This window comes from Streptomyces sp. NPDC002911 (assembly GCF_053591835.1).
In genome coordinates this window covers 1-57,370 of sequence record NZ_JBSFUO010000020.1, presented here as the reverse complement: position 1 = coordinate 57,370, position 57,370 = coordinate 1, and the positions used below count along the sequence as shown (strand labels likewise).

48 protein-coding genes, 1 tRNA gene, 3 pseudogenes and 1 riboswitch (1 of these 53 cut by a window edge) are annotated in these 57,370 nt (G+C 69.6%); of the genes and pseudogenes, 30 read left to right on the top strand and 22 right to left on the bottom strand.

Annotated elements, in window-relative coordinates:
- From hpnH to ACWD04_RS25255, 5 genes are all read left to right on the top strand, one after another.
- Positions 1-984 carry the 3' portion of an adenosyl-hopene transferase HpnH gene (gene hpnH / locus ACWD04_RS25275; RefSeq protein ID WP_451135565.1) on the top strand. The gene continues 36 nt to the left of window position 1, outside the view, so the window shows 984 of its 1,020 coding nt (coding positions 37-1,020); its start codon lies off the left edge, out of view; its stop codon occupies positions 982-984.
- Between the two features lie 103 nt (positions 985-1,087).
- On the top strand, positions 1,088-2,998 hold the full coding sequence (gene dxs / locus ACWD04_RS25270) for a 1-deoxy-D-xylulose-5-phosphate synthase (RefSeq protein WP_451135563.1): 1,911 nt from the start codon (positions 1,088-1,090) through the stop codon (positions 2,996-2,998).
- Positions 2,995-4,389, top strand: coding sequence for an aspartate aminotransferase family protein (locus ACWD04_RS25265; protein WP_451135561.1), 1,395 nt, complete (start codon positions 2,995-2,997; stop codon positions 4,387-4,389). The genes dxs and ACWD04_RS25265 overlap by 4 nt, the downstream gene beginning before the upstream one ends.
- A gap of 83 nt (positions 4,390-4,472) precedes the next feature.
- Entirely contained in the window at positions 4,473-5,093 is a 621-nt protein-coding gene (locus ACWD04_RS25260) for a helix-turn-helix domain-containing protein (RefSeq protein WP_451135559.1), read from the top strand.
- Positions 5,094-5,197: 104 nt separating this feature from the next.
- A complete protein-coding gene (locus ACWD04_RS25255; protein ID WP_451135557.1) occupies positions 5,198-5,371 on the top strand; it encodes a DUF6126 family protein in 174 nt (57 codons plus the stop codon).
- A gap of 9 nt (positions 5,372-5,380) precedes the next feature.
- Here the strand turns inward: ACWD04_RS25255 and ACWD04_RS25250 are convergent, their stop codons facing one another.
- Positions 5,381-6,205: a tyrosine-protein phosphatase gene (locus tag ACWD04_RS25250; RefSeq protein WP_451135555.1), complete on the bottom strand. Its 825-nt coding sequence runs from the start codon at positions 6,203-6,205 to the stop codon at positions 5,381-5,383.
- 415 nt (positions 6,206-6,620) lie between these two features.
- A riboswitch (cyclic di-AMP (ydaO/yuaA leader) is annotated at positions 6,621-6,779 on the top strand.
- Positions 6,780-6,782: 3 nt separating this feature from the next.
- Between ACWD04_RS25250 and ACWD04_RS25245 the strand changes: the two genes are divergently transcribed.
- Positions 6,783-7,703: a M23 family metallopeptidase gene (locus ACWD04_RS25245; RefSeq protein WP_451135553.1), complete on the top strand. Its 921-nt coding sequence runs from the start codon at positions 6,783-6,785 to the stop codon at positions 7,701-7,703.
- 162 nt (positions 7,704-7,865) lie between these two features.
- Positions 7,866-8,693: an SGNH/GDSL hydrolase family protein gene (locus tag ACWD04_RS25240; protein ID WP_451135551.1), complete on the top strand. Its 828-nt coding sequence runs from the start codon at positions 7,866-7,868 to the stop codon at positions 8,691-8,693.
- Between the two features lie 22 nt (positions 8,694-8,715).
- Here ACWD04_RS25240 and ACWD04_RS25235 read toward each other — a convergent pair whose 3' ends face one another.
- From ACWD04_RS25235 to ACWD04_RS25210, 6 genes are read right to left on the bottom strand one after another with little or no spacing between them, the layout of a single operon-like run.
- The gene (locus ACWD04_RS25235; protein ID WP_451135549.1) at positions 8,716-9,633 is read right to left on the bottom strand and encodes an STM4011 family radical SAM protein; all 918 of its coding nucleotides are present in this window, start codon (positions 9,631-9,633) and stop codon (positions 8,716-8,718) included.
- A 26-nt stretch (positions 9,634-9,659) separates the two neighbouring features.
- Positions 9,660-11,027, bottom strand: a complete 1,368-nt coding sequence (locus ACWD04_RS25230) for an STM4012 family radical SAM protein (protein ID WP_451135547.1) — start codon at positions 11,025-11,027, stop codon at positions 9,660-9,662.
- Positions 11,024-11,836: an STM4013/SEN3800 family hydrolase gene (locus ACWD04_RS25225; protein ID WP_451135651.1), complete on the bottom strand. Its 813-nt coding sequence runs from the start codon at positions 11,834-11,836 to the stop codon at positions 11,024-11,026. The genes ACWD04_RS25230 and ACWD04_RS25225 overlap by 4 nt, the downstream gene beginning before the upstream one ends.
- Positions 11,837-11,873: 37 nt before the next feature.
- Complete coding sequence (locus tag ACWD04_RS25220; protein WP_451135545.1) at positions 11,874-13,079, bottom strand: STM4014 family protein; 1,206 nt, start codon at positions 13,077-13,079, stop codon at positions 11,874-11,876.
- Entirely contained in the window at positions 13,060-13,284 is a 225-nt protein-coding gene (locus tag ACWD04_RS25215) for a hypothetical protein (RefSeq protein ID WP_451135543.1), read from the bottom strand. Before ACWD04_RS25215 ends, ACWD04_RS25220 begins: the two co-directional genes overlap by 20 nt.
- Before the next feature lie 7 nt (positions 13,285-13,291).
- The gene (locus ACWD04_RS25210) at positions 13,292-14,251 is read right to left on the bottom strand and encodes an STM4015 family protein (RefSeq protein ID WP_451135541.1); all 960 of its coding nucleotides are present in this window, start codon (positions 14,249-14,251) and stop codon (positions 13,292-13,294) included.
- A 187-nt stretch (positions 14,252-14,438) separates the two neighbouring features.
- On the opposite strand from ACWD04_RS25210, the gene ACWD04_RS25205 reads away from it, so the two are divergent.
- Both ACWD04_RS25205 and ACWD04_RS25200 read left to right on the top strand, forming a co-directional pair.
- Entirely contained in the window at positions 14,439-14,765 is a 327-nt protein-coding gene (locus tag ACWD04_RS25205; RefSeq protein ID WP_451135539.1) for a hypothetical protein, read from the top strand.
- An 83-nt stretch (positions 14,766-14,848) separates the two neighbouring features.
- Positions 14,849-15,850 (top strand): DUF6745 domain-containing protein, encoded by a 1,002-nt coding sequence (locus ACWD04_RS25200; protein WP_451135537.1) that lies wholly within the window; start codon positions 14,849-14,851, stop codon positions 15,848-15,850.
- 50 nt (positions 15,851-15,900) lie between these two features.
- Here ACWD04_RS25200 and ACWD04_RS25195 read toward each other — a convergent pair.
- A pseudogene (locus ACWD04_RS25195) lies at positions 15,901-16,418 on the bottom strand (TetR family transcriptional regulator C-terminal domain-containing protein).
- A gap of 178 nt (positions 16,419-16,596) precedes the next feature.
- On the opposite strand from ACWD04_RS25195, the gene ACWD04_RS25190 reads away from it, so the two are divergent.
- The 6 genes and pseudogenes from ACWD04_RS25190 to ACWD04_RS25165 all read left to right on the top strand — a co-directional run.
- Entirely contained in the window at positions 16,597-17,037 is a 441-nt protein-coding gene (locus ACWD04_RS25190; RefSeq protein ID WP_451135535.1) for a PPOX class F420-dependent oxidoreductase, read from the top strand.
- A 131-nt stretch (positions 17,038-17,168) separates the two neighbouring features.
- On the top strand, positions 17,169-18,365 hold the full coding sequence (locus ACWD04_RS25185) for an MBL fold metallo-hydrolase (RefSeq protein ID WP_451135533.1): 1,197 nt from the start codon (positions 17,169-17,171) through the stop codon (positions 18,363-18,365).
- Between the two features lie 241 nt (positions 18,366-18,606).
- A complete protein-coding gene (locus ACWD04_RS25180; RefSeq protein WP_451135531.1) occupies positions 18,607-18,801 on the top strand; it encodes a hypothetical protein in 195 nt (64 codons plus the stop codon).
- Positions 18,802-19,213: 412 nt separating this feature from the next.
- A complete protein-coding gene (locus ACWD04_RS25175; protein ID WP_451135529.1) occupies positions 19,214-19,540 on the top strand; it encodes a CU044_2847 family protein in 327 nt (108 codons plus the stop codon).
- Complete coding sequence (locus ACWD04_RS25170; RefSeq protein ID WP_451135527.1) at positions 19,537-23,850, top strand: nSTAND1 domain-containing NTPase; 4,314 nt, start codon at positions 19,537-19,539, stop codon at positions 23,848-23,850. Before ACWD04_RS25175 ends, ACWD04_RS25170 begins: the two co-directional genes overlap by 4 nt.
- A 236-nt stretch (positions 23,851-24,086) precedes the next feature.
- Positions 24,087-24,343, top strand: a pseudogene (locus tag ACWD04_RS25165) (aminoglycoside phosphotransferase family protein); the annotation flags it as partial.
- A gap of 47 nt (positions 24,344-24,390) precedes the next feature.
- Here the strand turns inward: ACWD04_RS25165 and ACWD04_RS25160 are convergent.
- The 3 genes from ACWD04_RS25160 to ACWD04_RS25150 all read right to left on the bottom strand — a co-directional run bounded on the left by ACWD04_RS25160 (position 24,391) and on the right by ACWD04_RS25150 (position 26,992).
- Positions 24,391-25,410 carry a YihY/virulence factor BrkB family protein gene (locus tag ACWD04_RS25160; protein ID WP_451135525.1) on the bottom strand — a complete coding sequence of 340 codons (1,020 nt, stop codon included), beginning with the start codon at positions 25,408-25,410 and terminating at the stop codon, positions 24,391-24,393.
- 368 nt (positions 25,411-25,778) lie between these two features.
- Positions 25,779-26,189 carry a hypothetical protein gene (locus ACWD04_RS25155; RefSeq protein ID WP_451135523.1) on the bottom strand — a complete coding sequence of 137 codons (411 nt, stop codon included), beginning with the start codon at positions 26,187-26,189 and terminating at the stop codon, positions 25,779-25,781.
- A 53-nt stretch (positions 26,190-26,242) separates the two neighbouring features.
- Positions 26,243-26,992, bottom strand: a complete 750-nt coding sequence (locus tag ACWD04_RS25150; RefSeq protein WP_451135521.1) for an SDR family oxidoreductase — start codon at positions 26,990-26,992, stop codon at positions 26,243-26,245.
- Positions 26,993-27,286: 294 nt separating this feature from the next.
- Here ACWD04_RS25150 and ACWD04_RS25145 point away from each other — a divergent pair, with 294 nt between their 5' ends.
- Positions 27,287-27,730, top strand: a complete 444-nt coding sequence (locus tag ACWD04_RS25145) for an SRPBCC family protein (RefSeq protein WP_451135519.1) — start codon at positions 27,287-27,289, stop codon at positions 27,728-27,730.
- An 88-nt stretch (positions 27,731-27,818) separates the two neighbouring features.
- Here the strand turns inward: ACWD04_RS25145 and ACWD04_RS25140 are convergent, their stop codons facing one another.
- Positions 27,819-28,166: a hypothetical protein gene (locus ACWD04_RS25140; RefSeq protein WP_451135517.1), complete on the bottom strand. Its 348-nt coding sequence runs from the start codon at positions 28,164-28,166 to the stop codon at positions 27,819-27,821.
- Between the two features lie 109 nt (positions 28,167-28,275).
- Here ACWD04_RS25140 and ACWD04_RS25135 point away from each other — a divergent pair, with 109 nt between their 5' ends.
- Positions 28,276-30,072: an ABC transporter ATP-binding protein gene (locus ACWD04_RS25135; RefSeq protein ID WP_451135515.1), complete on the top strand. Its 1,797-nt coding sequence runs from the start codon at positions 28,276-28,278 to the stop codon at positions 30,070-30,072.
- A gap of 277 nt (positions 30,073-30,349) precedes the next feature.
- Here ACWD04_RS25135 and ACWD04_RS25130 read toward each other — a convergent pair whose 3' ends face one another.
- Positions 30,350-31,426: a LacI family DNA-binding transcriptional regulator gene (locus ACWD04_RS25130; RefSeq protein WP_451135513.1), complete on the bottom strand. Its 1,077-nt coding sequence runs from the start codon at positions 31,424-31,426 to the stop codon at positions 30,350-30,352.
- Between the two features lie 793 nt (positions 31,427-32,219).
- On the opposite strand from ACWD04_RS25130, the gene ACWD04_RS25125 reads away from it, so the two are divergent.
- The 6 genes from ACWD04_RS25125 to ACWD04_RS25100 all read left to right on the top strand — a co-directional run bounded on the left by ACWD04_RS25125 (position 32,220) and on the right by ACWD04_RS25100 (position 40,452).
- Positions 32,220-34,229, top strand: a complete 2,010-nt coding sequence (locus ACWD04_RS25125) for a beta-galactosidase (RefSeq protein WP_451135511.1) — start codon at positions 32,220-32,222, stop codon at positions 34,227-34,229.
- An 83-nt stretch (positions 34,230-34,312) separates the two neighbouring features.
- The gene (locus ACWD04_RS25120) at positions 34,313-36,652 is read left to right on the top strand and encodes a rhamnogalacturonan lyase (protein ID WP_451135509.1); all 2,340 of its coding nucleotides are present in this window, start codon (positions 34,313-34,315) and stop codon (positions 36,650-36,652) included.
- Positions 36,653-37,028: 376 nt separating this feature from the next.
- Positions 37,029-39,038 carry an ATP-binding protein gene (locus tag ACWD04_RS25115; protein ID WP_451135507.1) on the top strand — a complete coding sequence of 670 codons (2,010 nt, stop codon included), beginning with the start codon at positions 37,029-37,031 and terminating at the stop codon, positions 39,036-39,038.
- Between the two features lie 7 nt (positions 39,039-39,045).
- Positions 39,046-39,480, top strand: a complete 435-nt coding sequence (locus ACWD04_RS25110) for a roadblock/LC7 domain-containing protein (protein ID WP_451135505.1) — start codon at positions 39,046-39,048, stop codon at positions 39,478-39,480.
- Positions 39,481-39,482: 2 nt separating this feature from the next.
- A complete protein-coding gene (locus ACWD04_RS25105) occupies positions 39,483-39,854 on the top strand; it encodes a DUF742 domain-containing protein (protein WP_451135649.1) in 372 nt (123 codons plus the stop codon).
- Positions 39,832-40,452, top strand: a complete 621-nt coding sequence (locus tag ACWD04_RS25100; protein WP_451135503.1) for a GTP-binding protein — start codon at positions 39,832-39,834, stop codon at positions 40,450-40,452. The genes ACWD04_RS25105 and ACWD04_RS25100 overlap by 23 nt, the downstream gene beginning before the upstream one ends.
- Positions 40,453-40,555: 103 nt before the next feature.
- Here ACWD04_RS25100 and ACWD04_RS25095 read toward each other — a convergent pair whose 3' ends face one another.
- From ACWD04_RS25095 to ACWD04_RS25085, 3 genes are all read right to left on the bottom strand, one after another.
- A complete protein-coding gene (locus ACWD04_RS25095) occupies positions 40,556-43,585 on the bottom strand; it encodes a ThuA domain-containing protein (RefSeq protein ID WP_451135501.1) in 3,030 nt (1,009 codons plus the stop codon).
- A 577-nt stretch (positions 43,586-44,162) separates the two neighbouring features.
- On the bottom strand, positions 44,163-45,062 hold the full coding sequence (locus tag ACWD04_RS25090) for a transketolase family protein (RefSeq protein WP_451135499.1): 900 nt from the start codon (positions 45,060-45,062) through the stop codon (positions 44,163-44,165).
- Between the two features lie 43 nt (positions 45,063-45,105).
- Positions 45,106-45,819 carry a transketolase gene (locus tag ACWD04_RS25085; RefSeq protein ID WP_451135497.1) on the bottom strand — a complete coding sequence of 238 codons (714 nt, stop codon included), beginning with the start codon at positions 45,817-45,819 and terminating at the stop codon, positions 45,106-45,108.
- A 129-nt stretch (positions 45,820-45,948) separates the two neighbouring features.
- On the opposite strand from ACWD04_RS25085, the gene ACWD04_RS25080 reads away from it, so the two are divergent.
- Positions 45,949-46,022: transfer RNA gene (locus ACWD04_RS25080), tRNA-Pro, on the top strand.
- Between the two features lie 88 nt (positions 46,023-46,110).
- Here the strand turns inward: ACWD04_RS25080 and ACWD04_RS25075 are convergent.
- Positions 46,111-46,533 (bottom strand): annotated as a pseudogene (locus ACWD04_RS25075) (site-specific integrase); the annotation flags it as partial.
- A 637-nt stretch (positions 46,534-47,170) separates the two neighbouring features.
- Here ACWD04_RS25075 and ACWD04_RS25070 point away from each other — a divergent pair.
- The 4 genes from ACWD04_RS25070 (at position 47,171) to ACWD04_RS25055 (ending at position 51,322) form a co-directional block, all read left to right on the top strand.
- Entirely contained in the window at positions 47,171-47,326 is a 156-nt protein-coding gene (locus ACWD04_RS25070) for a hypothetical protein (protein ID WP_451135495.1), read from the top strand.
- Between the two features lie 889 nt (positions 47,327-48,215).
- Positions 48,216-49,202 carry a GlxA family transcriptional regulator gene (locus ACWD04_RS25065; RefSeq protein WP_451135647.1) on the top strand — a complete coding sequence of 329 codons (987 nt, stop codon included), beginning with the start codon at positions 48,216-48,218 and terminating at the stop codon, positions 49,200-49,202.
- Complete coding sequence (locus tag ACWD04_RS25060) at positions 49,199-49,963, top strand: DJ-1/PfpI family protein (RefSeq protein ID WP_451135493.1); 765 nt, start codon at positions 49,199-49,201, stop codon at positions 49,961-49,963. The genes ACWD04_RS25065 and ACWD04_RS25060 overlap by 4 nt, the downstream gene beginning before the upstream one ends.
- A gap of 258 nt (positions 49,964-50,221) precedes the next feature.
- Positions 50,222-51,322 (top strand): carboxylate-amine ligase, encoded by a 1,101-nt coding sequence (locus tag ACWD04_RS25055; protein WP_451135491.1) that lies wholly within the window; start codon positions 50,222-50,224, stop codon positions 51,320-51,322.
- A 106-nt stretch (positions 51,323-51,428) separates the two neighbouring features.
- Here ACWD04_RS25055 and ACWD04_RS25050 read toward each other — a convergent pair whose 3' ends face one another.
- From ACWD04_RS25050 to ACWD04_RS25030, 5 genes are all read right to left on the bottom strand, one after another.
- Positions 51,429-52,106, bottom strand: a complete 678-nt coding sequence (locus ACWD04_RS25050; RefSeq protein WP_451135489.1) for a 4'-phosphopantetheinyl transferase family protein — start codon at positions 52,104-52,106, stop codon at positions 51,429-51,431.
- Complete coding sequence (locus ACWD04_RS25045; protein WP_451135488.1) at positions 52,103-52,981, bottom strand: metallophosphoesterase family protein; 879 nt, start codon at positions 52,979-52,981, stop codon at positions 52,103-52,105. The genes ACWD04_RS25050 and ACWD04_RS25045 overlap by 4 nt, the downstream gene beginning before the upstream one ends.
- A gap of 254 nt (positions 52,982-53,235) precedes the next feature.
- Positions 53,236-54,114 (bottom strand): DUF2510 domain-containing protein, encoded by an 879-nt coding sequence (locus ACWD04_RS25040; protein ID WP_451135487.1) that lies wholly within the window; start codon positions 54,112-54,114, stop codon positions 53,236-53,238.
- 162 nt (positions 54,115-54,276) lie between these two features.
- The gene (locus ACWD04_RS25035; RefSeq protein ID WP_451135485.1) at positions 54,277-54,948 is read right to left on the bottom strand and encodes a response regulator; all 672 of its coding nucleotides are present in this window, start codon (positions 54,946-54,948) and stop codon (positions 54,277-54,279) included.
- Positions 54,949-54,950: 2 nt separating this feature from the next.
- Entirely contained in the window at positions 54,951-55,904 is a 954-nt protein-coding gene (locus ACWD04_RS25030; RefSeq protein ID WP_451135483.1) for a sensor histidine kinase, read from the bottom strand.
- 213 nt (positions 55,905-56,117) lie between these two features.
- Between ACWD04_RS25030 and ACWD04_RS25025 the strand changes: the two genes are divergently transcribed.
- Positions 56,118-56,393, top strand: coding sequence for a hypothetical protein (locus ACWD04_RS25025; protein WP_451135481.1), 276 nt, complete (start codon positions 56,118-56,120; stop codon positions 56,391-56,393).
- A 114-nt stretch (positions 56,394-56,507) separates the two neighbouring features.
- Positions 56,508-57,239 carry a FadR/GntR family transcriptional regulator gene (locus ACWD04_RS25020; protein WP_451135479.1) on the top strand — a complete coding sequence of 244 codons (732 nt, stop codon included), beginning with the start codon at positions 56,508-56,510 and terminating at the stop codon, positions 57,237-57,239.
- Positions 57,240-57,370: the final 131 nt, after the last annotated feature.

Sequence of the window (57,370 nt, the reverse complement as noted above, 5' to 3'; positions counted from 1 at the left end):
ACGTATCTCTTCGAACAGAAGCTCCGCAAGCGGGACAAGTTTCCGCTGATCGTCGAGCTGGAGCCCTTGTTCGCCTGCAACCTGGCGTGCGAGGGCTGCGGGAAGATCCAGCACCCGGCCGGAGTGCTCAAGCAGCGCATGCCGGTCGCGCAGGCCGTCGGGGCGGTGCTGGAATCAGGCGCCCCGATGGTCTCCATCGCCGGTGGCGAGCCGCTGATGCACCCGCAGATCGACGAGATCGTGCGGCAGCTGGTGGCGCGGAGGAAGTACGTCTTCCTCTGCACCAACGCCATGCTGATGCGCAAGAAGCTCGACAAGTTCACTCCGTCGCCCTACTTCGCCTTCGCCGTGCACATCGACGGACTGCGGGAGCGGCACGACGAGTCGGTCGCCAAGGAAGGCGTCTTCGACGAAGCGGTGGAGGCCATGAGGGAGGCCAAACGACGCGGCTTCCGGGTGACGACCAACTCCACCTTCTTCAACACCGACACCCCGCAGACGGTCATCGAGGTGCTGAACTTCCTCAATGACGAGATGAAGGTCGACGAGATGATGATCTCGCCCGCCTACGCCTACGAGAAGGCCCCCGACCAGGAACACTTCCTGGGTGTCGAGCAGACCCGCGAGTTGTTCAAGAAGGCCTTCGCGGGCGGCAACAGGAGCCGCTGGAGGCTCAACCACTCTCCGCTCTTCCTCGACTTCCTCGAAGGTAAGGCCGACTTCCCCTGCACGGCCTGGGCGATCCCCAACTACTCGCTCTTCGGCTGGCAACGGCCCTGCTATCTGATGAACGACGGGTACGTCCCCACCTACCGGGAGCTCATCGAGGACACCGACTGGGACAAGTACGGCCGCGGCAAGGACCCGCGCTGCGCCAACTGCATGGCGCACTGCGGGTACGAGCCCACCGCGGTACTCGCCACCATGGGGTCGCTGAAGGAATCCCTGCGAGCGGCCCGGGAGACCATCGGCGGGAACCGCTGATGCCATGAGCACGCATCCGGACGACAGGAAGAGGCCGGGGCCCCACCGGGGGTTCCGGCCGTGACCGTGAGCCGAGAACAGGACCAGGGAGAAGGGCCCGGGCGTGACGCTGCTGGATTCCATCAAGGGGCCGCAGGATCTCAAGGCACTGAGCCCACCGGAACTCGGTGCGCTCGCCGAGGAGATCAGGACCTTCCTCGTCCGGTCGGTGGCGAGGACGGGCGGTCATCTCGGCCCCAACCTCGGGGTGGTCGAACTCTCCATCGCCCTGCACCGGGTCTTCGACTCACCCGTGGACCACATCCTGTGGGACACCGGGCACCAGCACTACGTGCACAAGCTGCTGACCGGGCGGCAGGACTTCTCCAGGCTGCGCGGCAAGGGCGGCCTCTCCGGCTACCCCTCCCGCGCGGAGTCCGGGCACGACGTCATCGAGAACTCCCATGCCTCCACCGTGCTCGGCTGGGCGGACGGCCTCGCCAAGGCCGACGAGGTGCTGGGGCGCCGGCGCCGTGTGGTGGCGGTCATCGGCGACGGGGCCCTCACGGGCGGCATGGCCTGGGAGGCCCTCAACAACATCGCCGCGGCCCGGGGCCGCCCCCTGATCATCGTGGTGAACGACAACAAGCGCTCGTACGCCCCCACCATCGGCGGCCTCGCCGATCACCTCGCCACACTCCGGACCACCGACGGCTACGAGCGCTTTCTGGCCTGGGGCAAGGGAGTACTCCAGCAGACGCCGGTCGTCGGACAGCCGTTGTACGGGTCGCTGCACGGCGCGAAGAAGGGCTTCAAGGACACCTTCGCACCGCAGGGCATGTTCGAGGACCTGGGCCTCAAGTACGTCGGTCCGGTCGACGGCCATGACACCGCGGCGGTCGAGTCCGCGCTGCACCGGGCCAAGCGCTTCCACGGCCCGGTACTGGTGCACTGCATCACCGAGAAGGGCCACGGCTATCCGCCGGCCCTGGCCGACGACGCCGACCGCTTCCACGCCGTCGGCAGCGTGGACCCGCTGACCTGTGAACCGCTCGTGGTGCCCGCCGCGGCGTCCTGGACCTCGGTGTTCGGCGACGAGATCGTGGAGATCGGCGCCGAGCGCCCGGACGTCGTCGCGATCACCGCGGCGATGCTGCATCCGGTCGGGCTGACCCGGTTCGCGGAGAAGTTCCCCGACCGTATCTGGGACGTCGGGATCGCCGAGCAGCATGCGGCGGTCTCCGCCGCAGGGCTGGCCACCGGGGGGCTGCACCCGGTCGTCGCCGTCTACGCGACCTTCCTCAACCGGGCCTTCGACCAGTTATTGATGGACGTCGCCCTGCACAGGTGCGGGGTGACGTTCGTCCTGGACCGGGCCGGTGTCACCGGGGTGGACGGTCCCTCGCACAACGGCGTGTGGGACATGTCCGTACTCCAGGTCGTCCCGGGGCTCCGGATCGCCGCTCCGCGCGACGCCGACCGGCTGCGTGAGGAACTGCGCGAGGCCGTCGACGTCGACGACGCGCCGACGGTGGTCCGGTTCCCGAAGGAGTCGGTGGGGGAGCCGGTCCCGGCCGTCGGGACGGTCGGCGGGATGGACGTCCTGCACCGGGCACCGGACCCCGACGTCCTGCTGGTGGCCGTAGGGGCGCTCGCCCCGCTCTGTCTGCAGACAGCGGACCTGCTCGCCGGAACCGGAATCCGCTGCACGGTCGTCGACCCGCGCTGGGTCAAACCGGTCGACCGTCAGCTGCCCGCGCTCGCCGCACGGCACGCGCTGGTGGCGGTCGTCGAGGACAACAGCCGGGCGGGCGGAGTCGGCTGGGCCGTCGGACAGGCGCTGCGGGACGCCGACGTCGACGTACCGCTGCGGACGTTCGGCATCCCCGAGGCGTTTCTCGCGCATGCCGCACGGGGTGAGGTATTCGCGGAGATCGGGCTCACGCCGGTGGAGATCGCCGGACGCATCAGCGCGGCGCTGGAGCGCCGCACGGCAGCGGGAGAGCGGACCTTGCCGAAGGAGAACGGGGCATGAAGGACGAACGGCCGGGCTTCGATCTGGCACGGCTCCTCACGGAACGAGGCGCTGAACGCTACGAGCTGCACACCAGGCACCTCAATCATCAGCTGCCGCGGATGCTCCACACCCTCGGTTTCGACAAGGTCTACGAGCGTGCGCAGGGCGCGTACTTCTGGGACGCGGAGGGCAACGACTACCTGGACATGCTCGCCGGCTTCGGTGTGATGGGGCTCGGCAGGCACCACCCCGTCGTACGCCAGGCGCTCCACGACGTGCTGGACGCCTCCCTCGCGGACCTCACCCGCTTCGACTGTCAGCCGCTGCCCGGGCTGCTGGCCGAGAAGCTGCTGGCGCACAGCCCGCACCTGGACCGCGTGTTCTTCGGCAACAGTGGCACGGAGGCGGTCGAGACCGCCCTGAAGTTCGCCCGGTACGCCACTGGCAAGCCGCGGATCCTCTACTGCGACCACGCCTTCCACGGGCTGACGACCGGCTCGCTCTCCGTCAACGGCGAGAAGGGCTTCCGGGACGGCTTCGCGCCCCTGCTGCCCGACACGGCCATCGCTCTCGGCGACCTCGACACGCTCCGGCGCGAACTGGAGCGCGGTGATGTGGCCGGGCTGATCGTGGAACCTGTCCAGGGCAAAGGCGTCCACGCCTCACCACCCGGTTTCCTGCGGGAGGCGCAGGAGCTGCTGCACCGGCACAAGGCCGTGCTCATCGCCGACGAGGTGCAGACCGGGCTCGGCAGGACCGGCGACTTCTACGCGTATCAGCACGAGGAGGGCGTCGAACCCGATCTGCTCTGTGTCGCCAAGGCGCTTTCCGGCGGGTACGTCCCGGTCGGCGCGACGCTCGGCAAGGACTGGATCTTCAAGCGCGTCTACTCGTCCATGGACCGGGTCCTGGTCCATTCCGCGAGCTTCGGAGCCAATGCCCAGGCCATGGTGGCCGGGCTCGCCGTTCTCGCCGTCATGGAGCAGGAGGAGACCGTCGCGAACGCCCGTCGCACCGGGGATCTGCTGCGCGAACGGCTCGCCGCCCTCGTGGGCCGCTACGAGCTGCTGCACGAGGTGCGCGGGCGCGGGCTGATGATCGGGATCGAGTTCGGCAGGCCCTCGTCCCTCAAGCTGCGCAGCCGCTGGACGATGCTGCAGGCGGCCCGCAAGGGTCTCTTCGCGCAGATGGTGGTGGTGCCGCTGCTCCAGAAGCACCGGATCCTCACTCAGGTCTCCGGTGATCATCTGGAGGTGATCAAGCTGATCCCGCCGCTGGTCATCGGAGAGCCGGAGGTCGACCGCTTCGTGACCGCCTTCACCGCCGTCATGGACGACGCGCACAGCGGCGGCGGGCTGATGTGGGACTTCGGCAGGACACTGGTGAAACAGGCCGTCGCCAACCGCTGATGGCCCGCCGCCGGAGACTCAGCCAGGCTTGCCTCTGAGGCAAATTATTTGCCTCAGAGGAAAAGTCCTGGCCCAATGGAGGTATGAATCCTCCTGACGGTGGGGTGCCCGACGAGATCCCGGGGATCGCGCCACGCCTGCGCGATCTGCGCCGTAGTCGTGGTCTCACCCTGGAGGCCGCGGCCGGCCGGGCCGGACTCTCCCCGGCCCACCTCTCCCGGCTCGAGACGGGCCGGAGGCAGCCCTCGCTGCCGATGCTGCTCGGCCTGGCCCGTGTCTACGGTACGACCGTCTCGGAACTTCTGGGCGAGATGCCGCCCGAACGTGACGCGATCATCCGCGGCGGCCCGCTCGACGGCGCGCCGGGCGGAGCCGGGGCGGGTGGCTGGCTCTACCGGCAGGCGGGCGGATCGGGCCGTGCCATGCAGGCGCTGCGCGTCCGCGTCCCGTACGGGACCGAGGGTGATCTCGTACGCGTCCACCCGGGGGAGGAGTGGCTGTACGTCCTCGACGGCCGGCTGCGGGTGGTGCTCGGCGAGACCGTGCACGACCTCGATCCGGGCGACAGCGCGCACTTCGACTCGCTGACCCCGCACCGGATCGCGGCGCTCGACACCGGTGGGGCGCGCCTGCTCTTCGTCCACACACTGCTGCAGAGCCCCGCCGCCGAGCTGTGCCTTGGCAGCGGGATCCACCGGCTCTGATCCGGCACGCCCTCACCGGGCGCCCCTGCGGGGCGTCCCCACCGGGCGCCCCACCGGGCACCCCTTCGTCACCCCGGCCCCAGTGGCCGGAAGAGAGGACTGTCATGTCCGATTCGGAGTACTACGACCCGCTCACCCCGCGCAGGCCGAAGAGTGCGGACACCCAGGAGCGGCGAATGCCCCGCGGTGTCGTGATCCGGCTCTTCGCCTATCTGGTGGCCGGACATGTCGTCGCGGCCTTCCTCTTTCTCCTGTTCACCGTGGCCGGCAAGGGCTGAGTCCCGGCGTCACGCGCCCTCGACGAGGCGTTCACGCAGCTTCGCCCGGGTCTCGTGGCTGATCTTCAGCCCTTCGAGGATGTAGCGGTCCGTGCTGCCCCATATCTCCTCGATGGCGGCGAAAGCCGCGTCGAGGTACTCGACATGGGCACCGAAAAGCGGATTGAGCAGCTCCATCACCTCGTCGGACATGCCTGCCGACGAGGTGTCGCTGCGCCGCACCCTGTAGCGGCGGTGCGCGTCGTTCGACTTGAGGTAGTCGGCCTCGATGGCCTCCCTCTCGACGCCGACCGCGAGAAGCGAGACCGCGACCGACAGGCCTGCCCGGTCCTTGCCCGCAGCACAGTGCATCAGCGCCGGCACACTGTCCTCGGCCAGCGCGTGCAGGACGCGGCTGTGTTCGGCGGTGCGGTCCTTGATGATCGAGCGGTACGAAGCGATCATCCGTTCCGTTCCTCTGCCGTCGGCCAGGATCGAGCGGAGCTGCTGAATGTTCCCGTCGCGCACCAGCCGCCAGAACTCCGCGCCGTCGGCCGGGTCGGAGAGAGGAATGCTGACATTCCGGACGCCGGGCAGCTCTACGTCATGACCGTCGAGCTTGTGGTCGGCGGCGTTGCGGAAGTCGAAGATCGTGTGCAGGCCGAGCCCGGCGAGGAAGGCGGCGTCGGCCTCGGTGGCGTGGGCGAGGTGGCCGCTGCGGTAGAGGCGCCCGTACCGGACGGTGCGGCCGTCCGCGGTCGGAAGCCCGCCGACATCGCGGAAGTTGCGGACGCCGGCCAGACTGACGTCCGTCGGGTCGGGGCCGGCCGGCGGGACCGCTGGCAGCTGCGTCACAAGGACTCCTGAGTGTCGGGCGTCGGCGCCGCTCGCCGACGGGGGCACGTCCGCGACGATACGACATGGCTGCACCAGGCAAACCGTCCATGTCGCCGTGACGTCGGCCCGCCCGATGAGTCGACGTCCGCGTCATGTCCGTATTGGTCTATTTAGTGGAACATGCCCTGCTTGTGGGGTAGATGGGCTCAGGCGGGTGAGCGGGATCATATCCGTGACCGTGCGTGGTGAAGAGCCCAGGGGGTATTCCGGACGCTGCGCGGAAAGCCAAGATCTGTAATCCACGGAGTGTGACGGGAATTTCGTGCCAGAAATGAAGCGTCGATTCCGGTTCGCAATGCGCGGCTTGTTCGCAGCGTCCCGGCTCGCTTACGGTCACGGTCAATCCGGACGGAACGCCTAATCCTGCCGCCGCCCGGAATCCGCACCGACTCACGTGTGGCAGGAGCGGGGGAACCAGGTAAGCCGCCGGCCGGAGGGATCCGGTACGGCTCGGGGTTAAGTTGCGCACGGCGCGGCCGGGCATCTCCAGTCCGAACCCGACAGCTCACCTCGTAGGCGACGGAGAGGAATTCCCATGCCCGCACAAGGCAAGCACCGTCGTCCGAAGTCCCGCACGATCGCCCGAGGCGTCCTTGCCGCGGGGACCGGTGGCGCCGTTCTCGCCCTCCCGCTGATCGGCGCCACCGGCGCCCATGCCGCCGAGCAGGCCGCTCCGGCCGCCAAGTCCGGTGCCGCCCAGGGCGTCCCCGCCTCGGCGGGGAAGAGCTCCCCGAAGAGCTACTCCGTGCTCTCCGGTGACTACCTGGCGAAGATCGCGGCCGACAAGAAGATCAAGGGCGGCTGGCAGAAGCTGTACCAGGACAACCGTGACGTCGTCGGCGAGAACCCGAGCCTGATCCTCCCGGGCATGAAGCTGACCCTCGGCGCCAAGACGTCGGACTCCGCCGGCAAGTCCGCCGAGGCCGCACCCTCCAAGGCCGCCGCACCGTCGACGCCGAAGACCGCCGCTCCGGCCGAGAAGCCGGCCGCCGCCACCGAGGAGACGGCTGTGAAGACCGTCGACGCCGGTGCGTCGGAGAGCGACAGCTCCGGCTGGGCCGCCCCGGTCGAGAACCCCAACGTCACCACCCAGTACCGCGCCTCCGGCGCCAGCTGGTCCAGCGGCTACCACACGGGCTCCGACTTCCAGGCCGCCTCCGGCACCAGCGTCCGGTCCATCGGCCCGGGCACCGTGGTGTCCGCCGGGTGGAGCGGCTCGTACGGCAACGAGGTCGTCATTCAGCACAGCGACGGCATGTACTCCCAGTACGCCCACCTGTCCTCGCTCGAGGTCTCGGCCGGTCAGACCGTCACCGGCGGCCAGCAGCTCGGTCTTTCCGGTTCCACCGGCAACTCCACCGGCCCGCACCTCCACTTCGAGGTCCGGACCGGCCCGAGCTACGGCTCGGACGTCGACCCGATCGCCTACCTGCGGTCGCACGGCGTCTCCATCTGAGAGGCAGCACCTGACGGTGAAGGAGAGGGGCGGTGCGCGGTGGCGCGCCGCCCCCTCCTTATTCCGGCTTTACCAAAAACTGACCGGGTGGTTTTTCTCACCCCCCGTCAACCCCTTATTACGGTCGCGTAGGTCACATTCGCCGGTGCAGGATAAGCCCTTGTGGCAGACGATTCGAGAAACAATCAGCGAGGCATCATCGGGTCGTACGCAGCGATTGGCGACAGCTTCACCGAGGGAGTCGGAGACCCCGGCCCCGACGGGACGCTCGTCGGCTGGGCGGACCGGTTCGCGGTTCTCCTCGCGGACCAGCTCCCGGTCCCCGATGCGATAGTCGGCCCCGCGGACGACCCGCACGGGAATTTCCGGTACGCCAATCTCGCCGTACGCGGACGCCTCCTCGACCAGATAGTCGAGGAACAGGTCCCCCGCGCCAAGGAGCTGGCACCAGATCTGGTGAGCTTCTGCGCGGGCGGCAACGACATCCTCCGTCCCGGTTCCGACCCGGACGACGTGGCGGAACGCTTCGAGCGTGCGGTTGCCGAGCTGACCCAGACGGTCGGCACCGTTATGGTCACGACAGGGTTCGACACCCGTGACATCCCCGTGCTCAAGCACCTGCGGGGCAAGATCGCCATGTTCACCGCGCATGTCCGGTCCATCGCCGACCGATACGACTGCCCGGTGCTGGATCTGTGGTCCCTGCGGTCCGTGCAGGACAGGCGGGCCTGGGACAACGACCGGTTGCACCTCTCGCCGGAGGGGCACACCCGGGTCGCGCTGCGCGCAGCTCAGGTCCTCGGCCTTGAAGTGCCGACCGACCCCGACCAGCTATGGCCCCCGCAGGCACAGCGCGGGACGCTCGAGGTGCGGCGCGACGACATCCAGTGGGCGCGTGAATACCTCGTCCCGTGGATCGGCCGCCGACTGCGCGGGGAGTCCTCCGGGGACCACGTCGAGGCCAAGCGCCCCGACCTGCTGCCGCTCTGACCGCTCAGCCGCCGGCACACCGTCAGCGGCGGACGAAGGGGAGCGGTCGCCGGGCCGGACCCGGCGCCACAAGCCCGTCCGGGGCGGCTGTCCGCGTCGGACGGGCGGGTATCCGCTCCAGCACGCCGCCCGCGAACACGTCGTACAACGGCAGTGTCTCCAGATGCACATAGCCGATGTGGCAGTCGCACACATCGAGCGGGCAACCGCGTGGGCCGAGCGAGCTACGGTAGCTGCCGTCGTAGAGATTGCCCAGCTCGGCGCGGACGAAGTGACAGCGGCGCACCGTCCCGTCACCGTCCACCGAGATGACCGACTCGCCGGTCCGGCAAGGCAGCCCGCGCGAGCGGTGCGGATGCCTGCTGTAGGGGAAAAGCGGGTCCAGAGCCGTCCAGCGGTCCGCCTGCTCGTCCGTGTAGGTGTGCCCCTCGGCGGCATTGACCCAGAAATACACCTCGGGCGGCAGCGCGGTGCGCAGCCGGCGGGCCTCCTCCAGATGTTCGTCGAGGCCGACGATCCCGACGCTGTAACGCACCCCGAGGGCCGTCAGCTCCCGGCACCGGCCGAGGAACCGCTCGTACGGCGTCTGGCCGGGGTGGTAGGTGCACCACAGGGCCACCTTGTCGCGCTCCGCCTCGGCCAGCCAGCCCGTACGGCCGCTGAGGTTGGTCTGGATCGCGACCCGGCCGATGTGCGGCAGCCGCGAGAGCTCGGCGAGCGTCTTCCGGTACCAGGAACGCACCAGACCCTCGCCCCACGGGGTGAACAGCACGGACAGCCGGTCGCCGGTCTGCGCCGCGGCCCACGCGGTGAACCGCTCCAGAGCCGCACGATCGGCCCGCAGCTGCTCCCCGCTGTCCCGACGCTTGGCGAACGGGCAATAGGGGCAGTCGTAGTCGCACGAGGCCAGGGGGCCCCGGTAAAGGATCGTCAGGTCCATGCTCACCTCACTGTTCATCCGCCTGTTCACTTCGCTTCGTACGCGGCCATCGCGGCCCGCACTGCAGGGGAGAACAGCTCCGGGCCCAGCGCGTCCGAGTGGGCCAGGCCCTCGGGGGACAGGCGCAGCAGGGCGGGGCCCGCCCCCTCGTCCAGCCAGCCGCGCGCGGAGAAGAGCTCCAGTTCGGCGGAGAAGTCGTCGTACGGATCCGTGCCGAAACGATCGCGGTACTCGGCGGGCCGCGCACCCTCGGCCTGGAGGAGCGACTGCAGGAGGTGGCGTCGGCGCGCCTCGTCGGCGTCGACGTACCGGCCGACCTCCGCCCGGGAGAAGTCCGGTGTCGTGGTGAAGCCGTCGATGATGCCCCGGATCTCCCGCATCTCCACCGCGTAGTCGAAGGAGTAGTGCAGCAAGGAGGTGTACGAGCGGGCGCCGCAGCCCAGCCCGATCATGCCGTCGGTCTGGCAGGCGTAGTCCTCGGGGCCGGTGCGCGGGGCGTCCGTGCGGCGGAACATCCGCATCGACACCTGCTCGTAGCCCTGGGTCAGCAGATGGTCGCGGCCCGCACGGTACAGCCGCAGCCGCTGTTCGTCCCAGGTGGTGTCCGGCCCGTTGGGCGCGTCCGCTCCGGTGCCCGACCGCCCGAGACCGGTCAACGGGCGCACGTACAGCGGGTAGAGGTACAGCTCCTCCGGGCGCCAGGCCAGGGCGGCGTCCAGCGAGGTACGCCAGCTCGTCTCGGTCTGGCCCTCGATGCCGTAGATCAGGTCGATGTTGAGGACCGGGATGCGGGCATCGCGGATCCGGCCGAGGGCCGCCTCCACCTCGGAGCGGTGCTGGGGACGGACGGCAGCCCGGGCCTCGGAGTCGACGAAGCTCTGCACACCGATACTGATCCGGGTGGTACCCCGGTCAGCCAGCACGGCAAGCCGGTCCGCCGTCGCCGTGGACGGCGAGGTCTCGACCGACAGCGGCACCGCTCTCAGGTCGGCCCCCATCCGTGTCTCCGCGATGTCGCAGAGACGCTCCAGCTCGCCGGCGGTGAGGAAGGTGGGCGTGCCGCCACCGAACGCCGCGGCGGCGAAACGCACCGGCCCGTCGTCGCCCAGCGCGTCCCGGACGCTGGTGGCCTGCCGTTCGAGCGCGTCGAGGTAACGCGTCGTCAGCTCCCCGGGGGCACCGATCCGGGTGAACAGATTGCAGAAGCCGCAGCGGACCTCGCAGAACGGTATATGGACGTAGAGGGAGAGCGCGTCCTTGCGCTCCGCCGCCCAGAGTTCGCTCAGCGGCGGACGTCCGCCGGGCCGGTCGTCGAGCGGGCGGTAGGCGGTCTTGTGCGGGTACGCGTAGACATAGCTGCGGTACGGGCTGGTGCTGTGTGTGGTGCCGGTCATCGGCGCGCCCCCGGTTCGAGGAAGAAATGGGCATAGGGAACGGTCCATACGGCTTCGTGACCGATGCGGTGGCCGGTGTAGCCGTCGTCGCCGTACGCAGTGCCGTGATCGGAGCAGACGATGGCGAAACACCTGCGACGGCTGCTCGCCGCCGCGAAGAGGCGCCCGATGTGCCGGTCCACGTACTCCAGGGCCGCGGCGTGGGTCGCTCTGGAGTCACCCGTGTCGGCGGTGGCGCCGGGCAGATGGAACCAGTTGGGCTGGTGCATCGCCGACACGTTGACGAAGAGGAACAGCCGCTGCTCCTCCGGGAGTTCTGCGACAACCTGCTCGGCGCGCGAGACCTGCGCCTCGAAGGACGTCGGCGACGCGACACCGAACTCCGGCTCCCAGTGGCTTTCCTGGAACATGTCGGGCAGCACCGAGCCGAGCGGCGGCCGGCGGTTGAAGAACCCGACGCCGCCGACGCACACCGTGCGATAGCCCACGGCGGCCAGGCCGGAGAGCAGATCGGGGGTCTCGTGGACGAAGGTGCCGTCCGCGGTCGACTCACTGCCCGCGAAGCGGGCGGCGAACAGCCTTGGGTGGGGGCCGGGTGCGGCGGGCGTCGGCAGGAAACCGGCGAAGATCGCCTGGTGGGAGGCGTAGGTGAAGCTGCCCGGGGCGTGTCTCTTCTCCCAGACGCCGCCGGGCAGATGCCGGACGAGATTCGGGATGCGCCCGACCGCGGCCAGTTCCGCGGCCACGTCGAACCGCAGGGTGTCCAGGGTGACGAGCAACAGATCGTGACTTCCCACGACGGCGTTCATGTCGGGGTTCGGGGCCTCCACGTCGCGGGAGGAGGGATCAGGGGGCATCGGTGACACAGTCGTTCCTTGCTCGGTCGTCACGTCTCAGGCCGGCACCCAGGTGGTAGTCGCCCCGTCGGCCGCCGTGTGCGGAAGCCGCCAGTACGGCGGCGATCTGCGCGCCGTAACTGTCCAGCCCCTCGGCGCCGCTGCCCGGCAGGCCGGTCAGACGCGGCAGAAGATCCCCGAAGGCATTCACCTCGCCGACGGCGAAGCGCCGCCATCCGGTCGCGGGCAGCAGATCGACGCCCACACACAGTGTGTCCGGGAAGCAGGCCGCGGCACGCTCGCACACGGCCAGGGCGGCACTCCAGCTGCCGCCCGACGCCTCGACCGCTGCACGCACCCCGTCCAGATCCCCGCGTGCGCCGCCCAGGTGCAGATTGGTCATGGGGGACCGGCTGGTCCGTACGACGGCGTGGGTCGCCCGCCCGGCGACCACCACGACCCGGAGGTCGGCGACCCGTCCTCGCTGGGAAGCCTTGGGAAGCCAGCGCTCGATGTGCAGTCCGTCCGGGGCCAGGGCGTCGACGAGCGCCGCCACCTCGCGCTCCGTCGTGCAGTGGCGCACCCGCAGGGAGTTGAACAGCCGGCCCTCCTTGTCCCGCTCCACGGAGGTGGCTGCCCGTATCCTCGGGCCGGCCGTTTCGATGGCCATCACCCCGGAGGCCGAAGAGCCGTGAGCAGGCTTCACGAACACCCTCGGTATGCGGTGCTCCGCCATCAGCCGGCGTACGTCCGCCCACCCTCGCACGGGTCCCGCGTCAGGACCCGAGGTGGGGGAGTCCGGCACCGGCACCCCGGCGGCGTCCAGCACGCCGTGACAGAGCCGTTTGTCGAACAGCACCGCGATGTCCCGGGGGTCGTCAAGTAGTAACGCACCGGCCGCTGTGGCCGCTCGTGCCACCTCCTGAACGGCCGCGATGAAGCGCGCGTACCAGCGGGCCGACCCCTCGACCCTGGTCGGGTCGTCGTCGCCCCGCAGCAGCCGGTCCACCTCGGCGTCCTCACCGGGGGAATCGACACGCACGGTTTCCCCTGGGAAAAAGACCGCTTCTCCCCGCAGCACCTCCAGCCAGGACACCGTGCGCGCGGCGGGCAGCCCGGCGGCGCGCACGGCGTCCTGGAAGAGGCCGACCCTGCGGTTGGCGGGAATGCCGACGATCGCGAGGCGCGGCTGCCCGCTATTCGCTGACGGCGACATAGCGGGCCTCGTCCTCCTCGGTATCCCAGTGCTCCGCCTCGGCGAGATCGACCCGTGTACCTGCACGGGTGCACAGCACCTCGATACGGGAGACGAAAGGGGCCGAGACCAGATCAGCTGCGGGCAGCGCCTTGGCCCCCGTCGGGCCGGGCAGGGTGTGGACCGGCGGGCCGTGAAAGACGTCGGGGTGTGTGATGTCGGTCATCGCGCCCTCACTCCGCGACCGCGGTGTAGCGGCCCTCGGGGCCGAGGTTGTCCCACGGCTCGCAGCGATCGGACAGATCGACCGACACACCGTGCGGCTCCAGGGCCTCCGAGATACGGCGCTCCATGGCCTCGGTCAGGAAGTGATGGTGCAGGTCGAGAGAGGCGAGATGAGTGAGCGGCTGGCCCTCGAGCAGCGCGGCCGCGCCCTCGTCGCCCAGCGTGCCGTTCGACAGATCGAGGGTGCGGAGTTGCGCGACGACCGGCGCCGAACCGAGCGCGGCGGCTATCTCGTTCTGCAACTCGCTGTTGCGCAGGCCCAGGTGACGCAGTCGGGGGAACCGGGTGCCGGTGAGCAGCGGAGCCAGGTCCGGGACGACCGCATCGCCCCCGTACGCGGAGACGCCGAGCCAGAGGTCCAGACTCTCCAGCGCAGGCAGCTCGCTGTCCAGCACGCCGCGCAGCGCCTCCGCGGGCAGCCCACCGCTCTCGATGGTGAGCGCACGCAGCGACTCGTGCTTGGCGGGAGGAAATATCAGGTCCGTGCCACCGCGTACACCGAGATGGGTCAGGCCCGGGAATGCGGAGAGCAGAGCGGTGACGTCCGACTGCTCGATCCAGGAGATCTCGGCCTCCTCCGCCGTCAGGTCCCCGACGAAGACTGCCCTGAGCGAGGTCAGCCGGCCGGCCGCCGCGACGACGAGCCCGATGGGATAGGCAGAAGTCTGTTCGAACGACTCGCCCCACTGCCCGATGATCAGAGCCTCTACACCTGACGGATCGACGGCTTCGAGGAAGGCGTTGAACTTGTCCTCCCAAGTGGCGTCCCCGTCATCGGAAGCGTACGGGGCGATGCTGATGCGCCAGGCCGCGGCATCGGCCGGGGGACGTGCCTTCCCCTCGGTCTCGCGCTGGAAATCGACGGCCGGAAGGCCGAGCAACTCGTGCAGACGGTCAGCGTCGGACATGGCACCGAACTCCTGATACTGGGGGCGGCTGATGTCCGCAAGGTTTATCAAGCGCCACTGACAACGGCGTGACCGGGGGACGCTGTGGCTGCGGCTCGGACGCCGGCCGGCCGTCGATGTCAGACCCCTCTCGTAGCGTTTTCCCTGTGACCGGCACGAAGGGTGCCGGGACGGAGGGGAGACGTCTGTGTACCGGCAGGGCGATGTACTGATAGTGGCGCTGGAGGAGTCGGACGTGCCCGCGCACTTCCTCGGAGCGCAGGGCGAACTACGAGACGGGCGAGGGCGGCTGGTCCTGGCACTGGGCGAGGTCACCGGTCACGCGCACGCGGTGCAGGGACCGGGCCGGCTGATGCGGGAGGCGGGGCCGTTCGGCCCGATGCTGCTCCATCTCCCCGACGGCGGACGCGTGGTCCACGAGGAGCACGCCGCGATAGCGCTGCCGAAAGGCTGGTTCCGCGTCGTGCGTCAGCGCGAGTACGCCCCGGGCGCGGTCCGCATCGTCGCGGACTGACCCTCCTGCGGTGGGCGGTGCGGGCTTTTGAGGTGGTCCGGCTATGTGCAGTCAGGAAACAAGGAACAGGGGCGGGAATACCGATGCAGTACGTGAACACGTGGCGAACCGTGGCGGCGGCGACGGGCAGGGCCGACAGGCGCGCGGCCGAGGACGGGGTGCGGCTCGCCTACCGCGGCGCGGGGCTCGCGGAGCCCGAGCGCATCATCTGGGCGGACTCGCCCAGAGCGGCCGTCGAGGTGGTGGAGAAGCTGTCCGACGCGGGACGCTCGGTGCGCGAAGAGGTCCGCACCCGTCCCTGGGCGGAGGAACGCCGCCGGATGTACGACGAGCTGGGCCCGGCCGGCTGGTCCGCCTTGTGGTCCGCCACCGGAGCCCAGCTGTGGGAGACCACCGCCGCACTGGCCGAAAGGATACGGACGGGAGTCGTCGCCGAGCTCGCCACACGGCCCGACGACGAGTCCGGCATCCGCCTCGTGCTGCTCGACGCGGTCCTGGGACAGCACGACGCGGCCTGGCTCGCGGCCTTCGACGGCCGCGGCGACCGGCTGACCGGCCTGGCAGAGGTCGCGCGGAACGCCGGTTGGTGGTGGCCCTACGAACACGCCGTGGTGATCAGTGAGCGGCCGGAGGCACTCCACCGCGACGAGGCGGGACGGCTCGACCGAGGCGACGGACCGGCCCTTGCCTACCCCGACGGCTTCGCCCTGTACGCCTGGCGCGGAATGCCCGTGCCGGCCGAGTTCCTCGACGGCCTGGCGAGCCTGACTCCGGACCGTATACGCGCCGAGGAGAACGCGGAGCTGCGCCGCGTGATGCTCGAGTACTACGGCTACGACCGCTACCTCTCCGAGTCGGGCGCCGAGCCGATGCACCGGGACGGGACCGGAATCCTCTGGCGCATCGCGATGGAGGGCGACGAGGACGTCGTGATGGTCGAAGTCGTCAACTCCACCCCCGAGCCCGACGGAACGCACCGCACCTACTGGCTGCGGGTACCGCCCAGGACCCGGACCGCGAAGGAGGGAGTCGCCTGGACGTTCGGACTCGAGGGAGAGGCCTACGCGCCGGTGCGCCAGACCTGACCGGGCACCTGGCCGCCCCGCGCCGGCCCGGGCGTATGCGCCCGGCGTCCTCAGGCGGTCAGAACCTCGTCTTCGATACCGAGTGCGCGGGCGAGCGCCTCCTCGGTCCACTGCAGCATGGTGGCCCGGGAGAGCGGACCCGCGTACGACGCCATCTGGCCGGCCGTCCAGGAGCGCTGTCAGCCGCGCCAGGCCACGGACATCGGATCCTCGCAGTGGAACTCACCCGCTGCGGCACCCTCCTCGATGACCTCGGCCAGCTCCGCCTTCCACTGCTGGTCGAGATCTCCGGCCACGTCGCGCAGCACCGGATCACGCAGGGCGGACGCCCATCGATCCACAGCCGCCACCCCTCGGCCTGACCGGTCGGCGCGTACCAGCCAACGGCGGCCCGGAGCCTCCGGACGGCGCTGGTGCGGCGGGTCAGCAGCGTACGCAGATGGGCGAGATCGGCCTCCGCCGTGTACGCGAATGCGACGGCCACGTCGGAGATCCGGACCGCAGATACGCCCCGGACCTCGATCTGCTCGACGGTAGCGCGCAGGAGCTCCTCACGACGCTCAGCCATGCTCAGCCGTACTCTCGCCACGCCGTCACCCTGACCAACCCTGGTCCGGACATCCGGCCCCGTGCTCGGCGGCCTCCCGGTGCGAGGGGGCAAAGCTGTGAGCGCGCGCAGAGCACGGGACGTGAGATCGCCGCCCCGGATGCGGAATCCTCCGGGGGGTACGGACGTTGGAGTCGGCATGACGGACTTCGAACCCGGGCGCGAGGCGCTGCTCCGAATCTTCGGAGAGTACGACGGCGGGGTGCTGGTCACCCTGAAGCGGGACGGCAGGCCCCAGCTGTCCAACGTGAACCACGCCTATTACCCCGAAGAGGGGGTGATCCGCGTGTCCGTCACGGAGGGCCGGGCGAAGACCCGTAACCTCCGCCGGGACCCGCGGGCGAGCTACCACGTGACCAGCGACGACCGGTGGGCCTGGACTGTCGCCGATGTCACCGCCGAGCTGTCCCCGCCCGCCGCCGACCCGTACGACACCACGGTCGAGCAGCTGATCACGCTCTACCGGGACGTCCGTGGGGAGCACCCCGACTGGGACGACTACCGCCGGGTGATGGTCCAGGACCGCCGAGTCGTCCTGGCCTTGCGGATCGGGCATGTCTACGGTCAGCCGCGTGCCTGATCCGATCCGACCTGCGGCACAGCTACGACACGGCTCCGGAGCACGCGCATGTGTGCTCTGTTCACTGTCGAGCCCTCGCTCTGTCGCACCCCCCGACCATAATGAGACGACCGACTCCCTCTGGAGATGTTGTGACCGGCGCTGACAACCAGCCCTCGCTCCGTACCCGACTCCGCTCGCTGCGCCCCGACGCCTTCGGGGCGGACTCGGCCGGGGCGCGGATGGAGCGGATCCGCTGTTCACCCAATTTCGCCGACGGAGCGTTCCGGAATCCGGAAGGCGCTCGGACCAGGCCGTCGGGCTCGATGCTGGAATTCGCCAAGGGGTACTTCCGCAAGGAGGAACGGGCCCGCAGATCCCCGCTCGGCACCGTGCCCGTCCATGCCACGACCCCGGCCGATCTGACTGCGCCGTCGGCGACGGGGCCGCGGGTGACCTGGCTGGGCCATTCCAGCGTGCTCACTGAGATCGACGGCAGCCGGGTCCTGTTCGATCCGGTCTGGGGCGAGCGCTGTTCGCCGTTCGCCTTTGCCGGACCCAAGCGGCTGCACCCCGTCCCGCTGCCGCTCGCATCGCTCGGGACCGTCGACGCCGTCGTGATCTCCCATGACCACTACGACCACCTCGACCTGCCCACGATCAAGGCCCTGGCGAGGACGGACACGGTCTTCGCGGTGCCGCTCGGTGTCGGAGCTCACCTGGAGCGGTGGGGTGTATCCCCGGAGCGCATCCACGAGCTCGACTGGAACGAAACCGCGCGGATCGCGGGCCTCAGCCTGACCGCCACCCCCGCGCGGCACTTCTGCGGGCGCGGACTGCGCAATCAGCAGCACACGCTCTGGGCGTCATGGGTCGTCGCAGGCCCGGAGCACCGGGTCTACCACAGCGGAGACACCGGCTATTTCTCCGGATTCCAAAAGATCGGGGCCGGGCACGGGCCTTTCGACGTGACGATGATCCAGGTCGGCGCCTATTCGGAGTACTGGCCGGACATCCACATGTCGCCCGCCGAGGGGGTCCAGGCGCACCTCGACCTGCAAGGCGGCCGGCCGCACGGGGTGCTGCTGCCGATCCACTGGGGCACCTTCAACCTCGCACCGCACCCGTGGGCCGAACCGGGGGAGTGGATGAAGGATGCTGCTGAGGAGGTAGGGCAGCCGGTGGCGTTCCCCCGTCCGGGTGAGCCGTTCGAACCGGCAGGGGAACTTCCTTCGGATGCTTGGTGGCGTGCGGTGTCGGCGCCGATTGCGCACCCGTGGCGTCGCTCGAAGGTGACGGATACGGCACCGGTGCACCGCGAAGAAGTCGACCTTGCGGGCGAGCGGTGACGGAGGGCGACGGGGATCCCGAGCAGCTCGCTCGGTTGCTGGGTGACACGCTGTGCGAGGAGCGGGACCGTCTATGGGGGGCTATCGGCGGCCCGTCCCGAGGGGGACGGGCGGTGGTGCCGCGACAGTTCACACCGTTGCCCTCCGCACGGGGCTCCTCGCGCATTCTGGTCAAAACCCGCACGGTCCGACTGGGGGGTTGACAGTCGTGCGGTCCTGAACTTGGAGGACTCCGCAACGGTTGGCATTGGAAGTGGGCCAAACAGCCGGCCGCTTCGGCGACCCTGCCGGGGGCAGTGCCGGCCCGGCCCGCAGCCGGTGCACCAGCTCCTGCACCGAGCAGCAGGCAACCGAGTGGAAGACCCGCTATGCGGTCCGCTCCGGAGTCGAGGGCACGGTCAACGAGTTCACCCGCGGCCACGGCGCGCCTCAGTAGACTGCCACCGACCGCGGAAGCACCCCATCCCGCCAGCCGACCGCCCCTCCAGAACTACCCGGATCAGCACCAGATCCCCCCAGGACAGTCTGCCCGACGGCTCGGACAGCCTGGGCTACCGCCACAAGCGGAGCTCTTCGCACACCCTCGGAACGAGTGGACGTCGCACAACGCGACGATCCGCCACCACGGACCCCTCGCCGAGGGACGGCCGCGCCCAAGCGCAGTAGACAGGCAGCCCGTGATCAGTGAATGCACGGTACGCGAGCCCACGGAGAGTAGTACACCAAACTCAAGGACGCCGGGAACGGGGGGCGCTGCCGAGGATCGCAGCTACCATGACAGGCCGAGAAGATCCGTGCAACTGCACTACCTCGCATGTGAGTTGGTGCAGCAAGGGAGAGGTCATCGCGTGTACTTGAGCGTCCCCTTCGAAGACGGTGAGGTCTTCGTCGTCGAGTTGTCCGACGAGCAGGGCTCCGGGGTGATCCGGGCGAGTCGCGGTGACGAACTCTTCGCGACGTCCGCCGACACGTTCGAATCGGGCATGGCCCGGGTGCAGCGGGTGGCTGCGGCGATGCTGGAGCGTCTGGCCGATCTGCCACGCAAACCTGATCACGTCCGTGCCGAGTTCGGGTTGCGGGTGACAGCGGAGGCGGGCTTGGTCGTGGCGAAGGGATCTGGAGAGGCGCACATCAGGCTGGAGCTGGAGTGGGACCGCCCCGAGGGCGGCACGTGACGCCGGCAGGCGTGCCGGACTCCGCGTGGGAGCGGGGGGTGGCCCGGGTGCTACATGACGGCCGTCCCGTCGGAGTAGCGTTCCTTATTCCCGACCGGCTGCTCCTTACCTGCGCCCACGTCGTCGCCTCCACCGCAGGCATCCCGGACGACAAAGCGCTGCCGGACCTTCTACCGGTCACTCTCGACTTCCCGCTGCTGCCTGGTCGTCCCGAGGCTGTGGCCTCCGTGCATTTCAGTGTTCCGGTGGCCGGTGACAACAGCGGCGACGTGGCCGTCCTGCAGCTGAACGGCGAGCCCCCGCCGGGCGCCGTGCCCCTGCGGATCGTAGAGGCGGAGGACCTGGCCGGGCACCGCTGGCGGGCTTTCGGCTTCCCGCAGTACCCGGGACGTGGTGGCAGTAAGGACGCCGGGATTTGGACCCGCGGCAGCGTCGAGGGCCGTGAGGGTACAGGCTGGTGGCAGCTGACCTGCGACGCAGAGGCACCGTTTCCGCTGGCAGGCGGCTTCAGCGGGGCGCCGGTGTGGGACGAGGAATTCGGCGGCGTCATCGGCATCGTTGTCGCAGTCGAGGGGGACCCGCGGCGCCGGACCGGCTATGCCCTCACCGTGGAGTCCCTTACCCGGGAGTGGCCCCAACTGCGCAGAAGGCTGCTGGCGGACAGCCCGTACCGTGAACTTCTGGCGTTCACCGAGCAGGACCGCGCCATCTTCCACGGCCGTACGAACGAGACGCAGCAGCTGATCGAATTCATCGAGCAGCAGGTACCCGTACTGCCTGTGTTCGGGCCTTCCGGCGTCGGCAAGTCCTCGCTGGTCGGTGCCGGCCTGCTCGGGCACCTCGACAGTGAACGGTACGTGATCGCCCGCTTGCCCCATGGGCTGCGGCTTTCCGCTGAGGAGCTGCTTGCCTGGGCTCTGGCCTCGGCGGGAGACGCGGACACCATGCAGGCGGGGTGGCACGACCGCTGGACGGCTCTGGCTCGGCAGCTCACCGATGAACAGGGCATCCGTACCGCCGTGGAGCAGACACTGGCCCGCCACGGCGGACGATCCCGGCTGGTCCTGGTGGCCGACCAGTTCGAGACGTTACTCGCGGACGCGCCCGATACAGCCCTCCGGCTGGATGCCATGCTCGGCGTCTTGACGGCACGCCGTACGGACGGCAGCCGTCCCGCACAGGCCGTGGTCGTCACCCGGATCGACTTCCTCCCTCAGGTCGAACAGCTCCCCCATCTCCGTACGGCATGGGAGGCCACCTCCATGGTGGTCCAGCCGATGATGCGAGCACAGCTGCGGGAGGCGATCGTCCGTCCCTTGGAGGGGCACGCGGGGGTCCGTTTCGCCGACGGCTTGGTGGAGCAGCTACTGCGTGACAGCCCGCCCGGTCCGGCCGCGCTCCCGATGCTCGAGTACGCCCTGAGCCGACTGTGGGAGAGGCAGGAACGCGGATGGCTGACCACCACCGGGTACCAAGATCTCGGTGGCGTGGAGGGAGTGCTGGCGGGAGAAGCGGATCACAGCCTATGGGGCTGGGCGGACGATGCCGAGCAGCAGGCGCTGGAGCGGATCTTCATCCAACTTGTCCGTCCGGGTGAACAGTTGGATGCCGGGGAGCGCGGCCCGGACACACGCCGGGTCGCTGCCCGCACGCAGTTCTCTGCGGGTGACTGGGCATTGATACACCGGCTGGCCAGCACGCGGCTGGTTGTCGTGACGCGTCGCCCGACGGGGCGGGACACCGCTGAGCTCGCGCACCAGGCACTGGTGGAGAAGTGGCCGCGGCTGCAACGCTGGGTAGAGGGGAACCGGGAATTCCGCAGCTGGCAGGAGGCGTTACGGCGTTCCCTGCGGGCCTGGCAAGAGCAGGGTCACCCGCGCAAACCTGCCCTTGGCCGGAAGCAGATCGCCGAGGCTCGGCGGTGGATCGGCGCACGTGCCACCGAAATCTCCGTCGAGGAGGAGGAGTTCGTCGAGGCCAGCGCCCAGACCCAGCGTCGGCGCAGCCTGATCCTCGCGGGCCTCGCCGTTGTCATCACACTGGTCCTTGTCGCTGCCGGCCTGGCCACCCTCAACGCCCGCAGCAGCAGCAGCGAGCAGCGGGCCCTGGCCGCCACTCGAAGCCTGACGGAGCAGAGTCGGCAGCATGCCAACACCGACCCTGCCTTGGCAGCTCGCCTTGCCCTGGCCGCTCAGCGCATCTCACCGACCCCGGAGACCCGCGCCCAGCTCCTGGCCACGGTCTCCGCACCCTTGCAGGCCACTCTCACCGGGCACTCGGCAGAGGTGAATTCCATCGCCTTCAGCCCGGACGGCAAGAACTTCCTGACCGGCGGAGACGACGGCACAGCACGTCTGTGGGACACAGGAGGACGCCGACAGTCGGCTTCCTTTGACGCCAGCAGCACACAGGTGCAGACGGCGGCGTTCAGCCCCGACGACAGGACTCTCATCACCAGCGGTGACGGGTGGACGGTCCGGCTGTGGAACGCACACACTCGAAAGCAGACCGCTGTCCTGCCTGGCGCCGGGAGCCCGGCAGTCCTCAGCCCGGACGGGGACACGATCGCCACCGGCGGCCAGCGAGGCAAGGTCCTGCTCTGGGACGCCCGTACTCATCAGAGGATCGACGAGTTTCAGGTCGTCGACAGCGATGACATCGCTGTGCCCTCCCGCCTCGAATTCAGCCCGGACGGCAGGACCCTGGCAGTTGCCCTCAGCAACGTCCTCTCCAGCGACAGGGAGAAGGCTGCGGTGCAGCTCTGGGACGTCAGGGAGAGGCGCCGGACCGCCGCCCTGAGGACCGACACGGGTCTGACCCAGTCACTGGCGTTCAGCCCGGACGGCGCGACGCTGGCCACGGGGGCGAGCGACGCCACCGCGCGCCTATGGGACGTACGCAAGCACCGTTTGCTGGCCACGCTTACCGGACACAGCGGCACCGTGTTCGCTCTGGCCTTCAGCCCGGACGGCCAGACCCTGGCCAGCGGTGGCCAGGACCGCTCCGTTCGGCTGTGGGACGTCCGGGAGCGCACGGCCCTGACCGTGCTGAACAGCCATATCGGGTCCGTGAGAGCACTTGCGTTCAGCCCGGACGGCGCGACGCTGGCCAGCGGGTCCGCAGATGCCACGGTCCGGCTGTGGGACATGCGGGCCGGGAGGCCGCGCGCCACGATCGACAGGTCGGATGGTGCCATATCCCGAACCGTAGTTTCGCGACCCCTGGCCACATACAGCCCGGACGGAAAGATGCTGGCGGTCGGTGACAACAGCGGCGTCGTCCGCCTGTATGACGCTCGTGCGCGTTACATACTGGGCCGGCTGACCGGGCACGGTGGCAAGGTGAGCTCGGTACAGTTCAGTCCAGACGGCCGGTTCGTCGCTGCGAGCAGCTATGACAGCTCGGCGGTCCTGCTGTGGGACGCACACACTCACCGTCGCATTGCCACCATCGACGGCCACGGCAGGCCCGGGGACTCCGTCCTCTTCAGCCCGGATGGCAGGACCATCGTCACTAGCAATTATGCCGACCGGAAGACCCGCCTGTGGAGCGTACGGACCCATAGGCAGTTGGCCTCCATCGACGGTGGGGTCGGCTTGACGACCTTCAGTCCGGACGGCAGGACCATCGTGATCCGCGGCTCCCAGTCCTCGTCCGTGCGCCTGTTCGACGTTCGGACGCATCGTCGGCTCGGCACCCTCGACGCGGGCGGCAAGAGTGAGATCCGCTCTGTCACTTTCAGTCCGGACGGCAGCACCCTGGCAACGGCGAGCGGGGACGGAAAACTGAGGTTGTGGGATGTAAGCCGCCGAAGCCTCACCGCGATGCTCGCGGGGCACACCGATCTGGCGCAGTCGGTGGCGTTCACCTCGGACGGCGAGACTCTCGTCAGCAGCGGCCTGGACGGTGCGGTGATGCTGTGGGACGTACACACCCACCGTCGCCTTGCTACCCTCACGGGCCACGTCGGTGGTGTCTCGTCGGCCGTCGTCAGCCCGGACGGGAAGACCCTGGCAACGGTCGGCGATGACCGCGCAGTACGCCTTTGGGATATCGAAACCCATCAGAGGTCTGCTTTCTACACCGGCCACACCGGCGTCGTGAACTCGGCCCTGTTCGCGCCGGACGGAAACACTCTGGCCACCAGCAGCGCCGACATGACCGTACGGCTGTGGGACACCGGGGCCTTCAACGACCTTGCCACCCTCACGCACAAGGCCTGCACGACGGCGGGCAGGTCTTTCACCGAACGCGAATGGCGCCGCTACGTCCCCGAGGGAGTCGGGTACCACCGAATCTGCCCTGAGTGATAGCCGGAGTCATGCCGAGAGTCCGCTCTACGCCCCCGGCCAGGGACGAGTGTCACTGAGCTGGACACCGACCTTGCCAAACTGCTCGCACCAGCCTCCGACGCGAGTACGTGCACGTGCGGTATCGGAGGCCTTCCGGATCTCGGTTGGCTTCCGCAACTCCGTGTTGCCAGGAAGCCGCTGTGTCATGGTGCGATCAGCTGCGATCACCCCGTCGACGCGCACCCCGAGAGACGATCGACATCGAGGGCTTGATGTGGTCGACGTCGAGTGGGGGCACGTTTTTCTGCGGATCCGCCTGCATGACGCCTACCGACCGCTGGGGGTGGAAGGACTGGACGGGTGCCGGCTCGCGCTCTACATACTGGCACAGCGAATCTCGCTGACGGCGGGCCCGCTGAGGCTGCTCGACGGGGACTTCCCCAACCGGGCATTCATGGCGGGCATCGCCGAGTACAACCTGAACAAGGCGCTGCAACTGGTCCGCGACTGAACGCCCCCGCCGTATCAATCTGTCACTGTGTGGTGGGGCGGCCGGTTTCATTCGTCCTGCTGCCGTCTGTCCCGCGCGCGGCGTTCGGCGGTGGGACGGTCGGTGTGGCCCGCGGATCGGCGCTCCTCGTCCGTCCACTTCTGGGTGTCGCGCGGTTCGACGTACGGTTCCTCGTCCGCCGGACGGCCGCTGACGACTGCTCTCTCCCGAGCCATCTCCGCGTCGAACTCGAGCCCGAGTAGGATCGCCAGATTCGTGATCCACAGCCAGACCAGAAAGATGATGACACCGGCGAGGGCCCCGTACGTCTTGTTGTAGGAACCGAAGTTGGCCACGTAGAACGCGAAGGCGGCCGAGGCGACCAGCCAGATCAGCAGGGCCAGCAGGCTGCCCAGGGAGACGAACGTGAAGCCCCGGCCCTTGGCGTTCGGCGCGGCCCAGTACAGGATCGCCAGCATGATGGCCACCAGCACCACGAGGACGGGCCACTTGGCGATCGACCAGACGGTCATGGCGGTGTCGCCCGCCCCCAGTGCCGTGCCGACCTGCCGGGCCAGCCCTCCCGTGAGCACGACGATCAGGGCGCTGATGCAGGAGAGGATCATCAGCACGAGGGTCAGGCCCACGCGCACCGGGAGTACTTTCCAGGCCGGGCGGCCTTCCGGCACGTCGTACACGACGTTGGATGTGCGGATGAAGGCGGCGATGTAACCGGAAGCGGACCACAGGGCGCCCAGTAGGCCGACGACGGCCAGCACGGAGCTGGTCCCACTGCTGGACTGCAGCTGAGTCACCGCGTTGGTGATCACGTCCCGGGCCGAGCCCGGCGCGAGCTTCTGGATGTTGTCCAGGACGGTTCGCGTGGCGGAGTCGCCCGCGATGCCGAGCAGTGCGACCAGCACCAGCAGGGCGGGGAAAAGCGCCAGGATGCCGTAGTAGGTCAACCCGGCAGCTCTGTCAGTCAGTTCGTCCTGCTTGAATTCTTTGACTGTGCGTTCCAGTACGTGCCTCCAGGAACTCTTGCTGACCTGGGTCGGTGAATCAGGAGGCTTGCCGGGCTGTTTCATGGACGTTTACCCTCCGTTCTGTGCATGGTGATGTGTGCCTTCAGCGATTCCGGGCGCACCAGATTCCATCATGACGATTCATATGAAATGCGCCTCATGGCTTCATCTAGCCGTTTCAGTGCTGGGGCGGAACGCTTGCTGGGCACCCCTTGGGCGAGCGCGGAGCAGCCGGGCCGGCCTACCGGTTCACCACCGGAACGATTCCGCCGGGCCGAGGTCGCGGCGCGGAAACCTGCATCCGCCGGGCGCGGCCGCCGTGGCGACCGGCGCCTCGGCGGGCCGTGCGGACCCGGTGGCCAACGCCGGTCCTCCGGGTGCGAGTTCGCCCGTACTGGTTTCGCCACCTGCGGATCCGTCGGCGCTGTCTGTCACAGCAGATGGTCTGAGGGGCCTTCGCCCTCCCGCAACAGCCATTCCCTGACCGGCGGAGCTCGGTCCAGAAGCCGACTCACCCGCATGCCTTCTTCGCGTGACGTCACCCTCGGCAGTGGGATGAACTCGTCGGGAAGTACATCCAGAAGGCTCACCACGCGCTCTCCCGTGCGCAGCGTGATCAACAATTCGCACCGCAGCTGACGTGGAACGTCCGGGCGGTGGGACAAGCTCTGCCACACCGCCGGCCAGAGGTGATGGGCTCCCTTGGCCGCCGCATGCCTCAGTACCCACGCCGGGGCCAGCCGTTGGCTGAGGCCGAGCTCGTCCGCCCGCTCCTCCAGCCTGATCAGCGCGACCGTGTCGATGACCTTCACCTCGCGGAGCAGAGGCTGATCCGAGTCCATCGCGCCATGCTGCCCGACTGCATCCCTCGACGCGGAGCCGGCCCCGTCGACGGTCAGTCCGCAAGCGGTTCCGACGCCAGCCAGTCCGCGTAACGGGTGGGGGCGACCGAGGCGTCCTCCTTGCCCGTGAGGACGTCTCCGTGCACGGCGGCGAACATGCCGGCGGTGTCGTCCGTGATGACGGTACGGCTGATCGAACGGGCCGCGAGAGTGATCCTGCCGAGTTCGTCGAGCGGGAAGACCTCGGGTCCCGCGATGTTGTGAATCCCCTGCAAGGGAGGACCTGCGGCAACTCCGGCGACCGCGTCGGCGACGTCCTGGGCGGCGATCGGCTGGATCGGGGTGGGGGGTAGCCGGACGGTGTCACCGTCGGACGTCCAGCTCAGGATCGCGTCGACGAACTCCATGAACTGTGTGGCTCGGACGATGGAGTACGGGACCGGTCCCGCTGCGAGAATCTCCTCCTGGAGGGCCTTGGCGCGGTAGTAGTCCAGTTCGGGTACCTGGTCTACGCCGACGATGGACAGCACGACGAAGTGGCCCACCGCGGCCTTCCGGCCGGCGTTCAGCAGGTTGTCCATCGACTGCCGGAAGAAGGCCGATGCCGCCTCGTCGAAGGTCGGGGAGTTCGTCAGGTTGACGATGACGTCGGCGTCGGCGACCGCCTTCTCCAAGCCCTCGCCGGTGACGACGTCCACGCCCGTCGACTTCGAGTGCGGCACTGCCTGGTGCCCATCGGCGGCCAGCTTCTTGACGACCTTCGATCCGATGAGCCCCGTTCCACCGATCACCGCGCATTTCATGCCAGACCCTTCAGCCGGAGGACGCTCTCAATTCCGTTGCAGCTCACCGCTCCACTGAAGCACGCCCTCCTCCGGACTGCACGCGCTCCGCCTATCCGGCGCCGGTGACCGCGGCGGCTGCTGCCTCGTGAGCGCGGGCGGCGCTCGGCAGGCGCGAGACCAGGCTCACCGGCCTTGATGCGGCTGGTGCCGACCGGTGCGACCGGGAAGGCGGAGGGGCGTGCGTGTGATGCCGACGATCGGGTAGTCGGCAGCACAAGGCGTAACCGAGCGAAAGAAGGGGTTGCTTTTCTTATGTCCTCCTCCCTCGTCGAAACCGTCGACATCAAGGCGCCGGTCAGCGTCACCTGGGCCCTGTGGAGCGATGTGACGCAGTGGCCGAAGTTCCTGAGCCATGTGCGGCGGGTCGATCCGATGGATGAGCGCCGGTTCTCCTGGCAGCTGTCCCTGCCGGGGGCCGACAAGAGCTTCGTCGCGGAGCTCACCGAAGTCGTTCCGCAGGACCGGATCGCCTGGAAGACGATCGAGGGCGTGCACCACGCCGGAGTGGTCACATTCCACAGGCTCGACGACACTTCCAGCAGGGTCGCCCTGCAGATCGAGTACGACCCCAGCGGGTTCGTGGAGCGCTTGGGCGCCCTGACCAACCTCGACTCGGCACTGGCCAACTACGACCTGGGTGAGTTCCGGAAGCTGGCCGAGTCCACGGCGGCGGGTGACGGCCCTCGGGGGCTGTGACCAGAATGCCTGGCAGACGGCAATCGCCCGTGCGCACTTCTGAGGTGCGCACGGGCGATTGCCGTCTGCGGCGGAGCCCGGGCCGGGCTCAGCGTTGTGACGGCGCGGCAGGATCAGGCTGACGGTCGGCGGCCGCCTCATCGGTGTCCGCGTCCTGCCCGTGCGGTTCCACCGGCCGGTGTGCTGCCGCCGATTCTCGTGCCGTGCGCAGTGGTGACTGGGTCCACTCGGCGAACCACCAGACGCCGGCCACCACGCACGACCACAGGAGCCCGCCCAGCACCGCACGCGGCCATGGTGCATGCTCCGCCCACCGCTCCACGGCGGTCAGCACCACCCAGCCGCTGAGCAGCACGGTCAACACTCGTACACGCCTATATCTGAACATCCAGGCCCCGTACCCGGCCGGTGAGGGATTACGCAGCGTGATTTCCATGGGAATGCGCCGAGGCGAGTGGACCGGTGTCCGATGCGTACGGGTGGGGCGGTCTCTGCCCGTGGAACGGGGGTTGTCGCCGACGACGGAAGCGGGTGGGATGAACCCCATGGAGAAAGCGCTTTCACCGCACTACGCCGAACCCCTGGCACCCTTCGACCACCTCGATCACCGTTACCGCGGCGAGAACCCGGTCCGCACCCTCGGTCATCTCTTCCGTCCCGACCGTGGCCGGCTGGCCCTGGCGGTCGCCATATTCGTCGTGAAGCACAGTCCCATCTGGCTGCTTCCGCTGATCACCGCCACCGTCCTCGACGTAGTCGTCCAGCACGGCCCCGAGTCGGGCATCTGGAAGGCGAGCGGCGTACTGCTGTTCATCCTCGTGATCAACTACCCGCTCCACCAGTGGTACGTACGGTGCCTCGCCGGCAGCATCCGGCGCATGGGTACGACTCTGCGCTCGGCCCTCTGCCGCCGGATGCAGCAACTGTCCATCGGCTACCACTCACGGGTGAGTTCGAGCGTGCTGCAGGCCAAGGTGGTCCGCGATGTCGAAGCCGTGGAACAGATGGTCCAGCAGAGTTCCGACATGGGTCTCGGCGCCGTCGTCACGCTGATCGGCGGGCTGGTCGTCATAGGTGTGCGCGTGCCCGAGTTTCTTCCCGTCTTCCTCGTCGTGGTGCCGGCCTCCGGCTTCCTCGTGATGAAACTGCGTGGACGGCTGCGCAGTCACAACGAGTCCTTCCGTCGCGAGGTCGAACAACTCTCCTCCCGCGTCGGCGAGATGACCACGCTCATCCCCATCACTCGAGCCCATGGGCTGGAGCGGACCGCGCTCGGCCGGGTCGACGGTTCGCTGCGCCAGGTGTTCGCGGCCGGGATGCGCCTGGACATGCTCAACGGCCGCTTCGGGTCGCTGGCCTGGGTCATCCTCAATACGCTCGGTGTTCTGTGCCTGACGGGCTCCGCCCTGGTGGCGTACCACGGGTGGATGGCCATCACCCCTGGTGATGTGGTGATGCTCAGTTCCTTCTTCACCGTGCTGACGGGTTCCGTGACGACACTGCTGGGTCTTGCTCCGATCCTCACCAAGGGCCTGGAGTCGGTGCGCTCGGCAGGTGAGGTGCTGCAGGCACCTGACCTGGAGAACAACGCCGGCAAGGCACGTGTCGAGAGCGTTGTCGGCCGCATCGACTTCGAGGACGTCGGATACACCTACGAGGACGGGGAGCCGGCGGTCGACGGGTTCACCCTGTCCGCGCGGCCGGGGGAGACCATCGCGCTCGTCGGGGCCTCGGGTGCGGGCAAGTCCACCGTGCTCAACCTGCTCATCGGGTTCATCAGGCCCACCTCGGGCCGCATCCTGCTCGACGGAACCGATATGGCCGGGCTCGACCTCCGGACCTACCGGCGCTTCCTGTCGGTGGTGCCCCAGGAGTCGATCCTCTTCGAGGGCAGCATCCGCGACAACGTCACGTACGGCTTGGGGGACACGGACGAGGAGACGCTGATGCGTGCCCTCCGGGACGCCAACGCGCTGGAATTCGTGAACGGCCTGCAGAGCGGCCTGGACACGGTCATCGGTGAGCGCGGCGCGCAGTTGTCGGGCGGTCAGAAGCAACGTCTCGCCATCGCTCGGGCGTTGATCCGTGATCCGAGGGTGCTGGTGCTCGACGAGGCCACTTCCGCGCTCGACAACCGTTCCGAGGCCCTCGTGCAGGAGGCGCTCACCCGGCTCGTGCACGGGCGGACCGTCTTCGTTGTCGCCCACCGGCTCTCCACGATCCAGGGTGCCGACCGCATCGTGGCTATGGAGGGCGGCAAAATCGCAGAAGTCGGTACCCATGGGGAGCTGTTGCGCACGGGCGGTGTGTACGCGGGGCTCCAGCCGGCCCACCCGAGGTGACGTGGACGCGGCCGGTCCCTGGCCGGCGGTCGACGGGAGCGCCCTGACGGGGCGGGCCTGGGCGTACGGACCGGAGAGCGACGCCCGGTGGGCCGGTCACTCTCCGGCCCGCGTCCCTCGCCTCCGGCCGGGCCGCCACGACCTCACGGCCGCCAGGGCCGGCAAGGAGGCGGACGCGAGGTCCGGGCCCGCCCGTTCGGCATGTGCGGCCGGCTGCAGACCTGGCAACTCCGGCCCAGGGGAAGAGCGGACGCCCATGACATCGGTGGAAGTTCACTTACCCTTCGGCCACCGGGGCGAACGGTGCCGGCCGTGGCCCGGCAGGCGTGCCCGTGCTGTCCCGGACCGTGAGCCGGGGGGCGACCTCCTTGTACTCCGCGGGCGCTCCGCCCTCGATCTCCTGGACGAGCGCGTGCACGGCCGTCCTGCCGATGGCGGTGAAGTCCTGGTGGACGGTCGTCAGAGGGGGGATGAAATTTCTGGCTTCGGGCATGTCGTCGAAACCGGTGACGCTCACGTCCTGGGGTACGCGCCGGTGCGCTTCCGTCAGAGCGCGCAGCAGCCCCAGCGCCATCTGGTCGTTCGCGGCGAAGACGGCCGTCAGCTCCGGCTCGGCGGCGAGCCTCCGTCCGGCGTCGTAGCCGGAGTCGGAATACCAGTCGCCGTGAATCGGCTCGGGCACCGGCCGGCCGTGGGCCAGCAAGGTCGCGCGCCAGCCCCGCAGGCGCAGGTCGGCGGAGTAGGAGTCCCGGGGGCCGGCCACGTGCCAGACGGTCTCGTGGCCCAGCTCCAGGAGGTGCTCGGTCGCCAGGCGCGCGCCGGTGAACTGGTCGGTGTCCACCACGGCGGACCGGTCCGCCACCCGGGAGTCCACGGTGACGACGGGAATGCCCCGGTGGAGTCGCGCTTCGTCCGATCCGATCAGGTGCGACTCGATGAGCAGGATGACTCCGTCGACGGCCTGCTCGCCCAGGCGGTCGAGGGCGACACTCACCTCGGCGTGGGTGGGCTGAGTCAACGGCATCAGGGTGATCGTGTAGCGCCGTTCGGTGGCCGCTGCGGCGACCGCCTCCAGTGTCCGCAGATTCCCGTAGGAGGTAAGAGTGAAGACGATGACTCCGATACTGCGGAACTGGCCTGATCTCAAGGCGCGGGCCGCGCTGTTGGGGCGGTAACCCAGCTCACTCATGGCGGCCAGCACGCGCTCCCGGGTCGCGGCCCCGACGTTGCTGCGGCCATTGGCGACGCGGGACACCGTCTGGCCCGAGACACCGGCCCGCCGTGCCACGTCGTCGATGGAGGCGTCGCGCCGTCGCTGCCGCGCCTGCCCGGATTCTGCTTCCACGCCGCTCATGGCCTCTCCGCCGACGGATACGTGATCCCCGCCAGGGTATGTGAGCGGGCCCCGAACCGGTTGCGCCCGAAGTCTTCCTGCTACCGCACGTGCACCGGGGTTTGGGCTGTGCGGAGAGGGAGGCGCTTTGTTCCCGGCCGGTCTCACATTTCCGTGTGCACGGATGTTGACGTCAACATGCGGGGTGCCTAGGCTCCTCTCGAAGCGGGATACGGTCGGCGGGAACAAGGCCGAAACGTCTCGCGCCGAGCAGTGACAAGCCTTCCGTGAAGGGTCTTTGCCCTCCCGCTCCGAGGACGCCGGCGCCGCGTGTGGAGGGCGGGGTGCGCAAAGGCGTGCGGGTGGGAGTCCGCGAATGAACGCCCGTAGCCGAATCGCTGGATGCGATGACGTGAGATCCACGTCGACATCCATTGAAACGTTACAACCCCGGTGTGGCACCCCGGCCGTGCAGACGGCCCGTCAGCAGGTCGCATCGGGTAGGGCCGAGGACGACCGGACCGTACGCACGTACCCGGAATGGCCGGAGGTGGCCGCGTCGCAGGCTCGCCGGATCGTTGTCCCCGACGGCGCCGGACCGTTGAACAGACCTTGGTCCGCTACAACCGGGAGGTCGTCTTCAGCCGGATGGGCGTGCACGAGGCCGCCACGGGTTTCGTCGACGGCATGACCGACATGGTCGAGTCGGGCCGCTGAGCAGAGCCCCTCCGACCCGCAGCGCCCGCTGCCCGCACGGCAACACCCCCCCCGGCACCGGAACACGATCTGCGTGCCCTCGGAAGGATGGATCACAGTGACGACCGAACGCCCCTGGCCTCTGCATGCCGAAGGAATCGTCTACGGAGGTGACTACAACCCCGAGCAGTGGCCCCTGGACGTCCAGTTGGAGGATGTGGAACTGATGAAGGAGGCCGGTGTCGGACTCGTCAGTGTCGCCATTTTCTCCTGGGCGCAACTGGAGCCACGTGAGGGGGAGTTCGACTTCGACTGGCTGGACGCCGTGCTCGACCGGCTGCACACCGCAGGCATAGGCGTCGCCCTGGCCACCGCCACCGCGTCACCGCCGCCGTGGCTCACGCGAAAGCACCCCGAGATCCTGCCCGAACTCGGCGACGGCACGGTGCTCCACCAGGGGGCGAGACAGTCCTACGCGGTCTCCTCGCCGGTGTTCCGTGACTACGCCCTGCTGATGACCCGCCGGATGGCCGAGCGCTACCGCGACCATCCCGCGCTGGCCGTGTGGCACGTCGACAACGAACTCGGCTGCCATGTTCCGCACGACTACTCGGACGCCGCCGCCGAAGCCTTCCGCCGCTGGCTCCAGGATCGCTACGGCACGGTCGAGGCACTCAACACCGCCTGGGGCACGGCCTTCTGGTCCCAGCGCTACGACTCCTTCGAGGAGGTCCTGCCGCCGAGATCCGCTCCCACCTTCGTCAACCCGACCGAACAGCTCGACTTCGCCCGTTTCTCCTCCGACGAGCAACTGGTCCACTACCGGGCCCTGCGCGATGTGCTGCGCGAGGTCACCCCGCAGGTGCCGACGACGACGAACTTCATGATGACCACGGCCAACAAATGGGTCGACTACTTCTCCTGGTCCGAGGACATGGACGTGGTGGCCAACGACCACTACCTGGTATCCCGCGACCCCGAGGCCCACATCGGCCTCGCCTTCAGCGCCGACCTCAGCCGCGGAGTCGCGGGAGGGGCGCCGTGGATGCTGATGGAGCACTCGACGTCGGCGGTCAACTGGCAGCCCCGCAACAGCGCCAAGCGCGCCGGAGAAATGCTGCGCAACTCGCTCGCCCACGTGGCGCGAGGTGCCGACGCCGTGATGTTCTTCCAGTGGCGGCAGTCCGCCGCCGGGGCCGAGAAGTACCACTCCGCCATGCTTCCTCATGCCGGACAGGACTCCGATGTGTGGCGCAACACCGTGGAGCTGGGCCGTCACCTCCGGTCCCTGGCACCGGTCCGGGGGAGCCGTGTCGCGGCGGACATCGCTCTCGTCTTCGACTACCCCTCCTGGTGGGGCTCAGAGATGGAGGGCCATCCCACGGGGGCCCTCAGTTACCTGGACGAGATGATGCGCTGGTACCGCGCGCTGTGGCGGCGTGGCGTCACCGTGGACGTCGTGTCCCCACGGGCGGACCTGGCCGGATACCGGGCCCTGGTCGTCCCCACGCTCTACACCGTCGACGACCAGGACGCGGCACGAATCGCGGAGGCCGCGCACGCCGGCGCCAGTGTCCTCATCACCTTCTTCAGCGGCATCGTGGACGAGAACGACCACGTGCGGCTCGGCGGCTATCCCGGCGCGTTCCGCGAGCTCCTCGGCGTACGTTCCGAGGAGTTCCACCCGCTCCAGGAGGACGAGGTACTCACCCTGGACGACGGCACCCACGCCGACCTGTGGAGCGAGAAGACCCACCTCGAGGGCGCCGTGGCGGTACGCACCTGGGCCGACGGCCCACTCGCCGGGCTGCCCGCCGTCACCCGTAACAGCACCGGCCGCGGCAACGCCTGGTACGTCGCGACCCGGCCCGACGACGACGGGGTGGCGGCCGTCGTCGACGCTCTCCTCGACGAGGCGGACGTTGCCCCGGCAGTCGTCGGCCTGCCGGCCGGCGTCGAGGCCGTGCGCCGGCATGCCGACGACGGCACCGGTTTCCTCTTCCTCATCAACCACACGAACCACGCCGTCGACGTACCGGTCGTCGGCCACGAACTCCTCCGCGGCCAGGACGTATCGACACGCCTCACCGTGCCAGCGCTGGAGTGCGCCGTCGTCCACGAGCGCTGACGCCTGACGGCAGGAATCAGCCTCCGCGCCTTCGACCCAGTACCTGATCGCCGACAGAGCCACACCACCGGAAGAGAGCTGTGATGCCAGGAACCCGTCCCATCCGCCGGAGAGCCGCCGCCCTCCTCACCTCCTTCCTCGCCGGATCGCTCCTGCTCGGCGCGGGCCCTGTGACCGCACAGGCCGAGCCGTCCGACCGTGACAAGGTCACGACACGGGCCGTGCAGCTGGAACATCTCGACCGCGGGCTGGTCGCCGTACGCAGCGACGAGGGCGTGTTCCTCAGCTGGCGGCTGCTCGGACCGGAAGTCACCGGCGCCACGCAGACAGGGATGAGCGGTACCGACTTCCGTGTCTACCGGGACGGCCGGCGCCTGGCCACCGTGACGGACAGCACCAACTACCTGGACGCCGACCCGACAGGGGACGCCGTTTACCGTGTCGTCGCCGTCGTGAACGGGCGCGAGGGCCGCCGGAGCGGACCCGTCACCCCGGAGTCGAAGGACTTCTACGACCTCCCCCTGCGTAAGCCCGCCGACGGCGTCACACCGGCCGGCCAGGCGTACACCTACAGCGCCAACGACATGAGCGTCGGGGACGTCGACGGTGACGGCGCCTACGAGTACGTCGTCAAGTGGTACCCGTCCAACGCCAAGGACGTCTCCCAGGTCGGCTACACCGGTACCACGTACATCGACACCTACGAGCTCGACGGCACCCTGCTCAACCGAATCGACCTCGGCCCGAACATCCGCGCGGGCGCCCACTACACGCAGTTCCTCGTCTACGACTTCGATGGTGACGGGCGCTCCGAGACGATGCTCAAGACCGCTCCCGGCACCAGCGTCACGCGCTACGGCGCCGACGGCGAACCGGTTTCCCGGCGCTACATCACGATGCCCCGGAAGGACCGGGCGGCCGGTTACACGCATGAGGACGACTACCAGCTGAGCGCCCCCGGTTTCCGCGACCACCTGGTCAAGGTGTTCATGGGCTGGAGCACCCACCCCGAGGTGGCGGCCGGCACCTGGCCCGCCACCATCGAGAAGGCCCTCGGTATCACCGGCCGCGAGGCCTACGCCTACCCCCTCAGCCGTGCACACGCCGAGGACCTGGTCGACTACTTCATCGATGTGTACGCCCCCTCCCGCTCGGCCAACAACAAGCTGCGCACGTTCGAGGGCTTCATCCTCGAGGGCCCTGAATACCTGACCGTCTTCGCGGGCGCGAGCGGCAAGGAACTGGAGACGATCAGCTACCCGTTCGGCCGCGCCGACGACGGTCTGATGTGGGGTGACTACGCGGGCAAACGCATCGAGCCCGGCAACCGTGTCGACCGTTTCCTCGCCGGTGTCGCCTATCTCGACGGCACCCACCCCTCCGCCGTCTTCGCCCGCGGCTACTACACCCGCGCCACCCTGGCCGCCTACCGCTGGGACGGCAAGCACCTCCGGGTGGAGTGGAAGGCGGACAGCGGCTTCACGACCATGAACAACCCGTTCGACAACACCGCGGAGAGCGACGAGGGGCGCAACCCGGCGTACGCCTCGCTCACCGGCCAGGGCTTCCACTCCCTGAGTGCCGCGGACGTGGACGGCGACGGACGGCAGGAGATCGTCTACGGCTCGGCCACGCTCGACGACGACGGCAGCCTTCTGTACAGCTCCACCGGGGCGCTGCCGGACGGGAGTTCGGCGCCGGGAGAGACGGCGCGGCTGGGTCACGGTGATGCCATGCACGTCGCCGACATCGATCCCGGCCGCCCGGGGACGGAGGTCTTCGCCGTTCACGAGGGCGGAGCCTATGCCCCGTACGGCTACAGCATGCGCGACGCCGCTACCGGCGAGGTCCTCTTCGGCGGGTACACCGGCGTCGACACCGGACGCGGCATGATCGGCGACATCGACCCCTCCCGCCCCGGACTCGAGGTCTGGTCGAACGCCGTCGAAGGATCGGGCGGTGACCCCGTCGGGCTCTTCAGCGCGCAGGGCGAGCCCATCGGCAAGGAGACCCCGGGAACCAACCAGAGCATCCGCTGGGCCGGCGACCTGACCACACAGATCGTCCACGGGGCGACGACCACCACGTACGCGACACCTGAGGTCAGGGACTGGCGGCGCGGCACCCTGCTCACCGCCGAGGGCACCACGACGAACAACTACACGAAGGGAAACCCCTCCCTGGTCGCCGACGTCTTCGGGGACTGGCGCGAGGAACTGCTGCTGCCCAGCACGGACAGCTCCTCCGTCCGCATCTACGTCAGCACCGAGCTCACGCACCACAAGCTGTACACCCTGATGCACGACCCGCAGTACCGGGCGGAGGTGGCCCGGCAGCAGACCGCCTACAACCAGCCCGCCTACCCGAGCTTCTACCTGGGCTCGGACACCGATTTCTCCGAGGTGCCCATCCCGCACCTCTGAGACAGCGCGCGTACGAAGGAGCGGGGAACCCCGGACAGTCCGGGGTTCCCCGCTCCTTCGTACGCCCGGGTTCTTCCCCGCGGGCGTACGAATTCAATTCGCGCAGGGGGCCGACATTCGTCCGCCTGTGCGGAGGTGGAGGGGGACGGAATCGGCTGCCCGTGCGAGGTGTCATACCAGAGCGGGACGCCTGGCGGGCAACTTCGACAACAGCACGCCGGGCACGCGTGATGGGCGACTACCGTGTGTTGCCGGTGATCAACGATGGGCTCATATCGGTCGAGCCTGCCCCAGCCGTTGACCCGGGCCTGACCGACCACCGTAGGTGTCACCACACGAATGCCGATTCCTGGTGCCCGACGTACCGAGGACGATGATGTCTCAACTTCGCGCACCCACCGCGCGACCGGAACGCCGCGAGAGCGGACGGCACGGCCGTCCGGGTGGCCGTTCGCATTCGGCCTCCAACAGGCCGCGTGCCGCGCAGCCCGCTCCCGACAGCCGTCTGCGACAACAGCTGCTGCGCACCGCCGTCCTGCCCGCCGTGGCCGCGGTGCTCAGCGGAGCCGCGGCCGTCATCTTCACCATCCGGGCCTCCGGGGTGCGCCCGTCCGGCAGTCTCCTGGCGGCGCTCGGCGGATCCGGGGCACTCGCCGTTGCAGCCGTGGCGGCGGCCTTCCTCGGCGCCGGCCGGGTCGCCGGCGCTGTGCTCGACCGGGCTCTGACGCTCCGGCGCACCGCTGCCAGGCACCACGCCGAACTCCAGCGCGTCCTGGAACAGCTCCGCGACGGTGAGTCCCTGCCGGCCCGCCGCGCCACGCCCGCCGCCGCCCACGACGCGGACGCCTTCGATCTCCTCGCCCAGGACATGGGGCACTCGCACGACGACGCGGTAGCCGCCGTCGTCCAGGCCTCGCAGCTGCACCGCAGCAACGGGAACGAGCAGAAGGTCGAGGTCTTCGTCAACCTCGCCCGGCGGCTGCAATCCCTCGTGCACCGTGAGATCCAGATCCTCGACGAGCTGGAACACGAGGTCGAGGACCCCGACCTGCTCAAGGGGCTCTTCCACGTAGACCATCTCGCCACCCGCATCCGAAGGCACGCAGAGAACCTCGCCGTCCTCGGCGGCGCCGTCTCACGGCGGCAGTGGAGCAACCCCGTGACCATGTCCGAAGTGCTGCGCTCGGCGATCGCCGAGGTCGAACAGTACCCCCGGGTCAAGCTGGTCCCGCCGATCGACGGCACCCTGCGCGGACACGCGGTCGCCGATGTGATCCACCTCCTCGCCGAACTCGTCGAGAACGCCACCGTGTTCTCCGCGCCGCACACCCAGGTCCTGCTGCGCGCACAGCGTGTCACCGCCGGCCTCGCCCTGGAGGTGGAGGACCGGGGGCTCGGCCTGCCCGAACCCGAGCGGAAACGGATGAACACCCTGCTCGCCGACCCCGACCAGGTCAACGTCGCCCATCTGCTGCAGGACGGGCGGATCGGGCTGTTCGTGGTCGCCTCCCTGGCCCGCCGGCACGGCATCGCCGTACGGCTGCAGAGCAACATCTACGGAGGCACACAGGCGGTACTCGTACTGCCCGAGGTCCTCCTGGGCATCGACATCGATGCCGCGACGAACCCTGATGCCGCGCCGGTCCGGCCGCCAGGAACCGTGCACCGGCCGCCCGCCCGGGAAGCACCGCCCGTAACCACGCCGCAGGACGCGCCGCGGCAGCCGCCGTTCCGGCAGGATCGGACACCCCGGCAGGACCGGCGCCAAGGGGAGGGGCCGCCGCTGCCGCTGCGTGCCGAGCGGGTCGTCGGCCGCCCGAACCTCGCCGCGTCCCCACCGGGCGGCCGGCCCGTCGAGCCCGCGCCGCCGACCGGTCCCACGCCCTCGGCCGGGAACGTCATGCCGCCCGGACCTGTCCCGCCGCCGGGGTCCGTCGAGTCCGTCCGGACCGTCGTGGACCTCGGTGTTCCAGCCGGAGCGGCTCCGGCCGCCGCCGCCGTCCCCGCCCGCCCTCAGCTCCCCAGGCGCAGCAACCAGGAACATCTGGTTCCACAGCTCAGGGAGGCTCCGGTGCCGCGTGCCAGGGATGAGAACGCCCTGCTCGACCCCGGTCTGATGGCAGCCTTCCGGCGGGGCGTCGACCTCGCCGAGGCCCAGACCGCCGAGGAGCCGGAAACGGTGGATGCGTACGGCGTACCGGATTCCGCGCCCGCTGCCACCGGCCCCGCCCCGGCCATCGGGGTGCAACGGCCCCATGGCCTCGCCCCGCTGCCCTTCCGGGGCTCCACCACCACCGCGACCGGTACGGAGCGAGCGGGACCGGGGCATCAGGGATCACCCATGCCGCAACCGGATCCACGACCCGAGAACATGTTCAAGGAGTAGATGCACCATGACGAGCGAAATGCCGTCCGGCCAGGTCTCGGACCTCGACTGGCTGCTGAGCGGCCTGGTCCAACGCGTGCCTTTCACGCGCAGCGCCGTCCTCCTCTCGGCGGACGGCCTGGTGAAATCCGTGCACGGCATGGATGTCGACAGCGCCGATCACATGGCCGCCCTGGCCGCCGGCCTGTACTCACTCGGCCGAAGTGCCGGTGCCCGGTTCGGTGACAACGGAGACGTGCGGCAGGTCGTGGTCGAGCTCGACTCGACGCTCCTGTTCGTCTCGACCGCCGGCTCCGGCACCTGTCTCGCCGTCCTCGCGGACCGCGAGGCGGATGCCGCCGTGCTGGGGTATGAGATGGCCATGCTGGTCAAGAGCGTCCGCCCCTACCTGATGACGCCGCTCCGGCAGCCGGCCGGAGCGCCGTTCACCCCGGGGCTGTGAGCATGCCGGCCCAGCAGGACGGGCCGTTGCTCGACGACGCGGCAGGCCGGCTCATCCGCCCGTACACCGTGAGCAACGGCCGGACGAGGCCGACCACCGTGCTCGATCTGCTCTCCCTGGTGATGGCTACGGGGAGCGAGCCTCAGGTCGACCTCGGCCCGGAACACACCGTCGCCCTGGAACTCTGCGGCGGACCCACGTCCGTGGCGGAGATCGCCGCCCATCTCCGGCTGCCCGCCGTCATCACCAAGGTCCTTCTGTCCGACCTGGTCGACTGCGGGGTGGTCACCGCGCACGCCCCCGCGTTCCATGACATGCCAACCGACCGATCCCTGCTGGAGGCAGTGCTCGATGGTCTACGACGACAGCTCTGACAGCTCCGGAAGCTCCGAACTCTTTCCCGTGGCCCTCAAGGTCTTGGTCGCGGGCGGTTTCGGCGTCGGTAAAACGACGTTCGTGGGTGCCGTCAGCGAGATCGCACCGCTGAGTACCGAGGAGCTCCTGACGCAGGTCAGCGCGGCGACCGACAGCCTCGAAGGCATCGAATCCAAGTCGGCGACCACCGTGGCCATGGACTTCGGCCGGATCACGCTGTCCGAACAACATGTGCTCTACCTCTTCGGCACCCCGGGACAGGAGCGCTTCTGGTTCATGTGGGACGAGCTGTCGAAGGGCGCTCTCGGAGCGGTGGTGATGGCGGACACGCGCCGACTGGCCGAATGCTTTCCCGCCGTCGACTTCTTCGAGCGGCGTGGCATCGGATTCGTCATCGCAGTCAACGAGTTCGACGGCGCCTACCGTTACGAACCGGAAGAGGTGCGGGCGGCGCTCGATCTCGGGCCCGAAGTGCCGGTCGTCCTCTGTGACGCCAGAATCGCCAGCTCGGGCACAGGGGCGCTGGTCACCCTCGTCCAGCACCTCATCAGCGCCACGACGCCCGAGCCGCTTTCGGGCTTCGGGGCCCATCCGTGATCCGGTACGGGACAGGCAGGTCGCTGCTCACCTCTGTCGACCCCCGGGGACGCCGTTCTCGATAGTCAACTTCATGGACCGTTCGGCTTCCGGGAAGCGGCGTTCACTCCCGGGCCACGCGGAAGCGGAGCCAGTCCACCGCGAACAGGTCCGGCTTCTCGCTGTTCCACGCCGAGTTGGTGAACACCAGGTACAGCCTCACGCCGACGCCCTGGCTCTTCAAAATGGTGGTCGGTGACACGGTTTCGTCAGCGGCGGCGGCACCGGGGACGGGCAGTGAGCCAAGGACGGGGCCGTCGGGGGAGCCGGCTCGGAACTCGACCGTTCCGCCGGTCCCGCCCGGTGTCGCACCGACCGTCACCGACCGGATGTTCCGCAGGTCCACGGGATCGAAGGCGATCCAGTCCCCGTCCTCGATCTCCGTCAGTGCCATGCCGCCCGACGCGTCGGCACGGTTGCCGGCCACGACTCCATCGTGGGTGCCCCCGGTAGACGTGAACTGCTCCGCCTCCTGGAAGGCCGTGCGCAGGGTGACATAGGCGGAACCCGTGAGCTCCGGGGCGTCCGGGGCTCCCCCGTCCGTGTACTGCACCATGATTCTTTGCGGGCCGGACGGGCTCGCGTCCCCGGACTCCGTGACGATCGAGCCCCGGCACCCTGAGGAACCGGGAAGAGGCATCAGCGCGCCGGGGTGGCCGATCTGTGAGTGTACGACGATCCGCGCGCAGTCGACCGCGGCGTTCCCCCCGTCCTCGTGGTCCGTCACGTCCACCGTGAACGCAAGGGTGTCACCCGGGCGGAACAAGCCGCCGTCCGGCGGCCCATGGACGGTGATCCGGGGCCGGGTGTTGCCGACGATGATCTCCTGGCCGGCCATGGCCGTCGTACCTTCGGGGCCTGTCACGGTGAGCAGTGCGGTGAACCGCCCTGCGGTGCGATAGGTGTACGAGGGGTTGACCTCCGTCGAGTCGGTGCCGCCGTCACCGTCGAAGTCCCAGGCGTACGTGACCGGCACGTTTCCGGGAAGTCCGGAGCCCGCGCCCGTGAAGGCCACGGTCAGCGGGGCGGAGCCGTTGTCGCGGTCGGTGGTGACGGCCGCACCGGGCAGCCGGCCGTCGCCGACGTGGTCGATCCGGAAGACCCCGGCGCCGTCGTCTTCGCCGGCGCGGCTCGTACTGCCGCCGAGCCCCGCGTCGATGACGTACAGGGCGCCGTCCGGACCGAAGACTGCGGCCGTCGGACGGTTCCACCCCATGTCCGCGAACACCCCGTTGACGGAATGGAGTTCACCGGCCTCGACCGGGCCGAACCGGCGGCCGATGAACGTCTGGTCCTTCCGCTGGAACGAGAGTGTGGTGAAGCGCCGGCCGGCCGGGTCGAACGAAAGCCACTTTCCGGCGAAGTACTCCGGGAACTTGGTGCGGTGGAGGCTTCCCGGGTCGTAGGCGTAGACGGGTCCTTTCATCGCGACACCACTTCCCCGGCCGGTGGAGTCCGGCGGTGCGCCGTTGACCCGCGGGGCACAGTCCGCCGCTCCGTGGGCGATGCCGCCGGTGCAGTACGGCCGGCCCACCTGCCCCGCTTCGGTGATCCGGAAGTGGCCCACTGTGCCGTCGACGCCGGTGCCGGCGGCGAGCAGCGCGCCGCTCACCGGGTCCACGGTGACGCGGTAGGGGCCCCGCATGCCCATCGCGTAGATCTCAGGGCGAGTGCCGGCCGTGCCCGGTTCGAAGAGATTGCCCTCCGGCACGGTGTAGGTGCCGTCGTCCTGCGGAACGATCCGCAGAATCGCGCCCCGCAGATCGTTCGGGGCCCCCGAGGCCAAGGGAAGCGTGACGTCACCTGACGCCGCGTAGAGACGGCCGTCCCGGTCGAAGGCGAGCGACCCGTACGGCGGGGAACCCCCGCTGCTGGTGGGCCCGTTCGCGGCCCGTCGGCCCCGAAGGGTGAGCAGGCGTCTTTCCGATGAGGGATCGACTGTGCCTCCGTCGGCCGTGAAACGGGAGAGGAACAGCCGCTTTCCCGTGGTGTCCGAGCGCAGTAGGTAGAGCCAGCCGTTCTCCGCGAAGCCCGGATCCAGAACGAGGCCGGTCAGCCCGTCCGAACGGGCGGCCGTCTCGGGGGTGTACGCGAGGTCGAGGGCCGTGGACACCTTCATCGTCCGCTGGTCGACGACCTTGAGCTCTCCGGTGCGCTGGGCCACGAACACCCGGCGGTCGGGGGTGACCGCGACGTCGACCGGATCGGTGAGCCCGCCGGTCGCGAGCGGGGTCCGCTGGAAAGCGTCGGCCCGGGTCGCGGTGCAGTCACCCGGTTCCGCGCCCGCGGCCCATTCGATGCCGCCCAGCAGATGGGCGAGAAAGTCCTCCTCCTGGAACGCGGACGGCGCGTGGCCGCCCGCGGTGAACCACGAACGCCCGCCGTCGTAGTCCTGGCACCACGACCAGGGGTGGTCCGCGCCCTCATCGAGGCCCGTGATGTCGTCACGGACCCGGATCTGCGCGAGGGTGTGCACCGAGGAGGCAGGGTTGGTGCGCCAGTTGTACCACTCCTCCGTACGCTCCCAGAGGTCGGGAAGCGTCACCGTCGAGGGATGCGCGTGGTCGAGGACCTTGATCCGGCCGGTCTGTACCGGCGTGCCCCGGTCGAGGGTGGCGCCGACCAGCCCTTCGTACCACTCCCAGTCGCGCATACCGGCGGAGGCGTCGTGCAGGCCGACCCAGCCGCCACCCGCTCGGACGTACCTCTGCAGGGCCGCGCGCCCGTCCGCGTCGAGGTCGCCGTCGTCCCCCTCCGGCGCGGATGCGACAGTGTTGAAGACGATCGCGTGGAACCGCGCCAACCGGGCGTCGTCGAAGGCGCCCGGGTCACTCGTCGCCTCGACCCCGAATCCGTTGTGTGCTCCGAGTCTCCGCACCGCCTCGACACCGGCGCGGGCCGCGTCCTGGGACGCGTGGGTCGCGCCTGAGTACACCAGGACACGGAAGGCGGGGGCTGCCTGGGCCCTCGGGAACGCGGCGGTCGCCACCGAGCCGATGATCAGCGCCAGAAGCGCGAAGAGGGCCGTGAGGGCGATCGTCGCCGGAGGAAAGGCCTGGGATGCGGGCCTGGTGCGTAACGGACGGTTGCTCATGAGGGCGCTCCCGGTGCGGGTGGGGGCCGGCTAAGGGATGGAAAGCGCTTACTGATGTGCGTGGTTCAGCGTAGATACATGGCATGGCCTGGTCAACAGGCCGGTGGTGCTCGCCGCGCTCCCTTCGGGGTCAGGAGCCGGGAGACCGGGCTGCGGTCGGACCGCTGGCTGCAGCCCGGGGACCGGAGATCGTTGACGATCACCATCACCGCCGACGATGTCCGCGCGCGATCGCACTGTCGTTGCCCTGTACGGCCGAGACGCTCGCCTGGGGCGGCCCACCTTCCGGGTCGCCGGGAGAATCTTCCCCGCGGCGAGGGAGGACGGCGCGACCACGGGCGTCAAGTGCCCCGTCGAGGACCGCGCCGAGCTGATCGCCTCGGAGCCGGAGAGGTCTTCGTACGCCAGGGGCACGACGGAACCTGTGCCTGGCTGCGGGTGCGGCTCGCCGCCCTCGACGACGCGGCCGAGCTCACCGCGGGTCTCGCCCACGCGTGGCGGCGGGCCGCCCCAGGCCGGCTCCTCGCCGCGCGCACCCGGAGCTGGGGTCCGCAGCCGGTCGACGACCGGGGGGGTCTCAGAGGTGCAGGAAGGCGGTGATCCGCTGCCGCAGCGAGTGCGCGTCGAGCCCATGCGCCACGAGGTGAGCCGCCATCTGTCCGTACCTGCGCAGTTCGCTCCGGCCCACGCCCAGCCCCAGTACCCGGTGGGGCAGGTCGGCCAGGGCGTCGTTGGCCGCCGCCGTCGATGTCCCCGCCAGATACGGCTCGACGATCACGACGTCCGCGGTGCTGCCCGCGCCGGCCGCACCGCGGAGCCCAGCGGTGTCGAAGGGGCGCACGGTCGTCGCGTACAGCACGGTCGTGTCCAGGCCCTCTGTCGCCGCGAGGACGTTGTCGAGCATCGGCCCGACGGCGATCACCACTCCACCGGCTCCCCGGCGCACGGTGCTGAAGCCGGGGCCCGTGACGGCGCGGCCCGTGCTGTTCGACTGGAGGGAGAGCCTTACGTAGACACGGCCGTCCTCCACGACGGCCCGTCGCAGCAGGGCCTCGGCCTCGTCGGGATGCCCGGGCACGTGCACGGTCCAGTCGTCGAGTGTGTCGAGGAGTGCGACGTCGCCCGGCGACATGTGGGTGAAGCCCCCGGCCGGCCAGTCGTACGAGCCTCCGGCGCTGACGAGTACGCCGCCCAGCCCCTGATGTCCGAAGTCCAGTTTCACCTGCTCGAAGGGACGCTCCACGAGAAAACTCGCGAAGGTGTGCATGATCGGCCGCAACCCGGTCAGGGCCATTCCGGCGCCCGCGCCGATGAGCAGCTGCTCCCTGATCCCGACGTTGACCACCCGGTCGGGATGGGCCCGCTCGGCCCGGTCGAAGCCGTCTCGGCTGATCTCCGCGAGCACCAGGGCGATGCGGGGGTCCTCGTCCAGCAGGCGGGTGGTGGTGGCGATGAAGCGGTCGCGCATGGTGTCCATGAGCAGTTGTCCTCCGTTGTGTTCCGTTCCGAGGTGACGGTGTTCAGTGCTTGCTTGCCACGCGGGCGATCACGGCGTGCGGCCTGCCGGGGTGCGGCGCGGTGAAGGCGGCGTACAGCGCCTCGTGGTCCCGGCCGTCCACGGTTCTGGCCGACCAGCCGGCGGCCTCGAACCTGGCCGCGATGCCGCCGGGCCGGGCGTACGTCGCCGAGGCGTTGTCGATCACCACGGTGTGCAGTTGCTCGAGCCCGGCCGGGCCGGCGTAGGCGATCGCCTCGTGGTTGCTGCCCTCGTCCAGTTCGGCGTCGCCGACCAGCACCCACACGCGGGGGTCCGTCAGCCCCTGTGCCCGCAGTCCCAGCGCGCTGCCCACTGCGAGCGGGAGCCCGTGCCCGAGCGAGCCGCTGCCGATCTCGGCGCCCGGCACCAGCAGCCGGTCGGGGTGGTGCCCGAGCGGCGAGTCGTACGAACCGAAGCCGGTGAGCAGCTCCTCGCCGAAGAAGCCGCGGGCGGCCAGCACGGCGTAGTACGCCATGGGGCCGTGCCCCTTCGAGAGCAGGAACCGGTCGCGTCCGGGAGAGTCGACGGTGCCGGGCGACACCCGCAGAACCTGGTCGTACAGCACCCAGAGGACGTCCAGGGTGGAGGTGGCGGCAGGGCCGTGCTTCTCGTCACCGGTCATGTGACTCATCAGCCGGTCCAGCTCGTGGTAGCCGTGGACCGGCGGGGGCGTCGTGTGCGTCAGGTGGCTCGTCATGTCTCAAGCGTTCGACATCAAGCAAGGTTGAGGTCAAGCCGCCGGGATCAGGTTCGTGAGCACCGGTGCAAGTGCGGTATTGTTCTCATGCGCGTTCGGCCAAGGCGAAAGCCCAGGTCAAGCGGTCAGCGGGACGTGGCGCAGCTTGGTAGCGCACTTGACTGGGGGTCAAGGGGTCGCAGGTTCAAATCCTGTCGTCCCGACTGGAGACAGTCGCAGGTCAGGGCCGGTTTCGGAGGTATTCGAAACCGGCCTTCGATCATTTTTGGGGGCCGGCGTGCTGGACCGAGGTCAGCGGGTCACGACGATCGGTTCGGCGGTGAGCGTGGCGCGCGCAGCGCCCTGAGATGTGCGGAGAGCGCCGCTCCGGCGGCCGTGATCTTGTGTACGTCCGGGTGCAGGTAGCGCTGGGTGGTGGTCAGTGACCCGTGGCCGGCGGTCCTGCGTAGGACGCGTACTTGGTGGGACTCCGGCTCCGGCAAACCAGGTCGGTCCGGTGTGCCGGGGGTCGTGGCGGCGCAGGTGCTCGTAGCCGAGCTCGGTGACCACGTCGTCCCCGTGCGCGGCGTCGCGCAGGACGGCGGACAGGATGCGCCGGGCGACGAGGGGGCGGATCTCCTCGACGACGGGAACCTTGCGGGCCCGTCTGCCCTTGGTGGCCTTGTCGGTCAGCCCGCCGGGTGCGGGTGTGGTCCGACGCCGCACGGTCCAGATCCTGGGTGCGACGGGCCGCTCGGGGGCCGCATCCTGCGCGGCCTTGCGCACCAAGCCGTGGACCTCGGGCACCCCCGCCGAGCGGGTGCGGAGGCCTCCGGTCGGCGACGCGGGGCGTCGAGATCGGTGACCAGGAGGTCCGGCCTTCGACGCCTCGCGGCCGCGAGGCGGACCGGACGCCGGCCCTACGGATACGCAGAGGTGGCCGTCCGCGCCTGGCACTACGCTCACTCGGCCACGGCCTCCCTGCGCAACCTCCGCCATCAGCGTCTTCCGCCAGGACGGCCGGACCGACGTCGCGGCCCTCGATCATCAATGACCCTGCCCCAACAGGACCTGTAGACGGTCTGTTCGGATCCGGGCCGCGCCTTGGGTCTCCAGCAGTCGTGCGATGCCGGTGCTGGGGAGCAGGGGCCCTCACTCGGCGCTACTAGCAGTTCACTTGCACATGTATCAAAACAGGCGTAGCAAAACATCTTCCGAGCGGCAGAGAGCTGGCTCCGAACTGGCCCCCGCTACAGGGCTCCTGGGCCTGCAGGCGACGGCCGGGAACGCGGCGGTGGTACAGACGCTCCGGCAGGCGGGGCGCCCGTGGGGCCAGGACACGCACCAGCACGGCTCGGATTGCGGACACCAGGTGGAGAGTTCTCGGATCCAGCGTTCGCCGCAGGAGGCCGTCGAGGCTGAAGCGCACCCCGGGACCGTGGAGGACCACGCGCCGGACGGGATTGCTCTGGACCACTGGCCCCTGCACGCCGAGCGCGAGCAGGCCGAACACCTCATCGGCGCATGACCGAAGCACACTGGCCACGGGCGGGCACCGGCCGGTGCCCGCCCGCTCTACTCCCCGAAGCACCATGAAGACCATCCTCATCGCCGGCGGCAACAGCGGCATCGGCCTCCACCAGCCTGCGGCACTGCGCCAGCACACCGGTACAACCGCGCTGTTCGCCGCAGCGCCGTGGTCAGTTGCGGTGTTGCGCACAGTTTCTGTAGCAGTGCGGCCCTGTCGGGCGGTGACGTGCGCAGCCTGGGAGCGAGTGAAAGTCCGACTGGCGACGACATGCGGCGCCCCTCCCGGGGGGAGGCCGGGAGGGGCGGCAGGTCCCGCCTCTGCCGAAACAAGAGGGCGGGGCCGTTGCGGTAGCCCGTCCTCGGGGGCGATCCGGATGCGCGCGCGATCAGCATTGCACCGAAACCAGCCAACCAACAGGGGTGTGACCGGTAACAGTTGCTCCGCAAGCAGGTGCCACGTCACTACCGTGGCGTGATTTCAGAGGGGGACCGACGGAGCGGGGCGGGAATGAGCAGCAGGGCATTACAGCATCTACAGTTCAACGCCGCCGCGTGGGCGTTGGCCAGCGCATGGCGGGGCCTGGGCATCACCTACGGCTTGTACGGGTCCCTCGTGGCGACCGGCCCCGGTCATCCCGCAGGCCGATATGGTGCGCTCTCGACACCCCAGCCACACCTTCGCCTTCTTCTCCCTCTCCTCATGGGCCACCGTGCCGGCCATCGCGTCAGGGGAACGAGGACGGTCGCTACGTGGGTGTCTTCGGCTGCCGGCGGGCGGCGGAGCCGGTGGTGCGCGCCTCGTCGGAGCTGGTACCGAGCCGTCGCTACGCGCTCTCAGGCGGCCTGGCGGGATGTGCTGATATCAAGGCATGGACAACAAGCGGCGCGTGTTGATCGTTGCCTACGATGACGCGCAGATTCTTGACATCGCCTGCCCCGGCGGCGCGCTGGACATCGCCAACCGGTACGGCGCCGAACCGGCGTACCGCATCGAGCTGGGAACCCTGGGCCGCCGGGTCGCCCGTAGCTCGGCGGGAATTCTGATCGGAGCGGGACAGGGACTGGAGGCGGTCACGGGGTCTCTGGACACCCTGCTCGTGGTAGGCGGCATCGGCTGTGAGGACGCGGCGTCGGACGAGCGACTACTGGGCCAGGTGCGCCGACTGGCCGGACTCAGCCGGCGGGTGGCCTCTGTCTGTACCGGCGCGTATGTGCTCGCCGCCGCCGGGCTGCTGGACCATAGGCGAGTGACGACCCATTGGGGGTGGGGGGACCGACTTGCCGAGCGCCACCCCGCCGTGGCCGTTGACGTCGCTCCTCTGTACATACGCGACGGCAACGTCTACACCTCGGCCGGGGTCACCAGCGCGCTCGACCTGACGCTGGCCTTGATCGAGGACGACCACGGACCGACGCTGGCTCGTGCTGTCGCCCGGGAACTCGTCACGCATCTGCACCGGCCGGCAGACCAAGCACAGATCTCCATGTTCCTGGCCGCTACGCCGCCGGAGGACCGGCTGGTGCGGGATCTGGTGGGCCATATCGCCGGTCATCTGACCGAGGACCTCACGCCCACGACCCTGGCAGCGCGGGCGGGCGTCAGCCCTCGGCACCTGACACGCCTGTTCACCGAACACCTCGGTACGACTCCGGCACGGGCCGTGCGTGTGGCGCGTACCGAAGCAGCGGTACATCTGGTGCGTTCCAGCGGACTGCCCATGGCGGCGATCGCACGGCGCTGCGGTTTCGGGTCCCCAGAGACGCTGCGGCAGGCATTCCTGAACCGCTACGGCGACACGGGGGACAGGATTCGCAGGATGCCGGACATGCCGACTGCGCGCGACGCGCCGAGACAGAAGACTCCCGGGCCATGAAGCATTCGACGACACGCAGAAACGTACTTCGGGGAACCGTGGCCACCGCCACCCTCGCCGCCACGGCTGCGGCCCCAGCCGGGATGGCGCGCGCGGTTCCGCGGGACCACGCGGGACCGAACATCGGAATCCTGCTCTACGACGGCTACAGCCTGCTGGATCCCACCGGACCGGCCGAGGTCCTGTCCCGCCTGCCAGGTGCGAGCGTGACGATGATCGCCGAGCGGCGCGGCGCCATCCGTACGGACACGGCGGACGTGGCCGTCGTCGCTGAGCAGTCCATCGAGGAGGTGGACCGTCTCGACGTCCTGTTGGTGCCGGGCGCGGGCAACCGTGGCACCGTCGCGGCGATGAACAACGAGGCGCTCCTGCGCTGGATCCGCCGGATTCACCGGCACAGTCGATGGACGACCTCGGTGTGCACCGGCAGCATCATCCTCGCTGCTGCCGGACTGCTGGACAGAAGGCGGGCGACAACCCACTGGGCTTCCGCCGAGTACCTCCGGTCGACCTTCGATGTGACCTACCTGCCACAGCGCTACGTACGCTCAGGGAAAATCATCACTGCGGCGGGGGTCTCGGCGGGAGTGGACATGGCCCTGTACCTCGCCTCCCTCATTGCGGACGACGACACGGCCAAGGCGATCCAACTCGCCGTCGAATACGACCCCCAACCCCCCTTCGACTCCGGTAACGCCGCACAAGCCAGTCCCCAACTGAAGGAAAAGGCGCTGCAGCTGCTCGCAGCCTCGCAGGTGTAGCCGAAGCGTGAGCCGCTGAGCGGACAGCACTGACGGTGAGTCTGCTGGCGTGCCACCTCGGCGATCGTGCGTTCGTCCGCGACTGCCGAGCGTGTCCGGCCGGCGTCCGCCGCGCCGAGGCCGCACATCGTCCGGCTTCGACGATCGCCGCTTCGGCGGATGCCGTCCGCCGCGGGATGCCCTGATACTCACGGGGGCGCCACGCGCGGGTGCCGTGTCGTGCGCTGATCCGATGGGTCGAGCGCTGAGACTGGCCTGATGGAACCGGTCACCATCGGAGTTGAAGAAGAGTATCTGTTGCTCGACGCGGTCACCGGGTTGCCGGTGGCCGCGGGAGACCAGGTGCGGGCTGCCGCTGGGATGACAGCCATCATCGGTGAGGACGAACTGCATCCCGAACTTCTGCAGGTGCAGGTCGAGGTGGCGACGCCCGTGTGCACGCAACTGGAGGAGCTGGGTGGTCACCTGTTGCGGCTCAGGCTCGCCGCCGCGGCGGCTGCCGAAGCGAACGACTGCCGACTCGCCGCCTGTGGCACGCCACCTCGCCGGGGCCTCCCGTCAGCACCGGTGACCGAGCAGGCGCGCTATCGCGCCTTGCGTTCGCAGGCACCTCAGTTGGTCGCCGAGCAATTGATCAACGGCATGCATGTGCATGTCTCGGTGCCGAATCGGGAAGTCGGTGTGGCTGTACTGAACCGTATGCGCGGCTGGCTTCCCGTCCTCGTCGCCATGTCGGCGAACTCGCCGTTGTGGGACGGGCGGGACACCGGGTTCGCCAGTTGGCGCACGGTGATCAACAGCCGCTGGCCCGTCAGCGGCCCCCCGCCCGCATTCGAGGACGCGGCGGACGAAGCACGGCGGATCGACACGCTCCTCCGTAGCGGCATCATTCGCGACACAGGACAGCTGTACTGGCAGGCTCGGCTCTCCCACCGGTACCCGACCGTGGAAGTACGGTGCTTCGACGTTCAGCTCAGGGCGGACGAGGCGGTCATGTTCGCCGGGCTCGTCCGCGCCCTGGTGATCACCGCCATGCAGGACAGCCGATCAGGCAGGCCCATGCCCCGCAGCCTTCCGGAAGTACTGCAGGCCGCCACCTGGCAGGCCGCCCGGCACGGTCTCGGCGGACATCTGATCACCGCGGCCGGCGCTCGTGTCAACGCGGGTGACGCGGTCGCCCATCTGATGGAGCACATCACGCCCGCGCTGGACGCGACAGGGGACACCCGACAGCTCGCCGCGCTGGTTCACCGGCTCATGCAGCAGGGAACATCCGCCGATCGTCAGCGAGGAGCACTCGGAGAAGGCGGCCTCAAAGCGGTGACCGATCTGATCATCGCCGACACCACGGCGGAATGACACCACCGACCGCACTCTGACCGACACGGCCGACGTTGAGAGCTCGGCGGCCCCGGCCCCGGCCTTCGCCACCCCCTCCCGGCTCGCGAGGCGCCCCGTAGCCGCGTCAGGCCGGGACGCGGCTACGGGGCAGGTGGATCGCGGTCGCCACCAGGCCGTGCTCCGCGGTCCAGCGCCCCTCGAATCCGCCGAGGCGACGGCCCTGCACGACAGGGCCCGGAACCAGCAGGCGCGCCTGGAAGGTCCGTCCGGACGGATTGAAGTCGACCTCCGCCTCCGAGAAGTCGAGTTCGCGTCCCGTGAGCGGGTACCAGACCTTGAAGACGCTCTCCTTCGCGCTGAAGAGAAGCCGGTCCCAGCTGACCCCGGGTCGGTGGGCGCTCAGCGAGGCGAGGCTGTTCCGCTCGTGCGGAAGTGCGATCGCCTCGAGAACTCCGTCCGGCAGTGGCGCGTTCGGTTCCGCGTCGATGCCCAGTCCGACCGTGTCCGCGGCTCCTGCCACGGCGGCGGCCCGGTAGCCGTCGCAGTGCGTCATGCTGCCCACTATTCCTTCCGGCCACCGGGGAGCGCCCCGACGATCCGGTAGCAGCGCCACAGGTGGCCGACCCAGGCTGCGCAGCGCGCGCCTGGCCAGGAAGCGTACGGTCGTGAACTCCCGCTGCCGCTTGAGGACCGCCCGCGCGATCAGCACCTTCTCCTCGGGGAACAGTTCCTCCCCCGGCTCGTGCCCGTCGTCGTAGGACACCGCCGTCATGACTTCGGGGGGCAGCGCGCCGCGGATCATCGGACGGCCTGCGCGGTCCGGGCAGGAAGGATCCGGCGCAGGGGTTCCCGTGGCGGGCGCTTGCCCCATTCGCGGGGGTAGCCGACCGAGACCTCTTCGAAGCGCACCCCGTCGTGCCGGGTGACCCGGGGAATGTGCAGATGCCCGTAGACCACGGCGGCGGCGCGGAAGCGCACATGCCAGTCGGCGGTCAGGTCGGTGCCGCACCACTGGGCGAACTCCGGGTAGTGCAGGACCCGGGTGGGGTCACGGACCAGCGGATAGTGGTTGACCAGAACCGTGGGCAGGGACGGGTCGACCGCCGTCAGCCGGCGTTCGGTCTCCTCGGCACGTGAGCGGCACCAGGCAGCCCGGCTCGGGAAGGGGTCCGGATGCAGGAAGTACTCGTCGGAGCAGACGACGCCCGCCTCGTGCGCCAGTCGTAGTGACTCCTCGGCCGTGGTGGCACCCGGCGCCCGGAACGAGTAGTCGTAGAGCACGAACAGCGGCGCGACCACCACCGGGCCGCCGGCACCCCGCCAGACGGGGTAGGGGTCTTCCGGGGTGTCGATGCCCAACTCCCGGCACAGCTCGACCAACTTGAGGTAGCGCTTCTCCCCTCGAAGATCGCAGGGGTCCTGCGGGTGGGTCCACAGTTCGTGGTTGCCCGGGGCCCAGATCACCCGGGAGAAGCGGTCGCTGAGCAGCCGCAGCGCCCACTCGACGTCCGCGTACTTCTCCGCCACGTCACCCGCGACGATCAGCCATTCGTCCTCCGACGCCGGGCGCAGCTTCTCGACCAGTGCGCGGTTCTCGTCGTACACGACATGCAGATCACTGACGGCGAGGAGATTTCCGTCGGGCACAGTGCGGTCCTTATCGGTCGTGGGCGTCATCGGCCGGCGGCTGCCGTCGCGACGGGTGACGGCGGCGCAACGCCGCTGCGGGCATCGTAGAGGTGCGCGTAGGCGCCCCGCTCGTGAATCAGATCCTCGTCGGCGCCTTGTCCGGCGATCGGCCCCGACTCCATGACGACGAGGACGTCCGCGTCGCGGATGGTGAGCAGCCGATGCCTGTCCGTGCGCAGGGTGTTCGCCGCCGTACCGATGTGTGCCCTGCACGGTACGGCGGCGAGGGGGGCGAGGTCGGCTCAGGTGTCCTGGCCCGAGCCGGCCGAGGCGGCCTTCTTGATGCCCTCGGTGATGTCGTCCAGCACGGAGAGCTTCGGCGCCTTGTCGGTGATGTCGAAGCCGGACCGGATGACGACCAGCATCTCTGCGGAGTTGGGGGAGGGGAAAGCGAGCGACTCGACGTAGCCGTCGTCGCCGTCCTTCGTCACCACCTTCCAGCGCACCCGGTAGCCCTTCTGGCCGGCCACGGTGACCGCCTCGGACTTGAGCTCCTCGTGCGAGGTGATCCCGCCGTAGATCTTCTCGCCGTACGACTCCTCGGCGTTGGTCTCGATGTCGGCCTCGGCAGCGGCCTTCGCCGTGGTCGCCTCGACCTCGAGAGCTTGCGCCGGTGCGGAGAACACTCCGCCCCGTACGCACTTCTGGCTCTCGTCGCCGGGGCAGGCGTACTCGCCGGTCGTCAGTCCGGCGCCGATGGGGCCGGACTGCCCGGTCCACCCGTCCGGCACGGGGATGCTGATCCCGCTGGCCAGGTCGGTGGCGTATCCGTCCTCGGTCTGCGGCATCTGCTGGTCGGGGGTCTGCCCCTGTCCGCCGCCGTCCTGCCCGCCGTCCGGGGCGCCCGGGAGGCGAGGGCTCTCGGAGGGGGCGTTGGCCGAGGTGCCGGCAGGGTTGTCGGATCTGTCGCCCAGCACGTACGCGCCGCCGCCGACGGCCGCGAGCAGGACGACACCGGCGGCGATGCCCGCACCGATGCGTATGCGACGGCGCCTGACCGTCGCGGGAGGTATCCGGAGCTGGTCGGTCCAGCGGCTCCCGTCCCACCAGCGTTCCTGGGCGGGGCCGATTCCTGAGTGCCCGGGGTCTGGATGCCAGCCGGGCGGGGTCGTCTGGGTCACGAGAGCACCGTAGGCGCACTGGGTGAGAAACGTATGAAACGCACAGGGTGGCCGTAGTCACGTCCCACGTTGTTGTGCACGCCGCGCCGGGAACGGGTAAGTCCGCCCGCAACGCGGTGTGTTCGAGCCGTACCGGAAACGGCGTCCAGAGGCGGCGTGGTCCTACGGCTCGATCAGCCCGGCCCTGATCGCGTAACGCGTGAGCTCCAGGCGGTCCCGGAGCCCCAGCTTCTGCAGCAGATTGGCCCGGTGCCGCTCGACCGTCTTGACGCTGATCACGAGCATGCCCGCTATCTCCTTCGACGAATGCCCCTCGGCGACCAGCTTGAGGATCTCCTCCTCGCGCTCGGTGATGGCCCGGTCCGGTACGTCGCCACCGTCCCTGACCCGGTCCAGGTAGTTGCGGATGAGGGCGGTGACGGCGCCCGGGTAGAGGAACGGTTCGTCGCGCATGGCTGCCCGGCACGCCTCGACCAGGTCCCTGTCGGCGACGGACTTCAGGACGAAGCCCGAGGCGCCGGCCTTCAGCGCCTCGAAGAAGTACTGCTCGTTGTCGTACATGGTGAGCATCAGGATGCGCAGCTCCGGCATGACCCGCGACAGTTCACGGGCCGCCTGCAGGCCCGTCAGGCGTGGCATCGCGATGTCGAGGACGGCCAGGTCGGGACGCTCCGCGCGGGCCATCTCGATGGCCTCGGCACCGTCGCCCGCCTCGGCGACGACCTGGAGGTCCGGTTCCCCGTCGAGGATCAGCCGTACGCCGCGGCGGACCAGGGCGTGGTCGTCGGCGAGCAGGATGCGGGTCTTTCCGGGTCCGGGGGGTGAGTGGGGCATGGTCAGGTGCCTCCGTTCCGTACGGGCACATCGAGGCGTACGTCCGTGCCGCCCGTCGCGCCGGACCCGAGAGTGAGTGTGGCGCCGATGAGCAGGGCGCGTTCGCGCATACCGCGCTGGCCCGCGCCCTCAGGGGCGTTTCCGAGGCCGCGGCCGTCGTCACAGATACGCAGTTCGACCCCGCCGGGGCTGCGGAGCAGGGAGAGTTCGAGCAGGGTGGCCCGGGCGTGCCGGACGGTGTTCGTGACCGCTTCCTGGGCGATGCGGTAGATGACGAGCTCCGCCTCCTCGCCGAGCGGGGGCAGATCCTTCCCCATCCGCCGTCTGATCGTCAGCCCTCTCGGCGTCGGTGTCTCGGTGGCCAGCGCCGTCAGCGCGCTGACCAGCCCCAGCTCCTCCAGCACCCCGGGGCGCAGCCGTCGCGCGATCCGGCGGATCTCGTCCAGGCTCCCCCGGGTGATCTCCTGCACTTGAGCCAGTTCCTCCCGCAGGGGCTCCGGGGCGTGACCGGTGACCCGCTTCAGTTCCAGCAGGACCGCGGTCAGGGTCTGGCCCACCTCGTCGTGCAACTCCTGCGCGACCCGCCGGCGCTCGGCCTCCTGCGCCCAGAGAGCCCGGGCGCTGCTGGTCGCGCGCTCCGCCTCCAGGCGGTCGAGCATGCTGTTGAACGTCTCGATCAGGGCCGCGACCTCCCCTTCGCCGGCAACCTCGGGGCGTGGCCGTGGGCTCAGCAGGTCGGTGGTCGTCATCGCCCGGGTGACCCGCTGCAGCGGCGCGAGGCCCAGCCGCAGGAGCAGCGCGTTCGCGCCGAGCATCAGGGCCATGCCGCCGGCCAGGATCAGGGCCTCGGTCAGCACCACCGGGGCGGACACGGTGATCGGGCCGAGCAGCAGCAGAGCCCCGGCGGCGACCAGCACCGCGGCGTTGAGCAGGAAGATGCGCCAGAACAGGGACAAGACCGCACGGCCTCCTTCGGACGGGTACACGGGCGGGTGACTGCCTCCACTATCGCCGGTCAGGTGGCGCGAGGCCGCGCCCGGCCCGCCATGGTCCCCGTCTGCATGGCGGCACCCCCCGAAGATGGGTGTCAGGCCCGATGGCCCCGGGCATCCGCACGCCCGGACGATGGAGTCCGGCCCAACGGGTTCATATCCGGGAAGGGAGTCACCATGTCCTATGACGAGGAGCGGCTGCGCGGCATCGAGGACCGGCTCGGCAGTGACGGCCCCGCACGCACCGGTGCCCCAGGACGCTACGCTCCGCGCGGAAACCGCACCGGCGGCACATGGCTCTGGCTCACCGTCGGAATCGTCGGCCTGGTGTCCGGCATCGTCATCGGCCACGGCCTCCTCATCGCCGCCGGGCTCGTGGTGGCCGGGATGGCGGGCCAGCTCCTCGATCCGCAGCGCGGCGCGCCACGGAGCAGCGCGCCGCGCCCCCGCTGAGGGGCCCTCGCCTCCCGGGGCTCGGTCCCGCGCCGGTGGTTCTGTTCTGGTCCGACCACATGCCCTGTGTGACATAGTCGGAGCATGTGTACCGCCCGGAGCAGGGAGTAGCGGATGCCCGTCGAGTGGCAACCCGTACGACAGTCCCGCACCCATGAGCTCGTGCTCCAGAGCATCGAGGAGCGGGTCTTCGCCGGAGAGCTCAAGGCAGGCGACCGCCTGCCGCCCGAGCGGGAGCTCGCGCCGGTGCTCGGCGTCAGCCGGTCCGCGCTGCGCGAGGCACTCAGGGTGCTGGAGACCATCGGCGTCCTGGTCGCCCAGCCCGGCCGGGGCCCGGACTCCGGGGCGCGCATCGTGCGCAACCCGGACGACGCGCTGGGTCGTCTGCTGCGCCTGCACTTCGCGCTCGGCAGCTACAGCCTGCACGACGTGCTGGAGGCGCGTGTCGTCCTGGAGCGGTCGAGCTGGGAGGCCGCCGCCCGGCACGCCCGGGCCGAGGACCTCGACGCGGCGGAGGAACTCGTCCGGCGAATGGGGGAGCCGGATGTGGACGTGGCGGAATTCAATGATCTCGACACCCGCTTCCATGTGCTGATCGCCGGAAGTTCGGGCAACGCGCTCACCTCCACGCTCACTTCGGCGGTGCGCGAATCGGTCCGCCCGCTGATCCTGCGGGCCCTGGAGGACGCCGACGACTGGCCGGTGACGGCCGGCGCACTCAACGCCCAGCATGCTCAGCTGCTGCGGCTGGTGCGCGAGGGGCGAGGTGGCGGGGCGGCGGACCTGGTCGAGGAACACATCCGGGGCCTCCACGGATCGCTGGTCGACGAGAACGACGCCCGGTAGGGACGGGTCGCCCGCCGCGGAACGGGAGCGGGGGGGGGGGGGGGTGGGCCGACCCCCCCCCCGGGGCCGGCGCCGACCACCCCGGGGGCCCCCCGGCGGACCACAACGGCCCCCGCGGCTTATTGGAGGAG

Coding starts and splice junctions, on each gene's coding strand:
- ACWD04_RS25265 (WP_451135561.1), top strand. CDS start 2,995: ATGAAGGACGAACGGCCGGGCTTCGATCTGGCACGGCTCCTCACGGAA.
- ACWD04_RS25260 (WP_451135559.1), top strand. CDS start 4,473: ATGAATCCTCCTGACGGTGGGGTGCCCGACGAGATCCCGGGGATCGCG.
- ACWD04_RS25255 (WP_451135557.1), top strand. CDS start 5,198: ATGTCCGATTCGGAGTACTACGACCCGCTCACCCCGCGCAGGCCGAAG.
- ACWD04_RS25245 (WP_451135553.1), top strand. CDS start 6,783: ATGCCCGCACAAGGCAAGCACCGTCGTCCGAAGTCCCGCACGATCGCC.
- ACWD04_RS25235 (WP_451135549.1), bottom strand. CDS start 9,633: ATGGACCTGACGATCCTTTACCGGGGCCCCCTGGCCTCGTGCGACTAC.
- ACWD04_RS25230 (WP_451135547.1), bottom strand. CDS start 11,027: ATGACCGGCACCACACACAGCACCAGCCCGTACCGCAGCTATGTCTAC.
- ACWD04_RS25225 (WP_451135651.1), bottom strand. CDS start 11,836: ATGAACGCCGTCGTGGGAAGTCACGATCTGTTGCTCGTCACCCTGGAC.
- ACWD04_RS25220 (WP_451135545.1), bottom strand. CDS start 13,079: ATGTCGCCGTCAGCGAATAGCGGGCAGCCGCGCCTCGCGATCGTCGGC.
- ACWD04_RS25215 (WP_451135543.1), bottom strand. CDS start 13,284: ATGACCGACATCACACACCCCGACGTCTTTCACGGCCCGCCGGTCCAC.
- ACWD04_RS25210 (WP_451135541.1), bottom strand. CDS start 14,251: ATGTCCGACGCTGACCGTCTGCACGAGTTGCTCGGCCTTCCGGCCGTC.
- ACWD04_RS25200 (WP_451135537.1), top strand. CDS start 14,849: ATGCAGTACGTGAACACGTGGCGAACCGTGGCGGCGGCGACGGGCAGG.
- ACWD04_RS25190 (WP_451135535.1), top strand. CDS start 16,597: ATGACGGACTTCGAACCCGGGCGCGAGGCGCTGCTCCGAATCTTCGGA.
- ACWD04_RS25160 (WP_451135525.1), bottom strand. CDS start 25,410: ATGAAACAGCCCGGCAAGCCTCCTGATTCACCGACCCAGGTCAGCAAG.
- ACWD04_RS25155 (WP_451135523.1), bottom strand. CDS start 26,189: ATGGACTCGGATCAGCCTCTGCTCCGCGAGGTGAAGGTCATCGACACG.
- ACWD04_RS25150 (WP_451135521.1), bottom strand. CDS start 26,992: ATGAAATGCGCGGTGATCGGTGGAACGGGGCTCATCGGATCGAAGGTC.
- ACWD04_RS25145 (WP_451135519.1), top strand. CDS start 27,287: ATGTCCTCCTCCCTCGTCGAAACCGTCGACATCAAGGCGCCGGTCAGC.
- ACWD04_RS25140 (WP_451135517.1), bottom strand. CDS start 28,166: ATGGAAATCACGCTGCGTAATCCCTCACCGGCCGGGTACGGGGCCTGG.
- ACWD04_RS25135 (WP_451135515.1), top strand. CDS start 28,276: ATGGAGAAAGCGCTTTCACCGCACTACGCCGAACCCCTGGCACCCTTC.
- ACWD04_RS25130 (WP_451135513.1), bottom strand. CDS start 31,426: ATGAGCGGCGTGGAAGCAGAATCCGGGCAGGCGCGGCAGCGACGGCGC.
- ACWD04_RS25120 (WP_451135509.1), top strand. CDS start 34,313: ATGCCAGGAACCCGTCCCATCCGCCGGAGAGCCGCCGCCCTCCTCACC.
- ACWD04_RS25115 (WP_451135507.1), top strand. CDS start 37,029: ATGTCTCAACTTCGCGCACCCACCGCGCGACCGGAACGCCGCGAGAGC.
- ACWD04_RS25110 (WP_451135505.1), top strand. CDS start 39,046: ATGACGAGCGAAATGCCGTCCGGCCAGGTCTCGGACCTCGACTGGCTG.
- ACWD04_RS25105 (WP_451135649.1), top strand. CDS start 39,483: ATGCCGGCCCAGCAGGACGGGCCGTTGCTCGACGACGCGGCAGGCCGG.
- ACWD04_RS25100 (WP_451135503.1), top strand. CDS start 39,832: ATGGTCTACGACGACAGCTCTGACAGCTCCGGAAGCTCCGAACTCTTT.
- ACWD04_RS25095 (WP_451135501.1), bottom strand. CDS start 43,585: ATGAGCAACCGTCCGTTACGCACCAGGCCCGCATCCCAGGCCTTTCCT.
- ACWD04_RS25090 (WP_451135499.1), bottom strand. CDS start 45,062: ATGGACACCATGCGCGACCGCTTCATCGCCACCACCACCCGCCTGCTG.
- ACWD04_RS25085 (WP_451135497.1), bottom strand. CDS start 45,819: ATGACGAGCCACCTGACGCACACGACGCCCCCGCCGGTCCACGGCTAC.
- ACWD04_RS25060 (WP_451135493.1), top strand. CDS start 49,199: ATGAAGCATTCGACGACACGCAGAAACGTACTTCGGGGAACCGTGGCC.
- ACWD04_RS25055 (WP_451135491.1), top strand. CDS start 50,222: ATGGAACCGGTCACCATCGGAGTTGAAGAAGAGTATCTGTTGCTCGAC.
- ACWD04_RS25050 (WP_451135489.1), bottom strand. CDS start 52,106: ATGATCCGCGGCGCGCTGCCCCCCGAAGTCATGACGGCGGTGTCCTAC.
- ACWD04_RS25045 (WP_451135488.1), bottom strand. CDS start 52,981: ATGACGCCCACGACCGATAAGGACCGCACTGTGCCCGACGGAAATCTC.
- ACWD04_RS25035 (WP_451135485.1), bottom strand. CDS start 54,948: ATGCCCCACTCACCCCCCGGACCCGGAAAGACCCGCATCCTGCTCGCC.
- ACWD04_RS25025 (WP_451135481.1), top strand. CDS start 56,118: ATGTCCTATGACGAGGAGCGGCTGCGCGGCATCGAGGACCGGCTCGGC.
- ACWD04_RS25020 (WP_451135479.1), top strand. CDS start 56,508: ATGCCCGTCGAGTGGCAACCCGTACGACAGTCCCGCACCCATGAGCTC.